36 protein-coding genes are annotated in these 57,671 nt (G+C 42.2%); 15 read left to right on the top strand and 21 right to left on the bottom strand.

Annotated elements, in window-relative coordinates; translation table 11 throughout:
• On the top strand, positions 1–541 hold a 541-nt coding region (locus QTN47_RS15100), incomplete at its 5' end, for a hypothetical protein (RefSeq protein WP_369330226.1).
• A gap of 264 nt (positions 542–805) precedes the next feature.
• Here QTN47_RS15100 and QTN47_RS15105 read toward each other — a convergent pair.
• From QTN47_RS15105 to QTN47_RS15130, 6 genes are all read right to left on the bottom strand, one after another.
• Positions 806–1,615 carry a hypothetical protein gene (locus QTN47_RS15105; RefSeq protein WP_369330227.1) on the bottom strand — a complete coding sequence of 270 codons (810 nt, stop codon included), beginning with the start codon at positions 1,613–1,615 and terminating at the stop codon, positions 806–808.
• 43 nt (positions 1,616–1,658) lie between these two features.
• Complete coding sequence (locus QTN47_RS15110; protein WP_369330228.1) at positions 1,659–2,351, bottom strand: hypothetical protein; 693 nt, start codon at positions 2,349–2,351, stop codon at positions 1,659–1,661.
• Positions 2,352–2,781: 430 nt separating this feature from the next.
• Positions 2,782–4,227, bottom strand: a complete 1,446-nt coding sequence (locus QTN47_RS15115; RefSeq protein ID WP_369330229.1) for a hypothetical protein — start codon at positions 4,225–4,227, stop codon at positions 2,782–2,784.
• Between the two features lie 213 nt (positions 4,228–4,440).
• A complete protein-coding gene (locus tag QTN47_RS15120; RefSeq protein ID WP_369330230.1) occupies positions 4,441–6,432 on the bottom strand; it encodes a hypothetical protein in 1,992 nt (663 codons plus the stop codon).
• Between the two features lie 355 nt (positions 6,433–6,787).
• Positions 6,788–8,440, bottom strand: coding sequence for a RagB/SusD family nutrient uptake outer membrane protein (locus tag QTN47_RS15125; protein WP_369330231.1), 1,653 nt, complete (start codon positions 8,438–8,440; stop codon positions 6,788–6,790).
• 18 nt (positions 8,441–8,458) lie between these two features.
• On the bottom strand, positions 8,459–11,557 hold the full coding sequence (locus QTN47_RS15130) for a SusC/RagA family TonB-linked outer membrane protein (RefSeq protein ID WP_369330232.1): 3,099 nt from the start codon (positions 11,555–11,557) through the stop codon (positions 8,459–8,461).
• Positions 11,558–11,852: 295 nt separating this feature from the next.
• Here QTN47_RS15130 and QTN47_RS15135 point away from each other — a divergent pair, with 295 nt between their 5' ends.
• Together QTN47_RS15135 and QTN47_RS15140 are read left to right on the top strand one after the other, a co-directional pair.
• A complete protein-coding gene (locus QTN47_RS15135) occupies positions 11,853–12,869 on the top strand; it encodes a GntR family transcriptional regulator (RefSeq protein WP_369330233.1) in 1,017 nt (338 codons plus the stop codon).
• 9 nt (positions 12,870–12,878) lie between these two features.
• A complete protein-coding gene (locus tag QTN47_RS15140) occupies positions 12,879–14,477 on the top strand; it encodes a solute:sodium symporter family transporter (protein ID WP_369330234.1) in 1,599 nt (532 codons plus the stop codon).
• Between the two features lie 5 nt (positions 14,478–14,482).
• On the opposite strand, the gene QTN47_RS15145 is transcribed toward QTN47_RS15140, so the two are convergent.
• Positions 14,483–15,622: a TlpA disulfide reductase family protein gene (locus QTN47_RS15145; protein ID WP_369330235.1), complete on the bottom strand. Its 1,140-nt coding sequence runs from the start codon at positions 15,620–15,622 to the stop codon at positions 14,483–14,485.
• A 307-nt stretch (positions 15,623–15,929) separates the two neighbouring features.
• Between QTN47_RS15145 and QTN47_RS15150 the strand changes: the two genes are divergently transcribed.
• On the top strand, positions 15,930–18,173 hold the full coding sequence (locus tag QTN47_RS15150) for a glycosyl hydrolase family 95 catalytic domain-containing protein (RefSeq protein WP_369330236.1): 2,244 nt from the start codon (positions 15,930–15,932) through the stop codon (positions 18,171–18,173).
• Positions 18,174–18,304: 131 nt separating this feature from the next.
• Here the strand turns inward: QTN47_RS15150 and QTN47_RS15155 are convergent, their stop codons facing one another.
• The 12 genes from QTN47_RS15155 to QTN47_RS15210 all read right to left on the bottom strand — a co-directional run bounded on the left by QTN47_RS15155 (position 18,305) and on the right by QTN47_RS15210 (position 33,887).
• Entirely contained in the window at positions 18,305–18,763 is a 459-nt protein-coding gene (locus tag QTN47_RS15155; RefSeq protein WP_369330237.1) for an organic hydroperoxide resistance protein, read from the bottom strand.
• Positions 18,764–18,787: 24 nt separating this feature from the next.
• A complete protein-coding gene (locus QTN47_RS15160) occupies positions 18,788–19,825 on the bottom strand; it encodes an alpha/beta fold hydrolase (RefSeq protein ID WP_369330238.1) in 1,038 nt (345 codons plus the stop codon).
• 133 nt (positions 19,826–19,958) lie between these two features.
• Positions 19,959–20,759 (bottom strand): helix-turn-helix domain-containing protein, encoded by an 801-nt coding sequence (locus QTN47_RS15165; RefSeq protein ID WP_369330239.1) that lies wholly within the window; start codon positions 20,757–20,759, stop codon positions 19,959–19,961.
• A 5-nt stretch (positions 20,760–20,764) separates the two neighbouring features.
• Positions 20,765–22,180: an aldehyde dehydrogenase family protein gene (locus QTN47_RS15170; RefSeq protein WP_369330240.1), complete on the bottom strand. Its 1,416-nt coding sequence runs from the start codon at positions 22,178–22,180 to the stop codon at positions 20,765–20,767.
• A gap of 163 nt (positions 22,181–22,343) precedes the next feature.
• Positions 22,344–23,114: a metallophosphoesterase family protein gene (locus tag QTN47_RS15175; RefSeq protein WP_369330241.1), complete on the bottom strand. Its 771-nt coding sequence runs from the start codon at positions 23,112–23,114 to the stop codon at positions 22,344–22,346.
• A 19-nt stretch (positions 23,115–23,133) separates the two neighbouring features.
• Positions 23,134–24,207 carry an ACR3 family arsenite efflux transporter gene (gene arsB, locus QTN47_RS15180; protein WP_369330242.1) on the bottom strand — a complete coding sequence of 358 codons (1,074 nt, stop codon included), beginning with the start codon at positions 24,205–24,207 and terminating at the stop codon, positions 23,134–23,136.
• Between the two features lie 28 nt (positions 24,208–24,235).
• Complete coding sequence (locus QTN47_RS15185; RefSeq protein ID WP_369330243.1) at positions 24,236–25,072, bottom strand: arsenite methyltransferase; 837 nt, start codon at positions 25,070–25,072, stop codon at positions 24,236–24,238.
• 54 nt (positions 25,073–25,126) lie between these two features.
• A complete protein-coding gene (locus QTN47_RS15190; RefSeq protein WP_369330244.1) occupies positions 25,127–25,456 on the bottom strand; it encodes an ArsR/SmtB family transcription factor in 330 nt (109 codons plus the stop codon).
• A 249-nt stretch (positions 25,457–25,705) separates the two neighbouring features.
• Complete coding sequence (locus QTN47_RS15195) at positions 25,706–26,566, bottom strand: glycerophosphodiester phosphodiesterase family protein (RefSeq protein WP_369330245.1); 861 nt, start codon at positions 26,564–26,566, stop codon at positions 25,706–25,708.
• Positions 26,567–27,284: 718 nt separating this feature from the next.
• Positions 27,285–29,270 (bottom strand): SusD/RagB family nutrient-binding outer membrane lipoprotein, encoded by a 1,986-nt coding sequence (locus QTN47_RS15200; protein WP_369330246.1) that lies wholly within the window; start codon positions 29,268–29,270, stop codon positions 27,285–27,287.
• An 11-nt stretch (positions 29,271–29,281) separates the two neighbouring features.
• A complete protein-coding gene (locus QTN47_RS15205) occupies positions 29,282–32,620 on the bottom strand; it encodes a SusC/RagA family TonB-linked outer membrane protein (RefSeq protein WP_369330247.1) in 3,339 nt (1,112 codons plus the stop codon).
• 94 nt (positions 32,621–32,714) lie between these two features.
• Positions 32,715–33,887, bottom strand: coding sequence for an ROK family transcriptional regulator (locus tag QTN47_RS15210; protein ID WP_369330248.1), 1,173 nt, complete (start codon positions 33,885–33,887; stop codon positions 32,715–32,717).
• A gap of 910 nt (positions 33,888–34,797) precedes the next feature.
• Here QTN47_RS15210 and QTN47_RS15215 point away from each other — a divergent pair.
• The 6 genes from QTN47_RS15215 (at position 34,798) to QTN47_RS15240 (ending at position 42,636) form a co-directional block, all read left to right on the top strand.
• A complete protein-coding gene (locus QTN47_RS15215) occupies positions 34,798–36,951 on the top strand; it encodes a xanthine dehydrogenase family protein molybdopterin-binding subunit (protein WP_369330249.1) in 2,154 nt (717 codons plus the stop codon).
• A gap of 148 nt (positions 36,952–37,099) precedes the next feature.
• Positions 37,100–37,564, top strand: a complete 465-nt coding sequence (locus QTN47_RS15220) for a (2Fe-2S)-binding protein (RefSeq protein ID WP_369330250.1) — start codon at positions 37,100–37,102, stop codon at positions 37,562–37,564.
• A 55-nt stretch (positions 37,565–37,619) separates the two neighbouring features.
• Positions 37,620–38,243, top strand: coding sequence for a hypothetical protein (locus QTN47_RS15225; protein WP_369330251.1), 624 nt, complete (start codon positions 37,620–37,622; stop codon positions 38,241–38,243).
• A gap of 215 nt (positions 38,244–38,458) precedes the next feature.
• Positions 38,459–40,627 carry a xanthine dehydrogenase family protein molybdopterin-binding subunit gene (locus QTN47_RS15230; RefSeq protein ID WP_369330252.1) on the top strand — a complete coding sequence of 723 codons (2,169 nt, stop codon included), beginning with the start codon at positions 38,459–38,461 and terminating at the stop codon, positions 40,625–40,627.
• 310 nt (positions 40,628–40,937) lie between these two features.
• Positions 40,938–42,041: an XdhC family protein gene (locus tag QTN47_RS15235; RefSeq protein WP_369330253.1), complete on the top strand. Its 1,104-nt coding sequence runs from the start codon at positions 40,938–40,940 to the stop codon at positions 42,039–42,041.
• Between the two features lies 1 nt (position 42,042).
• A complete protein-coding gene (locus QTN47_RS15240; protein WP_369330254.1) occupies positions 42,043–42,636 on the top strand; it encodes a nucleotidyltransferase family protein in 594 nt (197 codons plus the stop codon).
• A gap of 277 nt (positions 42,637–42,913) precedes the next feature.
• Here the strand turns inward: QTN47_RS15240 and QTN47_RS15245 are convergent, their stop codons facing one another.
• Complete coding sequence (locus QTN47_RS15245; RefSeq protein WP_369330255.1) at positions 42,914–43,465, bottom strand: hypothetical protein; 552 nt, start codon at positions 43,463–43,465, stop codon at positions 42,914–42,916.
• Between the two features lie 481 nt (positions 43,466–43,946).
• Here QTN47_RS15245 and QTN47_RS15250 point away from each other — a divergent pair, with 481 nt between their 5' ends.
• From QTN47_RS15250 to QTN47_RS15260, 3 genes are all read left to right on the top strand, one after another.
• Positions 43,947–47,159 (top strand): SusC/RagA family TonB-linked outer membrane protein, encoded by a 3,213-nt coding sequence (locus tag QTN47_RS15250; RefSeq protein WP_369330256.1) that lies wholly within the window; start codon positions 43,947–43,949, stop codon positions 47,157–47,159.
• 25 nt (positions 47,160–47,184) lie between these two features.
• Positions 47,185–48,945 (top strand): RagB/SusD family nutrient uptake outer membrane protein, encoded by a 1,761-nt coding sequence (locus QTN47_RS15255; RefSeq protein ID WP_369330257.1) that lies wholly within the window; start codon positions 47,185–47,187, stop codon positions 48,943–48,945.
• A 91-nt stretch (positions 48,946–49,036) separates the two neighbouring features.
• Positions 49,037–52,603 (top strand): VCBS repeat-containing protein, encoded by a 3,567-nt coding sequence (locus QTN47_RS15260; protein WP_369330258.1) that lies wholly within the window; start codon positions 49,037–49,039, stop codon positions 52,601–52,603.
• Positions 52,604–53,063: 460 nt separating this feature from the next.
• Here the strand turns inward: QTN47_RS15260 and QTN47_RS15265 are convergent, their stop codons facing one another.
• On the bottom strand, positions 53,064–54,107 hold the full coding sequence (locus tag QTN47_RS15265; protein ID WP_369330259.1) for a LacI family DNA-binding transcriptional regulator: 1,044 nt from the start codon (positions 54,105–54,107) through the stop codon (positions 53,064–53,066).
• Positions 54,108–54,436: 329 nt separating this feature from the next.
• On the opposite strand from QTN47_RS15265, the gene QTN47_RS15270 reads away from it, so the two are divergent.
• Both QTN47_RS15270 and QTN47_RS15275 read left to right on the top strand, forming a co-directional pair.
• Positions 54,437–56,089, top strand: a complete 1,653-nt coding sequence (locus QTN47_RS15270) for an autotransporter outer membrane beta-barrel domain-containing protein (protein WP_369330260.1) — start codon at positions 54,437–54,439, stop codon at positions 56,087–56,089.
• A 45-nt stretch (positions 56,090–56,134) separates the two neighbouring features.
• Entirely contained in the window at positions 56,135–57,625 is a 1,491-nt protein-coding gene (locus QTN47_RS15275; RefSeq protein ID WP_369330261.1) for a T9SS type A sorting domain-containing protein, read from the top strand.
• Positions 57,626–57,671: the final 46 nt, after the last annotated feature.

Raw genomic sequence — 57,671 nt, forward strand, 5'->3', positions numbered from 1 at the left:
AGCTATGTTATCAATGTTGCTAAACGGTGATTGCCTAAACCAGAAAGCCTTCCTGGCTATGGAGCAGAGGCTCCTGAATATCTGGCATGGCAACGGAGTACTGCTTTCTTTGTATTTAGCTAATAGGGATCAATATAACAGCGTTTCAGCCCATGAAGGTCAAACTGCCGCCATAGCAGGAGTAGCGCTCACTTTACCAGAAGCCGTATTCTTTGCTGCCTTGTATTCGCTGGCAATTTTTTACAGGCATAGACCTGAATTGCACATGCGCTTTATGTGCAGTACCGCTTTTTTGTTGATCAACCCTGCTTTGGGCAGAATGTTCAGAACCTATTTCGGTTTTACGCCTGGATTCGCAATAAGTAGCCTTATTGTGCTGGCGCTTGTTGGAGTAATAATGATTGTGGATTCATCGCGCACAAAACGCATCAGTCCGTTCACCCTGGTATTTAGCCTGCTGTTGCTGCACAGGATAATTTGGCAACTGAGAGACACTCCTTTTTGGCAGGCAATAGGAAGTGTGATAGCGAAGATATTTTGATGACAGACAAGGCTATTTCCCTTTCGACAAGTGTTCGGAATAGGAATTCGAAGGCGGTGAGATAAATACAGTTACGCGGAGGGGCACGGAGAAGACACAGAGGTGCACAGAGAGAAGTTCCGGGCGATGTTTCGTGAGACACGAACCATGGCGGTGAGAATAGTTCAGATCTTGCAAACAAGTTACGATCTGGCAATAATTTTACATACAAACCAACTCATAACTAAATGAGGCCAGCCTTACAACAATTTTGCATTAACAGAACTACTTACTTCCCGGATTAATTTCCTTGCAGGCATACGTAATATACGCCGGTTCTCCGTTAGGCGCAAAGCCCAAAAGAGGTTGAACGCCGGCATCTAAATACCAGCTTGTAGGATACCCCTGCTCATTAACAGCGCCTGTTTCAATGGCCAATGGATTTTCACTATAGTTCAAATCGAGAAACTGCCAGACCTTATTTGTCTTGCGTATGTTCTTAACGCCGAGTAAATAAGGATAAGTGGGTGGATAGCCGGATGGTTGATTCCCCGCCAGATTATATTCATACTGCTGTGTGGTGAATGTTCCGTCGGGCTTATAATCTTTTTTAGCAACAACACGGCCCTTGTTGTCCAATTGATACTCTATCAGGTTAACACTTCCATAAGTTGTTGGCCTATCGCCTGGCCATCCGGTGCCGTAATTAAAAACACTGTCTACAATTAATGAATCTGACACATAAACGTATTTGTGCCAGGTAATAAAAGATGTGGAGTCTGCATAGTTACTAGTCCGTTCGTACCCTATCAATCGCTGCTTATCATCGTATTTAAAGAACCGGCTATAATCCAGGTTGTCAACATATTTGACACTCACAGGATTATTATGGCCGTTATACTGAAAATTGGCAATCAGGTAATCATCTTCATCACCTCGCCCGCTGATCTGTTCAATTCTACAGGTAGCAGCAGAATCAACGGGCGGTTTACCAGGTGTAGTTGGTTCACAATCTTCCATATTCTTTTTGCAAGCAGTGAAAGCGAGTACAACTATAATTATCAGGATGTATATTATCGCGGTATCTTTTTTCATACATAAGGTTTGAATAATTCAGGAAACATAAAACAACAAGAGATCATTTGCATGAATAAGTAACGGTAGCAGAATCTTCTAAATCCCATCCTAAAAAGGGAGAGATGTTATACTCAACGGTGCCCGGATAGCCGGACGGTATATAATCATATCCTTCATGCTGGGACATGTTAACGCTATAATCAAGATCTAAAAATTGCCATACTTTATTTGTTGCACGGATATTTTTGGTGGTGAGATCGTATGTTTCTCTGTCACTGCGCCTCAGGTTCCCATCGGCATTGTAAAAGAAGGTTTTGACATAATGATACTCATATTCAATATATGAATGCCGGATTACCCGGCCCTTATTATCCAGGTTAAAAGTGTCAATGTTATTGGTTGTAACGATCAGGGAGTCATTAACATACCTGTACATGGTATCTATATCACCGGTGTATGTTGTGTCAAAGGTTTTGTGATAACCGAGAAGACGGTTTTGACTGTCATACTTAAAAAACATGTTGGAAATTGCAAACTTGTCGCCGTTCTCTACCACTATGCTCAGCGGATCATTGTTGACGTTATAAGAAAAGTTTGCTGTGAGGGGAATGTCAAAGATGATAAACTTATACGTTTCAATTCTGCAGTTGGATGCGACGGGCGTACATCCACAATCATCCATTGATTTTTTGCAGGCTGAAAAAGACATGCATGCTGTGAGGAACAGCAGCAAACGCAGCAGGGTGTTTTTCATATTAAAGATTTACAGGTTATGGTTTAATAGTCTAAATGAACAAAAACAATGTAACTCGTTTGGAAATGTCCTTTCTTAATTAGCGAACAAGCAGTTGAATTAGAGAGTGAATTATCTGTATGCAATTTATAAGGGGTGGCGTAAAGCTACAACTGGGAAATGGGAATGTCAATAGGGAGGTATTTAGTTCAAAAAATCGGTGTGTTGACGCAGATCGGTGCATAATGTATTACACAGAGAAAACAGCCGGAGAAAAAACCGAGGACCACAGAGCTTTGATTGGCAGCAGATTTATGATCAACAACTTAGGACAGAATGGATGCAAGTTAGTAATCGACTCTCTGTGCAACTCTGTGTCTCCTCCGGCTGCTCCTCTGTGTAACCATTACACCAAAAAACAGCAGGTGGCGACACCGAGTTAACCAGCAAATTATTTGACGCTAACCACCACCTTCTTTTGCGGATCGACACTCACATCTGTATAAGATACCATCTTACCTGAAGCATCTTTACCCACAACTGCCTTTTGCGTTCTTCCATTAGCTACCAGATTGTTGTGTGAACCATAAAACTGCGCACGCCATATTACTTTGCGCTCGCCGTTATTGGTAAATTCAGATGAGCCGGGCTGATGTTTTACAGAAATATTTGTGCCGAGCAACGGAACATTTTCGATGAAACAGGATTCATTATTATTTGCCTTGTAAATCGTTTCCACCCTGTTATATCGCGCATCCGGTTGTATGCCCATTAACCCGTTAACAAAACCGAGTATTACACCATAAGAAACTTCAGGATACTCACGCCTTTCCGTTTTAGGATCTGTAAGCAATAGCATGTATTTAGCAGCCTCATCCCAATAACCGTTTTGATAAAAAATATACGGGAAGTAGGACATGTTTTCGACGTTCCACGTATTGTTCAACAAATGTTCAATTGTATGACGTTTTCTGGCACTATCGCTTAGTGCGCTAAACCAAAACAGGAAGGTTTCTCCTTCATTCTTGCCGAAAGCTCCTTTGTTGCTGTAAAAAGTATTGTAGAGATTTTCCTTCTCATCCCACCAGTGTTTGTCGATGTGTGTTTGATATAGCGCGGCCTCTTGTTCGATTTTTTTGGACTCTGCTGTCTTACCATTTTCTTTAAGGATTGCTGCGTAAGATAAAAGCCCGCGATAAATAGCGGCGACCAAATCAATCCCCATCTTCATATTGGGAACACCTTCAGAATAAGAAGGCAATCCTCTTGCGCGGTGAAATGCATCTTCATCATTGTAGGCTGCGCCAGCGTTTGGATGAGCTGGTCTTGTCAGCAAAGAATCCGGCTGTAGTACCCAACGATTAATATAATCGCTGGCTGACTTGTCATGAAAATATTTGAATGTAGGATGACTGATGTAATCCTTATCGCCGGTCCATAAATATAGTTTCCAACAGGCGTTCATGATATCGAAGTTGGCATTGAGGTTGTACCAGAACGCAGTATCATTTCGGTAGTCTTCAGGTGCGGGTTTACCATACCTGTTGATCTCCCAATAGCTGCACCAGTCTTTGGACTCAGAGATATTCTTTGCAAACAGCGTGAACATGTTTTTATTCGCATCAGTCAGCCCCAGCGCTTCTGCGGGAATAGCCTGGTGGGCTACATCCCGCATGCAAAATGCATAGCGTGGTGGCAAAGCGGATTCGTACCACGGACCGACAGGATCTTCCGGTTTGCCTTTGTAGTGCAGCGCCATTTCTTTGGCGCGAGAAAATGCGGTTTGCAGATCTGGGTTGGAAGAAGTGAAAGTAATACTGTTCTGCTGGGCGTCAGCAGGAGTGATGATGCTTGCAAACAAACTAATGAAAGCTAATATCATTAAACGTGAAACCATTTTGAATCTTTTAATTATTAATGTCGCAATATGTTCGGAAAAACATGTCAGGCAGGATTAGCAAATTTGTTCAAGTCTGGCATTTATTTCTCTGTGAACCTCTGTGTCTTCTTTGGCTGTTTCTCAGTGTAACAAAAAGTTACGCAGAGAGCACAGAGCAGACACAGTGTTTCACAGAGAATACATCAGGCTTAGCAACACCAGTTTTAGGCTTTAGGCTTTGGGCTTTAATCTTATTTCCAGCGGCTCCATTCCATTCCAATTAAACTTTTGCACCGAGCCATCAGAGTGGCGGATATTAATCTGGTATTGGCCACCGGATCTTGCTACATCTATATCAAAATCTGATTGAAAGAGATGAAGCTTTTTAAGCGACATGTGCTGCCATCCTTTTGGCATTACGGGCTGACAAAGAAATTTATTAAATCCTGTGACGCGAATACCGAACAATCCTTCGGTAATAACGCGACAATAGAGCCCGCTTTCTGCTGCGAGGTGACGTTGATTCCCTTCTGGCCAGGCTTCTATTGCATAAGGCACATGTTCACCCAACAATCGCTTTCTTGAATATTCGGATAAATACTTTGCAGCACTGTCTGTAGAACCTGCATAAAAGGTGCCCCGTAATGCATACAACAAAGCACGATCCCAGTAAGTGTCAGAACCGGCTTCGGTCAGCATGCCACTCTTTGTCCATAAATAAGGAGAATAGAGTGCTTTTAGTGTGCCTTCTTTTCTATCAAAAATTCCCATGGTTAAAGGCATGCCAATCCATGAGCGTAGCTTATCATTGCCATCATAATAACGGTAGGTTGTATAACCCTGCACAGTACTCCCAAAATATTGCTCAATGTTCTTTCTTAGCGTTGTTGCTTCATTGCGTAACTGGGTGGCCTTTGTGTTATCGTTCAATGAAACAGCAAGATCTGCACCACTGATCAACGCACCATAAGCCAATGTGTTGGTTGAGAGATTAATTTTTCCCGCAGGAAAACGACCTTCGAGTTCATCAGCATCAGACTGAATGACGCCTTGGCTGGTTTTCTTCTTTCTCAAAAATTCCAGGCACCAGTCAATTAATGGCCATAACTTTTTTGCTTCATCTTTATCCCCGTAAGCCAGGGCAAACCTTGCAGCTCCATAGGCGATCATTGCCTGGTCTCCCCTATCGCCGGCCCCATTCCAGACATCAACGCCTTCAGCAATAATAGAGCTGGGAATTGGTTTGTAATCATCATTCATGAACTTAGCAAACCATCTGAAACTGTTGATTGCCGATTCATTGCCTTCTGCATTGCCGAGAAAAGGAAAAAAAGGATCCACATATTCCGCCTGATCATTTGCCCAGATGGCCGCATAGTACGATCCGCCACCGGGACCATGCATCAGTCCGCCTTTGGTATCATAAATGCTTTCCGTTACCCTGATCTTCGCAAAACCGAACATTTTGTTGACAATGCTATCCGGTGTTTGCAGCACAAGATTCTGCTGCATGTCCTGCACAAACTGCATGCGCTTGATGTATTCATAACTTGCTGAATAATCATACGGCTGATCGCAGGTTTTGCGTGCAGAATAAACAACTGCATAACTGATATCCTCGCCCGGCTTTAGTGCAAAACCGCCAAATCCATAGGTAGTAGTTGATAACACATAACTTCCATACACGCCTTTTTTCGGATCTGTTGTATCGGCAGATTGCCTTGCAGGGACTTGCAGCGTGATGGATGCATTTCCATTATTCGTTATCCTGCATTGTTCAATAACAGCGGCTTTCGTGGTGGATGGAAAAACGCGGCGTTCTAATGTCACGTTTTTTGCGAGGGCGCTTTGAATGGTCAATATGCCATTGATGCTAAATGAAACAACTTTTTCATTAGCAGGAACGCCATCAATCACTAGGGGCGGCATATTCTTCCCGGATGTGTTCCAGTTCAGGCTGCCTCTTGTTTCATTAGGAATCGTGCGCAGCATAGGGAAGTAAAGCTTTTTATCCAACACAAGTCCCTGTCCGTTACTTGTGCCGAATGTGACGATTGCTGAAACCTGCTTGCCGCTCATTTCCATGTGATCGGTATGTGGCGTATCATTCGCCTGAACGCTCCATTTTATACCCTCATTTCCTTTCATGTGCCACCTGGGTGACTGCCCGTAGCCTACCTGGCAAACACTACACGCGAACAATACAATAAACAATCTAATCATTATCTATATTTAGTTTTTATCAGACGCAATTGACCAGTCAAAAGTAAAAATTCAAAAGTCAAAAATGGTCAACGCGAAGCTTATCTTAATTCATTGCCGTTCGCTTTAGCGAACGGATTAATGCCAATAATGAACATGGCTTTAGCCAAACTTTTCGATTTTTGGGGCTAAAGCCCTGTAAATAGTTATCCTCGCGTCCGTTCGCTAAAGCGAACGGCAATGAAAAATGCAACCATCTAATTTGATCCATCAACTTCCAAACTGAACACGTCACCTAAGTCTGTCTACCACGCTCGAATTTTCATTTTCTTCCGATAACATCGCGGCGACTTTTTTACTTTTTACTTTTGAATTTTTAATTATACCCCTGATTCTGTTTTATCGCAGGATTTGCCTGGATCTCACTACGTGGAATAGGGTAAAAATAAAAGTTTGGCACCCATGTTCTCTTTTCTACGGTATTTATTTTATAAGTAAATGATGTATTTGAAGGATCGGTGGGCGTTATGATGATCCCTAATGCATCCCCTGCGCCGCTTTCTGCAACACCCCATCTTCTTAAATCAAAAAAGCGATGGCCTTCAAAACAGAGTTCAACCTGGCGCTCTTTCTGAATTTTCTGGATCAGATTTGTGCCACTTATATCCGGCATACCAACTCTTTGCCTGATCAGGTTAACGTACTTCAGCGCTTCCACACTGTTACCAAGATTAGCCTGCGCTTCAGCATAATTTAAATATATTTCGGACAGGCGGAAAACGATCCACTGCGCAGGCGCATAAGGCACTGAAGAAAAAATAAAACTGTGATCAACCATTTTCAAAACGGTATAACCTGTTTTTGATGCGTTCCATGGCGCATAGATACTTTCTTTTGAGTCAAGCCCGCCTTCAAAAAATTCTGCCGGGCGGCCATGAAATTCTGCACCATTATGCAGGATGTCAGCATAAAAACGCGGATCCCTGTTGTCATAAGGATGACTGGCTTTTATTGGATCGCTCCAGCTAAAATCAGTGCCGTCTTTCATCTGGAAAGCATCAACCATTTGTTGTGTGGGATTGTAGGCACTGTAGCCATTACCACCATCATAACCATTGGGACTAAGATCACGGTTGATGGTATTATACCTGTCATCAAAAACGTTTCCAAACACCCTTCCAAAAATTACTTCAGAATTAAAGAAGTCGGTGAAGATGGTTCCATAATTTGATGCATTTGCGTACAATGCATACAGCGGCATATCAATAACCGCCTTTGCAGCATCGGCGGCAGCCTGCCATTTTGCTTTATCATTAGAGGTATTGAAATATGGACTTGCTGCATACAACAGCAATCTTGATTTTAATGCGAGCGCCGCACCAACAGTTGCTTTTCCATTATCTGCACTTGACACAGTAGTTGGCAATGCCGGTACCGCCTGATCAATATCTTTCAAAATAAAATCTTTCGTTTCATCCCAACTCGCCCTTGTTTCGTTAAATACCGTATCAGTAATTGAATACGGCTTATCCACCAATACAACTCCGCCGAAACGCTTCAACAATTCGAAATAACAAAGCGCACGTAAAAAATGCACCTGTCCTGTGGCGTTGGTAATAAATGCTTCGTTACCTGTAGGATTGAGTCTGCTTATGTTTGTGAAAAAGGTATTGGCCTTGTTGATGGTATTGTACAATGTTGACCAATAGTTAAGCGTACTGCTGTAGTTTAATGGAAATGAGCTGTTCTGGTTATCCGGCGTTGCTTGTCCCAGCACATATTGTTTTTCATTGCACCAGTTAAAGTTGCTGTAGAGCTCATCTGTTTGAGCGCCCCAACCGAAGCCGGCATCCTTATAAACAAAAACTGATTCGCTATAGATCTGGTTTATGTAAACCTGCACCAGATCCGGACTTGACCAAACGGTCTGATCGTTGTATGAACTTGTAGGCGTTACGTCAAGTACACTTTTACAGCTGGCAAAGCTGATAAGTAAAAGTATAATGACAGGTATGAATATATTTTTCATTGCTAATTTTTTGATGCACTAAAAGGAAAGATTTAAACCAACATTGATCACCCTTTGTACAGGATATCCTAAGCCAGAACTGCTGGCAGGTGCTGACTCAGGGTCATATGAAGGGCCAAATTTATCAATAGAGAAAAGATTGTTTCCGCTCACATAAATCCGCAGCGCCTGTATTTTGGCTTTGGCAAGTAATTGCGTTGGTATGTTATAACCGATCTGAACATTCTTCAATCGTAAGAAAGCATTGTTTCTTAGCCAGAATGTAGATGACCACGCATTAGAACCAAACCTTGCATTTGTAGGACCGTTGAAGTTAACAGGGTATTTATTGTCGCCTTCTTTCTGCCATCTGCCTGTAAAAAACTCTTCAGCCATATTTAATCCGTTTGGCATTAAGATCGCCTTGGCTGCGGCCTGTCCGCTAAAAAATACCGTTACATCAAAGTTCTTATAAGTAGCCCCCATTGTTGCGCCGTATACAATTTGCGGCACGGGAGATTGTGTTATTCTTATTTGGTCAAGTCCATCAATCTTACCATCTCCGTTGATATCCTTATACTGAATATCGCCTGGTTTTGCACCGACAGGATGCGGTGTTTTTTCTATCTGATCCTGGTTTTGATAAAGTCCGATAGCATCATATAGCAAATAGGCTGAACTGGGATAACCGGTGCTTTTTTGATAAGCCGGAACAGAAGACGCTTCAGCAATATTGATGATCTTATTGGCCACATAAGTAAAGTTGCCGGATACATAATAAGAGAACGATTTGTTCACCGGCTTGCGATATTCCATCGCGACTTCGATGCCGCGATTCAGTACTTTACCAAAGTTTACATCAGGCAACACGAGACCGGAGTATGCGGGAACCACTGCAGTATTCGGCCTTAGGATATCCGAACGCATGGAGCGGAAAACATCTACCGTTACACTAAGGCGATGCCACAACTGCATATCTACTCCAATATTTGCATTCGCTGCTCTTTCCCATGTGATATAAGGGTTTGGACTCGGGCCGAGATTAAAGCCTGCATATTGTGTATAATCAGAACCATAGAAATATCCGTTGGCGAGATAAGTTCCGTTTTGGCCTGCCTGCAGTGTATACGTTTGCAGATATTGATATGGCGCAACCCTGTCGTTACCCAAAGTACCGTATGAACCTCTCAATTTCAGATCTGTGATAACACCTGATTTAAAGAATGCTTCTCTTGACACACGCCATGCTGCAGAAAAACCGGGAAAGAAACCAAATCTTCTGCCGGGTGCAAATATGGAAGAACCATCATAACGCAGGTTTACATCAATCAGGTATTTATCGTCATAACCATAAGAAACCCTGCCGATATAATTCTGGCGGGAGAAAACATCTGTACCTGAATTATTGGTAGCGCCGATAGTGCTTCCTGCATTTAACTCCTGTACAGTATTACCGATAAAACCTGTGCGGTATGCAGATAATGTAGTAGATGTTTGTTTCATCTGCTCATAAGCAGCAAACACATCCAACGCGTGCAAGCCGAACCTTTTTGTATAGCCAATTTTGATATTGTACAACTCGTTCGGCTGGCGTTGCTGATTTAATGTAAGATTGGGCGTTCTCGTTGAATTGACCTGTTTAAGCGAATCGCCACTCTGATCATACGCATAAGCCGGCGGCGGCGTTGCATTAAACGTTTTGTTGTTGTAGTTGTACAGGTCATAAGCATAATAACCTTCCAGTCTCAAGCCTTTGGTAATAGAAGAAAGATCCCAGCTAAAGCCGGTTTTTGTCTGCAGGAAGTCGTATGAATTGTTTACATAACCCAATGCGCCGTTTACCGTATAGAGTAATGCATTATCCGGTGTACCAGAAATACCAACGCCCACTTTGCCATCAGGATACTGACTTACGAGATAAGGATATGCGGTCCACAATTCATGAAAGATACCGCCCGTTCCATAAGAGTTTCCCTGCTTGAATTCATGGCGGTACAAAACATCTACATTAATCTTAAAACTGTTGGTGGCCTGAATATCAAGGTTCGCCCTGCCGTTCTTATTTTCATAATAGTCTGCACCGCCTTTGTACATGCTATTCTGGCGCAGGTATTGGCCTGATACAAAATAATTCACCTTGCCTGATCCGCCACTTATTGAAATGTTGTTATTGGTTTGAAATGCCCAGTTGCGCATCACATCATTCCACCAGTCGGTGTTAGGGTGGCCGAGCGGATCTGACCCATCTTTAAATTTCTGGATATCATCATCCGTAAAAAATGGCTGCTGCCCTATGTAATTATAATATTCGTTGGTAGCTATCGCATACTCATAAGAATTGAGCAACTTAGGTACACGCGTTGGTTGCGTGAAAGATTCGTTGGTACTGAATGTCAGCGAAGTTTTACCCGCTGCACCTCTTTTTGTGGTGATCAAAATAACACCATTGGCGGCCCTTGCGCCGTAGATGGCGGCAGAAGCATCTTTCAAAACAGTGAGCGTAGCAATATCGTTTGGATTGATCCTGTCAAGCCCTCCCTGTCGATCCGGAATACCATCAATAACAATCAGCGGAGAATTATCTCCCAATGTACCTATGCCACGTATGTTGATCGTTCCCTGATCTGCACCAGGTTCACCACTTCTTGTGTTTACAACCAGACCAGGCAATGAACCAGCCAGGCTGTTAGACAAAGCAGCCACAGGGGACTTGGACATTTCGGCTCCGGAGATAGTTGCCACAGAACCTGTAAGACTTGATTTCTTCTTGGTGCCATAACCAATCACTACAATTTCATTCAGGCCGCCTTCTGCGCGGGTTGACATTGCAATGTGAAGATCACCTGAACTATCTGAAAGATTTATCTCCTGGCTTTGATAGCCCACATAAGAAAACACCAGCACCTGGTTGTGAGCATTTAACTGGATGGAAAAATTTCCTGAAACGTCAGTAATGGCGCCTTCTGATTTGCCCTTAACAGCGACCGACACATCGGGCATTGGTTGTCCTTTCTCATTTACTACATTCCCTTGAACGGTTCGCGTTTGTGCCCAAAGCAGTGCAGGACACTGAGCGACGAGGAATAGTAGCATAATAGTCACCAACAGGTGCCTATTACGGCAGTGTTTCGTTTTCATTTTGTTTATTTTGATTTTTAGCAAGCACAATAATGTAGCAGGCACCGTTTTAACGGCACATCATCTCTTCAGCTAGATCCAGTCTTATTTCCGGATTATCTGACTCGCAATCTTTTGTTTCGGTCTATTCTGTTCTACTCAAAATTAGAAATTTATTTTATTAACCAAAAAAATTTGAAAATATTTTTAGAAAGGATTTTTTTTAGTCTATAATAGACCAGAACAAACCTATCTTTGGAGAGAACCGACGTGGATATAGTCACAGTAAAGCAACCTATAATTTTGAACCATGTTAATGCAACCGATTTTTGAGAAAATACAGGAACTGAAATCCATACCTTCTTACTCTAAGCACGATCAGTTAGTTCAGGGCATTATCAATGCCATTGATGAAAAAATAATAACCACCGGCAGCCGCCTGCCTACCATTAATGAAGCCATCAATGAATTGCGTTTTGCAAGGGAAACGGTTGTTAAGGGTTACAAGGATCTTATAAGACGTGGCATTGTAGAATCAAAGGGCAGGAAAGGATATTTTGTGGCGAACGGCAATACCGGCCAGATCGCAAAGGTTGCATTGCTGATGTATTTGATGGATTCTTTCCAGGAACAATTTTACCGCACTTTCAGAGACGAGTTAGGCAACAAGGTGCATATAGATATTTTTTTTCATCACGGCAATATCGAAATTTTTGAAACGATCCTTAACATGATCAAAGGCAAATATTCGATGTATGTGATTTCGCCCATTCCCCACCCCAGAACCAAAGAATTATTGAATGAGATACCACGCGCCAGGTTTATCATGTTCGACCGTTTTGAACCGATCGGCGGGGAATTCAGTTATGTGTGCCAGGAATTTGAAAAGGCAAGTTTCGATGCTTTTTCTGCGCTTGCAGACAATATCAAAAAGTTTGACGAGATGATCTTCTTTCACACAAAAGATTCGCTTGATCCGGTTGAGATCATTAAATCCTACAAAAAATTCGCAAAAAAATATGGCATTAATGCAACGATCAAACCGCATTATGTGCCGGGCACGATTACTAAAGGCAAGGTCTATTTCTCATTGAACAACGCTGAACTTTGGGAGATATTGAATGATTGCAAAGCCGCTAAACTAAGCCCCGGAAAAGACATCGGCATTCTTTCGCATAATGATGAGCCTGTAAAAAAACTTGTTGCAGACGGCATTACTACTTTTTCAACTGATTTTGGACTGATGGGCAAAAGGGCCGCACAGGCCATCATCAAAAAGGAGTCAGTACAGGAAATTATACCAAGCGTTTTAATAAAGAGAAAATCACTTTGATCCTGAAAGATGAATGCCACTGCATTAATAAGCTTCGCGATTGCACTTATTGCCATTGTCTCCATTTCATGGTATAAAAGGCAGACGCCTGTAAATGCCCTCGGCTTTTTCTTTGCCAATAAACAGCTGGGCTATTTATCCGTAGGTTGTGCACTTTACTTTACAAATGTCAGTGCGACTGAGTTTATCGGCGGCAGTCAAACCGCGTATATCAACAATATGTCGGTAATGGCATGGGGCGTAAGTTCAGTGCTGGCAATGCTGATCGTGTCTGAATATATTATACCGATCTATTTGAAAGGCAAGATGCTGACCACTCCTGATTTTCTGGAGAAACGCTTTGACAGTACAACAAAAAAAATTGCGTCCTTAATGTTCCTTGTGAGCTACTTCGCCAACATCTTACCGATTATATTGTATGGTGGTGCAGTTGCAGTAAATGGACTTTTTCATTTCACAGATCATTGGCCGTATGGATATTTCAGTATGATTGCGCTTCTTGTAGTTTGCGTGGGGCTGCTTGGTTTAATGTATTCGACTATCGGCCTGAAAGCAATTGTTGTATCGGACGTGTTGTTAGCAATTTGCCTTACGCTTAGCGGCATCCTGTTTTTATACTTCGCATTCAGCCATCTTGGAAATGGCAGTATAGTAAAAGGTATCCGGTTGGTCACCTCATCTCACCAGGAACACCTTAACGCGATAGGAACCAAAAACGATGCCGTCCCATTCTATACGATGTTCACTGGCATGTTTATCATCAATTTATTTTATTGGGGCACAGAGCAGGTAATGCTTCAGCAGGCGCTTGCAGGCAAAAGTCTTATCGACATACAGAAAGGTATAGCCATGGCGAGCTTTGGTAAATTATTGGGACCATTTTTATTTATCCTTCCTGGCGTACTGGCTGTTCATGCAATACCGGGCATACAAAACTCAGTTGAGGCATTTCCGCGAATGGTAAGCCTTGTAACCCCATCCGTAATTACCGGAATCATAGGAACGGTAATGTTTGGTTCAATTATCACATCTTTTTCGGCTACACTAAATAGCGCCAGCACCCTGTTTGTACTTAATTTTTATCAGCCGGCGAAAGAGCGCAAAACGGGAGTAAAAATGAAAGGCGAGCATGTGATTAAAACTGCTAAACGTTTCGAGGTAATTGTTTGTGTGGTTGCTATATTAGTGGCGCCATTTATTTATTTTGTTAAGGGGAGTTTTTATACCTACATTCAAAAAGTGAGTGCTTGCTTCAGTATTCCAATTTTTACAATTGTTCTTGCTGGATTTGCTACAAAATGGATTACATCATTTGCGGCAAAGATTGGGTTGATTGTGTGCATAGCGGGTTATATCATAACGCAGTTTTTATTGGACACTTCTATTCATTTCCTGCACATGATCTTTATTCTCTTTTTATCTACTATGGCCATCATGGCAGTTATAAGCAAATTGTATCCATCAAAAACTTTAGCTGAACCTATCCGGTTTTCGCAATCCGAAACAGCACTGCATTACTGGAAGCACCGGCATATCGTAAGCATTGTATTATTGGTACTGATGCTAGCTGTGTTTGTCTTGTTTTCGAGGTGGGGAGTGGCAAAGTGATGGAATTATTTTAAGAATTCAGCCAGCTTATTAATCACCTCATTTCGTCTCAAATTCTTTGCTATAATCTTTCCTTCAGGATCTAGAAAAAAATTGCGGGGTATCGCCGTAATTGCATAAAGTTTCGCTACCTGATTATCCCAACCATTTAAATCGCTTAAATGCGTCCACGTCAATTGATCCTGTCGGATCGCTTGCAGCCACTTTCCTTTATCTGTATCGCAGGAAACAGACACAATTGCGAACTTTTCTTTGTCGAATATCTTTTGAGCCTTTACTAAAAATGAGCTTTCTTCCCTGCACGGCCCACACCAGCTTGCCCAAAAGTCTAACAGAACATATTTGCCCCGAAAAGAAGACAGACTTATTGTCTTTGTGAATGAGGTATCTTGTTGTATAAAATCCGGGGCAATCGCTCCGATGGATAATGTTTTAAGCAAATCAATTTCCTTTCTGAAATACTTCACCTGCTTGTAATGATTAACTTCTGAAACTTCATAAAACCTGATCAACGAATCGGCCTTCTCTAAATTTGAATTGGCAAAGCCTCCAGCCGAATTGATACTCGAATATGCAAAAGGATATTTTTTAATAAGCGCCTCAATCACTGAGTCGGTGCTTCTGTTCGCATCTTTTAGGCGTGAGCCAACGGCGGCTATCATTGCGGTGTCTTTATTCTTTTCAGCCTCCGCCTGAAGCTTGAACAAATTCTCAAAAACAGCCCTTAAGCTATCCGATGTACTAAATGCCATATATATCTTGCGTATATCATTTTCCCTGGAACCATTGACAGAAGAAGCATACAACTTATTGGCATCTCCAGTAATCTTAATAGCTACATTCTCCAGGATGAATTCAAAAACACTATTTACTCCTTCTATTTCCAGTCGACAAAAAGCCGGCTCTACGACTTTTCCAGAAAAAATAAAGTTTCCTCTAGCATCTGCAATTGCCGAATCTTTAAAATTAGCATCCTTGAAGAAATCCTGTTCTGTTAAATAGATCATCTTCCCCTGTGAATCTTCCAGATGGCCATTTATTAGATAACTTGGATTTGACTTTCTGCTATCAGTGGTGTTGGCGCTTTGCGAATAGAGTATTGAACAAGAACTGAAAAAGACAAAGAATAGCAAAAAGATTTTCATAAGCGTTTTAAAGTTGAGGAAGAAAAATAGCCATCAATTTAAATAAAAGATTTGTAGAAAATCACAAATAGAAAAATAATCCTCATTCATACCAGCCAAAGTGTACAACCAATATTAATTTAAACTAGATGAGACAGTTCGTTACCCAGCAAAAAAAAAGTCAGAACTTGTTAATATAGCAATAGCCTAATAACAAATTGACGCATACTTTTATTTATAAAATTATAGTGTCAGGGTAAAAGATTGCGGCATGACTTTAAACATCAATAAATTCCACTGGCTTAAACATTCTTAATTATTGAACTATATGAAATTAACACGGCATCTGTTTGTTTTTACAATCGCTTTAATCTCCTTTCATCTCCATGCGCAAACAATTTCTGCAGAGAAAATAATTAAGCAATACAGGAATGTATTTTCAACACCGCCGGCAAAAACGCCAGGAACTGTTGCCGTTGATGCACCTTTACTTGGAAATGGTTTTACGGCCGTTGCTATTTCCGGCAAACCCGAACAACAGAACTATTACCTTGCCCGGAATGATTTTTGGCGATTGAAATCCGGCTTTAATGAATCTTATCCCGCAGTATTAGGCAAGATCCAAATTAGTGTTCCGTCATTAACAGATGCGTCATATCATATTGAGCAGGATCTATACGACGCAACAACTATAGCTGATTTTCACAACACGTCTTCATCTGTCCGGATCATCTCGAAAATGATGGCAATGCAGGACATACTGACGATCGAAATCATTAATAACGGAAAAGACGTGATCACCGGCAATGCATTACTGACGCTGCCAGAAGACGATCAGTTTCACGTCAACCCACCGCTTGAAAATAAATTCACAGACACATCCGTTTCAGGAAATGATAATGGCACGCAGTGGATCGCAAGAGGCTTTACGAAGGATGTCACCATAAAAACTTTTGCATCTGCGGCTTTAAAAATAGTAGGTGATCAATCACATATTTTCACCATTTCTCCATCCCAAAAGGCCATGATTGTGTGCTCGTTCTCGGGCAACAACACATTAAGTAACTGCATTCAACTGGTAAAACAGAATACTAAGCGCATAAATTCAGAATACCTGAATCAAGCAAATACGCAACACCAAAACTGGTGGCATCATTTCTGGAACGAGAGCTGGATAAATATTGAAGATTCTGTAATTGCGCATCAATACTACGCTTCGCAATATACGATGGCATCGTGCAGCAGGGATGCGAAATTTCCTCCGGGCATATTCGGCAGCTGGGTAACCCGTGAAATTCCGGCATGGAACGGAGATTATCATCTTAATTATAATTACACAGCTCCGTTCTACGCTTTATACTCATCCAACCATTTGCAACAGGCATTGCCCTATGAAGCACCATTGCTTGACTTCATGCAACGGGGCAAATACTATTCTCAGAAGATCGCACAGATCCCGGACGGAATTTTATACCCGGTTGGCATTGGCCCGTTGGGCATAGAGACAACACGGGAAAATGACCTGATGCGCAAATACATGAATGGTTATATTTCCGAAAAGCAGGTAGAAGATGAGGGACTGTTCTTCGGTCAAAAAAGCAATGCAGCTTACTGTGCTGTAAACTTCTCCATGCAATTCTACAAAACATATGATATTGCATTTACCAAACGTGTTTATCCTTTCGTCAAAGCTGTAGCTGTTTTCTGGCAACACTATTTAAAGAAAGAAAATGACAGATACATTATTTTGAACGATGCAATACACGAAGGTACCATTGGCACTAAAAATCCGATTCTTTCCCTGGGCCTGGTGCCGTCAATTTTGAAAACAGCGATTGACATGAGTAGTTTGCTACATGTTGACGAGAGCGTGCGAAAAGACTGGCAAAACAAGCATGATTCAATTGCCCCATTTCCGCTCCAGGAAAAAAACGGAAGAACAGTATTCAGATATAGCGAAAAAGGCACTGCATGGTGGGATGGAAATACCCTTGGCATTCAACACATATACCCCGGCGGACAGATAGGATTAAATAGCGACAGCAGCCTTTTGCAAACTGCACGCAACACTATTGATGAAATGCAACGCTGGCTGGACATGAATGGCTCTAACAGCTTTTTTCCGGCAGCTGTAAGGGTTGGCTATAATGCAGATACGATACTGCAAAAATTACGTGAATATAGTTTGCATACCTATCCAAACGGTTTTCAGCTGAACAACCCACACGGAATCGAAAATTGCAGCACGGTGCCGAACACCATTAATGAGATGCTGTGTATGTCCCACCAGAATACAATTCGCGTTTTTGAAGTGTGGCCCAAAACAAAGGATGCAGCTTTTGAGAAAATCAGATGTGATGGCGCTTTCTTAGTTTCCTCAGCGCTAAAAGACCAATCAGTTCAATACATAAAAATTATGAGTGAAAAAGGAAAGGACTGTGTGCTAAAGAATCCATGGCCTAATAAACAGGTGATCGTAAAAAGTAATAAAAGAAAAGAAATGCATGTTAGCGGCGCGATCATCTCATTCAACACTGCTGCCGGAGAAGAGTTAATGCTGCTTCCCGGTTAACGCAAATCCTAACATAATACGCCAATCAGCTTGAACAACTCTCTAGGTTAATATCATTAACTAACGACACTGTAAGCTCCAGCGGAGCTTCCTGTTTAAAATCCGGATTTTTTAGTTTTCTAAATTATATTTTACATAGATACATTGATCTGGACATTGATATTGCCGCGGGTTGTTTTGGAATAAGGACATGTTTCATGTGCGGCTTCAACCAATGCTAATGCCTGTTCCGGTGATAGCCCGGGTAAACTTACATTCAACCTTGCCTGTAAACAGAATCCATCGTAATTGGTTGCCAGATCCACTTCAGCGTCAATGGCAACGTCGTTAGGAATTATGATTGACAACCTTGGAGCGTTGTGCCGCATGGCGCCAATGAAACATGCGGACCAACCTGCGGCAAATAACTGCTCAGGATTGGTTCCGGCTCCTGTTCCACCGGGTGTTGAAAGGTTAATTTCCAAACGGTCATCGCTGCTTTTGGCTTTGCCTTCACGACCTCCTGTAATGCGTACCGTGCCTGTGTATAACACTTTCTCTATTTCTACCTGAAAATCGTTCTTAACATCGATTAGTTGTTGCTCAGTCATGATATTCAATTTATGATTTGAAAATTATTTTGCATATCCTGCTGCTTCTGCAATTGCGTCAGCAAATGCTTGCGGAGTTTCCTGTGGCAGATTGTGTCCTGCTCCTTTTATGATGTGGTGCACATGCTTAGCTGTAAACATATTTGCATAGGCTGAGCCATCACTGGCAGGAACAACACCGTCTGAATCACCATCGAGCGTTACTGACGGCACTGTAATTTTCGGTGCCGTGGCTAGCTTTTCCTCAATAGCATCATATTGTTTTTCTCCCGGCTCCAGGCTCAGTCGCCAGCGGTAATTGTGAATCACGACAGCTGCATAATCGGAATTTTTAAATGATGCTGCAGAACGGTCATATGTAGCATCATCAAAATGCCAGTTTGGAGAAATGTTTTTCCATATCAATTTGTTGAAGTCATACCAGTTTGCAGTATACCCCACTTTACCGCGCTCTGTTGCAAAATAATATTGATACCACCAACCCCATTCAGCTTTTGGAGACAAAGGCTTTTTGTTTCTTTCGAGATTGTTAATCAGATAGCCATTTACACTTACCATTGCTATGCAACGCTCAGGCCATAGTGCAGCAATGATATTTGCAGTTCTTGCTCCCCAGTCAAAGCCGCCGATAACTGCTTTTTTAATATGGAGCGCATCCATCAGATCCAGAATATCCTGTGCAACTGCGGCCTGCTCACCGTTCCTGAAAGTGTCTTTATTAAGGAACAGCGTTGTACCATGCCCTCTTAAGTGAGGAACGATCACCCTGTAACCTTTGGCGGTCAGTAAACCCGCAACTTCGGTATAGCTATGTATGTCATATGGCCAGCCATGCAATAATATTACGGGCACGCCGTCTGCAGGACCCACATCAACATATCCCACATTCAAAACACCTGCATTGATTTGTTTAACGGAGTCAAAAGATGCCGCTACGTTATATTTTACATTGTTATCTGCGGAAGACGCAACAGCATCTATTGAACTGATGATTACTGTCACCACTAGAAATATCGCAACCGCCCATACACGAGAAAAAGCGTGCCTTGTATTATTTTTCATATCAGCGAAAAATTAAGAAGTGAGTAGATGATTGTTTTGCAATAATGCAGTGTAAAACTACCCGGCTACCCGTGCACTGAAAGGTTGCTTGTTGGTGAAGCGGACAAAATGATGGTTGAAATAGACAAAGCGTTTATTGATTAATTTTAGAAGGAGCTATACCAAATTGTTTTTTGAATGTGTAGGAAAAATGAGACAGATCTTCAAAGCCGAGATCGATATAAATATCTGACGGCGCTTTTCTTTTTGTGGTGATCAAATAATATGCTTCCTGCAGCCGTTTTTGAAGCAGCCAGCGACCGGGAGTTGTGTTGAATTGCTTTTCGAAATCGCGCTTGAAAGACGCTAGGCTTCTTCCGGTTAGATATGCAAACCTATCCAGGTGAACATTAAAGTGAAAGTTCTTGTTCATAAAAGCTTCCAGATCTATTTTGTACGGATCCGCAAAATCAAACAAAATATCCTTCAGCCTCGGATCCGCGTGCAATAGAAGCAATATGCCTTCTCTCAGCTTTAATTTCACCAGGCGCTCATCGTGAAAATTATCCGCCTGCTGATAATCCAGCATGGACTGGATATAGTTGTTAAAAAAAGCATTGCTGTTGATATCTATAACCGGATTGTCCATTGGCTTTTTATCTGCTGTTATTCCGTACTCGAGGCTAAAATCTTTCAACACCTCCTGAGTAAAATAAATGGACAGCGATTTGAAACTTTCCTTTTCCGAAGGTTGCTTAACAAATTTGAGCAATTGATTCCTTCGCACCAGGCGCAACGCACCAACTTTAGATGGATAGCTTTTTGATCCGTCGTTCAACGTTAACGTTCCGGAGATCTGATAGCTCAATGTATGGTCAGGCACAAAGTTCTCACCGTCCCGGCTAACATTGTAGTAGCAGGAATACAGAATAGCAGACTGTGTTTTACTTTCCATCTTCATCAAGATAAAATTGCTTTGGGCTCAAGTTGCTCTTTTATGCCGTAAATGCCACCTTCCCTGCCGATACCCGATTGCCTGAAGCCACCAAACGGCGCCAAAGGATCGTGGTGCATGGTGTTGATCAACACCCTTCCTGCGTTAATTTTCCTGGCAATATTATTTGCTCTTTCCACATCAGAGGAACTAATATACGCCTGCAATCCATAAATTGTATCGTTGGCCATACGGATTGCCTCTTCTTCTGTACGGTAAGTTAATATACTTAATACCGGGCCAAAGATCTCTTCGCGGGCAATTGTCATATCAGGCGTAACATTTGCAAATACTGTTGGTTTTACAAAATAACCTTCAGAAAATCCTTCAGGTTTCCCTTCCCCACCAATTAGCAATTCGGCACCTTCTTCAATACCGGATCGGATGTAGTGCTGAATGCGGTCATATTGTTTCTGATTGATCAATGGACCGATATCTGTTTTTTCATCTGAAGGCAATCCCACTTTTAAACCACGAACAAATTCCACAATACGTTCCTTTATTTCAGGAAGCAGTTTTTCTGGAACGATGAGTCTTGAAGCCGCAACACAGGCCTGACCATTGTTTTGAAAACAGGTATTAACGGCTAACGGAACCGCAGTTGCCAGATCAGCATCATCCAGGATAATATTTGGTGATTTACCGCTCATTTCAAGTGTTAGCCTTTTCATTGATTCGAGCGCATTGCGCGCTATTATTTTACCTACCGCAGTAGATCCTGTAAAGGTAACTTTCGCAATGTCAGGATGTGTTGACAACACCGGGCCAAGTGTTTCGCCACGCCCATTAATTACGTTGATCACGCCTGCTGGCAATCCTGCCTTATCAAAACATTCCATCAACACCCGGGTTTGCAAAATACTCAGCTCGCTCGGCTTAATAACTGTTGTACAACCCGCGGCAACAGCTGCAGCCAGCTTCACACAAACAGAACCTGCGTTGGAATTCCATGCTGTTAAAATAGCTGTTACGCCAATGGGAGTTGATACAACCTTTGATTTCCCAACCCGCTCTTCGAAATTAAAGTCCGCCAATACATCTTTGAAGTAAAGAAAAGTTTCTGCCGCGTAACGATTGGACCATAAGGCGCGCTGCGGTGTAGCACCATATTCTTCAATCGTGGCCTCTTTCAGATCTTCTACCCGATCCATAACGGCGTCATGCAAGCGCTGAAGATATTGCAGCCGTTCTTCTTTTGTAGATGTTGAGAACGATTCGAATGCTTTTTTTGCACTTTCGATAGCGCGTATGGTATCTTGTTCATCAGCAAGAACGGCTCTGCCTATGACCTGTTGATTAGCGGGGTTAATGATGTCGATGACTTCCGTACCATGCGGAGTGTAAAATTCTCCGTTGATGTACATTTTACTGATTTGCTTCATTGTGTTATAATTTGATAACGCAAATCTCGAACATCATCGCACGGTTGACTTTGGTAAAAAGCTCAATGTTGGTTTGTTGAAAAGCTCAGGGAGAATTTTTCGTTAAGAAAGAAACGTGTCCTACATCTTGAAGATGCAGGACACGTTTCTGCCGCTTGCTCACTTATGCACTTCTTAACATATCTGCATATTCATTTGGTAAAGGACTTTCTTCAACAGCTTTTGCAGCTTTTTCAATGTCATAGTTGAACCTGATAAATTCAACTTTTATCGAATCAGTTTTTTCGATGGAACCCTCTTCATTAATATGCAACATAACATATCCTCCGCGCGGGTCACCATCTTTTGGCTTTCCAACTGAGCCGATATTTACGGCATGCCTGAAATGATCTTTGCCGTCTGTACCGGAATTCAATATTCTGTGATAAGGTTTATGCGTGTGGCCGAAGCACATAATGTCTGCATCTGCATCCTGCATAATTCGCAGCAAACTTTTTTCGTCTCTGTCTTCGAATAAGTATTCGTTTATCTTTCGTGGACTGCCATGAACGAGCAGCAAGTTTAGCTTGTCGTTATTCAATTGAAATTCCACTTTTATGTGGGCAGGCAACGTTCTTAAATAAGCTCTTTGTTCGTTTTTAATAATTTCATTGGTAAAAGATATAGAAACACTTCCATTGGCTTTCTCTTGTTCTGTTTTGTATGCGCAGCCACATTCATTACTCATTCTTCCAATGCCAAAGTCATAATTACCTGCAATTGTAGGGATGCGACGGCTACGTATTTCATCAATCACTTCGTTAGGCCAAACATTATAGCCAACAAGATCGCCAAGACAGTATATGGCATCCGGATTTCTGGAATCAACATCTTTAAAAAAAGCTTCTAATGCCGGCAGATTTGCATGGATATCTGAGAAGAGTGCAATTTTCATCTTTGATTTATTAGTGGTTTTATGTGGTTAATGTACCGTAGTATTTTTTCCTTAGCCGGGATGCGACGTTAACTAAAGCGATCAGAGCCGGTACCTCAACCAATGGCCCTATAACTCCGGCAAAAGCCTGACCGCTATTAATTCCGAATATACCTATCGATACTGCAATCGCTAATTCAAAGTTGTTTCCGGCAGCCGTGAACGATAGCGCAGCATTTTGTGAATAGTCTGCACCAAGCGATTTTCCAAAGAAAAAAGTAACGAGAAACATGATCGAAAAATATGCTACCAGCGGAACGGCAATTCTAATAACGTCAAAAGGAATAGCAACAATTAATTTGCCTTTTAAACTGAACATGGCTACAATAGTAAACAGCAGCGCAATCAGCGTGGCCGGACTAATAAGCGGAATGAATTTCTTCTCGTACCAATGCTGCCCCTTAATTCGTATAAGAATAAATCTGCTTATCAATCCGGCTGCGAAGGGAATGCCTAAATAGATCAATACACTTTGTGCAATTTGATGAATGCTAATGTTAATATCAAGCCCTTTAAGCCCAAAATACGGAGGAAGGATGGTGATATAGAGCCAGGCGAAAAAGCTGTAAAAAAGCACCTGAAAAATACTGTTTAACGCAACTAAGCCTGCAGCATATTCCCGGTTGCCTTCGGCCAGTTCATTCCAAACTATAACCATTGCAATGCACCGGGCAATCCCTATCATAATAAGCCCGACCATATATTCGGGTTTATCGTGCAGAAATAAAACGGCTAAAAAAAACATTAACAGGGGCCCGATTATCCAATTCATCAGGAGCGAAAGAGAAAGAATCTTTGTGTTACGGAACACTTTTCCCAGTTGCTCGTATTTAACCTTGGCCAATGGTGGATACATCATCAATATCAATCCTGCTGCTATCGGAATGTTTGTTGTTCCGGATTGAAAGGAGTTAATGTAATCTGCTGTTTTCGGAATAAAGTATCCAATTGCTACCCCAACGACCATTGCCGTAAATATCCAAAGCGTCAAATAGCGATCTAAAAAAGTGAGCCGCTTTCTATTGGTAACAGGCGCACAAGTGCTGACGGACATATGTAGTAAAGATTATAGTTTGTAAAGATTAACAACAGCCGCTTCCCGGAGCACAACAACCAGGCTTACGAGCAAAAACAGTTATGCTGTAAATTCCTGTGTCGATCTTCCGGAACGCGTCAATTTCTTCCGCTTGTAAATATTTCGACAGAATATCGTCGGGAATATAAATGGCTTTCTCTTTTTGTATGGTTATCGACTCAAAGCCGGCATCTTTAATTAAAGCCAGGTATTCTGTTTTTTGAATAGCACCGCTAATACAACCAGCGTACATTTCTGCAGCTTCTTTTAAATTACCGGGCAATTCTCCCACCAAAACAATATCAGAAATACTGAAGTGTCCGCCAGGTTTAAGCACACGGAATATTTCACTGAAAACCCCTGCCTTGTTGGGAACCAAATTCAATACACAGTTGCTTACAATAACATCTGCAACGTTTGCCGATACGGGTATTTTTTCAATGTCGCCCTGCCTGAATTCCACATTGTTGAAATTGCGTCTTTCCGCGTTTTGCCTTGCTTTCTCTATCATCGCAGGAGTAAAATCGATTCCAATTACTTTGCCTGTTTCGCCTGTTTGCGACCTGGCGACAAAACAATCATTACCCGCACCGCTTCCCAAATCAATAACAACGTCTCCCGGCTTAATTTGCGCAAATTGAGTGGGCAGTCCACAGCCAAGCCCTAAGTCTGCGTCGGCATTATAACCTTCCAGTTTTGTATAATCGTCACTCATTATGTTGTATACCTCAGTAGAACATCCACCGGAACCACAGCATGAGGATTGATTTGTTTCTTTATCCTGTAAAGCTATTTCGCTATACTTCTGCCTTACAAGATCTTTCAGTTGTTGATCGGATGACATAAGTTTAATTTTTAAATCACTATCGCAATATTGCGATGATATTAGGCAAAAAAATCAGCAACACTTACCGGTAAGCGTTACTTCTTTAAAGAATGAGTTGAATAGTTCCTTGTATTTGATCCAGATCTTTGGTTCAATGCAGTAACAAACACTTGCGCCTTCAATATTTCCCTGAATAATGCCGGCTGTTTTGAGCTCTTTTAAATGTTGAGAGGTTGTAGCCTGGGCCAAACCCAGCTCCTCCACCAAATCTCCGCAAACACAGGCATTCTTTTTAACCAGGTACTGCAAAATGGCAATGCGGGCGGGATGGGCCAAAGCCTTTGCCATGGTTGCAATTTCATTTTGTTCTTTGGTAAATAAGTCTGCTTTTGTAGCTCCCATATCGCAATATTACGATGAATATTTATGGCGGCAAATTTTTTTTATAAGAGAAGAAGTAATCATCAATGTCAGTAGAAGCAAAAAGGTGTCCTACATTTTTGAAATGTAGGACACCTTTTTGCTATTTATTGTTATAATTTTTTTTAGAGCTAAAACTTCATCAATACCGGTAACGCCCTGAGAAAAAAATGTGTCCTACATTTTAAAAATGCAGGACACATTTTTTTCTAACTGTCAACAGCATACGCACTAATAGTAGCGTCCTGTCTTGATCAAATATGCTTTTAATAATGCCGGCTGATCAGTTTGAATAATATTAGCTCCATACTTTAATACTTCTTCATAAGCCGATGCATTTGAGGCTAAGGCTTTTTTATCAACATCTCCCAAAGCATTGATCCAGATTCTTGCATGGTTGTTTTTAATCGTACTAACAACATGCGCAGTATAGTGAGACGGATCGATATGCACTGCTTCCACTTTCATTTTAGGCATAAGTGTATCAACCATAATTGCATTCTCCGTTCTCATAAGATAGCGAAACGAAGGATCCGTAGCTCTCAGTGCATTTACCTGCTCCGGCTCATATGCCAGGAAAAAACAATTATTTTCAGAGTGTGTGCTTTTAACTGTCGCAACAATCTGGTCGATGGCTTCATCAGCCTTTATATCCAGATCCACCAGTATTTTTCCTTTAGCAACCATCAATGCTTCCTCCAGTGTAGGCACTTTCTCTTCAGTCGGTTGCCCGTTATGCATTAATCGCAGATTCCGGATTTCTGCAAAGGTTAGACTATCAACGCGTCCGGTTCCGTTTGTTGTTCTGTTTACCGTTTTATCATGCATAAGAACCAGCTTGCCATCTTTTGTTCTGCGAACATCCAGCTCAACAATGTCTATACCTAATTCAATGGCTTTTTTGAAAGATGCCAAAGAGTTTTCAGGTGCCTCAAGATGTGCGCCCCTATGCGCTGCGATCATTACAACAGAGGATTGAGGGTTCAGAAATGTTTCGTTTATCTTCTTAAAGCGCGCAGTTACGTCCTGGGCTATTGAAACGGTGCAAGAAATAACGCTTAAGACTAAAAAAGAAATGATTGACTTTTTCATTGGTTTTGCTTTATGGCTGATCTGCAAATAATTGTAACTTGTTTAATGTATGACATTAAATGAAAATAAACACGCAATTTGTTAGCGTTTGTCGATTTGGGGCAAAAGTAATTTTCATCGGGTTGTCATGGGTTTAACTTTGTGTTATCATCAAATATAAAGGCCCCCAACTAAAAAGAAAAGGGCGTAATTATGAGAAAATACTACTCACTTACTACTTGAACTTAAGGCTCTTTTATCTATAATTTATTTAGCTGCATTTTAATCTTGTCTCTTCCGGAATTTGCCTGAAAACTGCTTCATTCAAAAGAAAACAAAAGCCTCCGACTAAAAAGAAAGAGGCGTGTTGAATTAGACCTATTTTTAAAAAACTGTTCGAAAAATATTTGACCTGCGCATATGTTCATCCATCCACATTTTCCATTTTCTCCTCCTGCAAAAAAAACACTGCGCATATCGTGATAAAAAGCTCCCCCTAGAAAGAAAGGAGCGTACTATTCATATGTACTAAAGTGCAAACAAATTTACCGGTCGTTTAATTATAATCGTCTCCCAAAGCACAATTGTTTTGTAGACGTTTGTCGAATTATTCTATACAGGAAGCCTTAAACAATGGGTATTACACAATCACAGAAAAGTAAAAGCCCCTTCCTAAAAAGAAAGGGGCTAACTAATTATATTTATTTATTTCAGTTGGATAACTCGTAGTTTAATATGCTTACTCCAGTGTATTTTTCCATTTAGCAGTGCGGCCTGTTATCCATACAGGAAGATCCGGATTGTTAGTGGGGCTAATGATTGCCCAACCATCAGGATCAGAAGCCTGAACACCACTTGGATAAGTCATTTTTTCTTTCCACTTGAATCTTTCATATTGAGCAGCCGGATTTGTACCCAGGTATTTAATTAACCTGCGGGCAGCAGTATATGGCACTTCAAAGTTCAACATGTTGTAATGCAGCTGAAGCTGATTAAAAATTGCCTGAACTTTTTGAGTACTTGACATTGCATCAAATTTCTGAGCTGCAAATTCAGCATAGGCACTTGCATTATATTCCATTGCAGGCTTGGTATTGATCCTGGAATCATCCATAGTTGACGGCATGGCCGGCAAAGTTGACTTAGAATATTGATTTGATACATTCAGGTCGTACCAATACTTACATGATAACTCAATCGCTTTTTTGTAGTGATCGCGAGCAGCACCGTTCAATTGACCAAAACCTCTTACTGCTGCTTCAGCTAAGGAAAGCTCAGTTTCAACAGCATGAATAGTAGGATATTTCAACGCAAAGTTGAATTGCGGGCGCACATTGTATTCTGCAACAAGAATGTTCTCAGTACCTACGTTCCAGTTATTGTCTTCGTAGTTAGCACATTTGCTGCGAAGTGTTTTTAACAGGAATGCTTCACGTTTAGACAAATCTTTCTGTGATGCGTCATCCAAAGTGATTGACTGGCTGTTGTTTTTTCCGTAATAGAAAGTTGTTTTTGTTATATCAGTTAAGATAGGATCGTTGATATAATAACCACGCATAATCTGGTTAAAATAACTGTTTGCATCGGTTCCGCCATCCCATTTTGTATCAACGCCAAGGTATCTGCCGCTCCAGTCAGGAGAGAAGATGTAAGAAACGCGTGGGTCAACAGTACCATTTACCAGGCCTGTTGTTGAATTATCGCCGGCAAAATAGTATAATGTCTGTCCGTTCACCACTTTGCTTCCTACAGTCGGTTGACAATTCATTACATCCTGCAGGAATTTCTTGCCTGCACGGCAATCATCCGCTCTTTCTCTGTAAGCACGGGTAATACCCAGCTCATTACAAATACGGGAAGGTGCAATAACCGCGATGTCTGCTACACCAGCTACATCGTTATAATCAGACAGCAAAGGTTTGCCTGCCAGGTCAGCAAGCACCTGGCTTGTCAGGCTGGGTAGCTGCTCGCTCACATTCATTGCACAACGCAACCTTAATGAGTTAATGTATTTACGCCATTGCAAAAAGTTTCCATTAAAAAGAATGTCCTGCTGGGCAAATGACGCCTGCTCCGTTGCAGAAAGTGTCAGGTTGGTCAATACATCATCAGCAGCTTTAAAATCACTGATGATTTTAGGATAAATATCTGATTGCCCCAGGTATTTTGCTTTAACGCCATCAAGGCCACCAGCTGAACCTGTTTCAATGTAAGGAACCTTATCATACATATCAGTAGCTCTCTGATATGCATAACCCTTTAAAACATGCATCAGGGTTATGTACAGGCTATCCAGATTGCTTCGTTTTCCGGCAGGAATGTTGTTGTATTCACGTTGAGCCCAAAGTATTGGAGTGATCCATTGGGTATTAACAAAGTTAAATACAGACTCGTTAAAACCGCCGGTGCCCCAGTCGTGCTCAACATCCGCAAGGGAATAAGCGCTTCCTTCCGCAGTTGTGTGATAGATCTGAATCGCATTCCCCATGATCCTGTCTCCGCTTCTCACCTGGTGGTAAACAGAACCGTAATCGCCACTGAGGAAGAATCCCTGTGTTAATTGGGAAGTGAAAAATCCTGAGATAACGCTTACTCCGGACTTATCGGCCATTTCTTTCGAATACCCGTCGGGATTTTGGTATAAGTCTTCTAACTTCTTTTTACACGCTACCGAAGACAGTAACAGCGTAAACAAGAAAAATGATTTTATTTTTATGAATTTCATCTTAGTTGTTTTTAAAATTTAGCTTTAATAGAAAATCCTATTGAACGCTGTGTAGGTAACGCAGTTGTTCCGTAAGAACCCACGCCCCAACCTGTTCCGTTGGTTGATTCAGGTATTGAATTTGGTGCAGCTTTGTATAGATAAGCCACATTGTTTGCAAAAACTGAAATCACCAGGTTGCTCATGAACACTTTTTGAGCGAACCTTGGGTTCAAAGTGTAGTCAAGAGCCACGTTACGCAGCGCTATATAATCGCTTTTGTAGATCCTGTCTTCGGGGAAGAAGCCATTTGAGAAATAAGAATCATAATAATAATTCTCTGCAGAAACAACTTTTGTATTCTTTGTACCATCTTTGGCAACGCCATCCAATATCACACCATCGTGGAAGGTTGCGCCACCGTTGGGGTTTACGCCCGCAACTTTAGCAGAAGACGCATCCAGGTAGTAATCAGCTCCACCATGTGCAGCATCTCTGTATTTCAAAGACTCTTTTAAAACACCTGCAGCCATCATATAAGTTTCAGATCCTGACAGGAAGGTTGCACCAAACTGGTAGTCCATATTGGCAAGAACCCGGAAGTTTTTATAAGAGAAAGATGTAAAGAATCCGCCTGTTACATCAGGAATTGTTTTGCCAATCAACTTTGCAGTGCTCTGATAGTCATAGCTTGATCCCGCAGAGTTAACTACTTTTTTACCATTGTTTGGATCTTTAGGATCGTTTGGATTGTTGTAAGTGTAGTTTGATTTGGTCAGGTAAAGCATGCCATATTGTTGGCCAACATTTGCCACAGCATTTACTGAGTTGAACGCGTTCCACAATGTGAGTGACTGCAGTTTGCCATCCAGTTTCTCAACATAAGTTTTACCACTTGCAAACATCAAATTCACATCCCATTTGAAATCTTTCGTATAAATTGGTTTTGTTTTAATAGCCAGTTCCCATCCTCTGTTGGTAACCTCACCAGCGTTCATACGAATGTTCTTAACGCCCATACCGGGAGGTGCAGCTACAGCCATAATCTGGTCGTAGATATTAGATCTGTAATAAGAAAAGTCTACGCCAAGTCTTCTGTTCTTGAACAGGTAAGTTTCCAGGCCAAGCTCATATTCACGTTTACGCTCAGGTTTCAGATTAGGAATGCCATTCGCATCCATTGGAGGAAGATCAGATGGAGGAGTAAGTACATAACCGCCGCCGGTTTGTGATGTAGCATAGTTCACATTACTGAAATAGCGAGGGCCCGGACGACCTACATCAGCCCATGAAGCTCTTACTTTAGCATAATCTACCACCGCTGGCAGTTTCAGGCTCTGACTTAAAATCCAGCTTGCGCTTAAACCAGGGTAGAAATAACTGTTGTTGTTCGGAGGCAAAATGGATGACCAGTCTTGTCTGGCCTGTGCTTCTATAAAAAGCTGGTTTCTCCAGGCCATCTGTGCTGATGCCAGCAAGCTGTATAACATGTCCTCTCCGTTATTAAACTGGTATTGAGGTTGTACACCCAACGGCAGGTTGTTAAATGAGAAGTAGTTAGGAATAACCAGTTGTCCGTAACCATTAACAGAGGCGCCTTTTCCTTCTGTATAATTTCGTCTGATCGCACCACCTACAAAACCAGACAGATCAAAATCAGCATTTATTTTGGTATTGAAGTTCAGCATACCCTGGCCGTATGTATTTTTGTAAATGTTGGTCACATCACTGTACATAAAACCACTGTTAGGTCCTGTCAACTGAGGATCCAACAATTTACCTTTATATACATTTCTTTCGGTGCTGTAATCCATACCACCCATTACTGTAGCACTGAAGATCTTCGTCAGCTTAATGTCAGCTGTTAAAGACTGAATGTTGTGCGTTCTTGTGAAAGTGGACTGATTTTCCAGCTGATCCCATAGAAAACCTACAACAGCCTGCCTTCCGTTTGAAATCAGATTTCTACGTTGGGGGCTGGCGAAGTAGTTATAGCCATCAGGCGTTACCATGTGCGACTTTAACAAGCCTACATTAATATCTGCACTATACGCTCCAATGTTTGCCTGCTGGCCTTCACCGTTCATGGTGTTCAGGTTGGCTGCATTCACATTTTTGGAACTATAAAAGTTGCCTGTATATTTAAGCGTAATGTTATCGTTTAGTTTGTAAGATGTATTAAGACTGAAAGTATTTTTGGCATACTCAGAACCTGGCCTGATCGGAGTCATGTTCATATTAGTATATGAAAAACGGATCTGGCCCTGATCGTTACCACCACTTACAGCCACATTTGCAGTGTTCTGATGTCCTGTCTGGTACAGATCGTTGTAGATATTTTTGGTTTGAGCCTCCCATGGTCTTTCAACACCATCCCACCATACAAGCTTCACGCTTGGGTCGAAATGAGGTCCGAAAGCCGCAGCACCATATCCATCTCCTAAAGAAGTAGCGAGTGCTCTTTTTCCGTTTGCATCAATATAATATCCCTGGGCATCGTTCCTGGCGTTACTGGGGCTGGATCCTGTTCCATATTCATTTTGTAATTTAGGAAGGAACGCAGCACGATCCCATGTAGTGGTAAAAGAGCCTGCTACGCCTAAACCTTTACCTTTAGCACCGCTTTTGGTTGTAATAAGCACAACACCATTCGCACCTTCACTACCATATAATACAGATGCTTTAGCACCTTTCAGAATTTCGAAGGATGCAATGTCATCAGGGTTGATGTCGTTGATACCGGTACCGTTATCACGGTCTGTAGCACCATAACCCATTTGTGTATTTTGGTCGTGAATGGGAACGCCATCAACAACAATCAAAGGACGAGTTGATGAATTCTGGTCAAAAGACACCGCGTTACGAATGTTGATCTTCATACCACCTGATGGACCTGCGGCTGTAGCAGCAACCTGTACACCTGGTGCAGCACCATAGAGTGCCTGTAAAGCATTGGATGGGGTACCGCTGGCCATGATCCTGTCATTGTCAATTTTTGACACAGCATAACCCAAGGCTTTAGCTTCTTTTTTAATACCCAACGCGGTAACAACCACTTCCGCGCCAGCATCCTGTGCGCCAGTTAAAAGCGTTATCTGCATGGAAGAAGTTGCAGGGATCTCTTTGTTTGAATATCCCACATAGGATACAACCAAAACCGCACCCGGCTTTACTTTCAGCGTAAAGCTGCCGCTTTTGTCGGTAGCAACCCTGTTGGATGTTCCTTTTTCATTAATGGTTGCGCTTTCAAGACCGTTGCCGGCAGAGTCCCTGACCGTTCCTGCAACCGTCATTTTTTCTTGCCCATAGGCAAACATGCTTCCTATGCAGAGCAGCATAAAAAGCAAAAGACGTGTAGTTTTTGTCTTCATCGTTGTTTGTTGTTTAATTGAATAGTACAGATTTGAAGTACTCTTATGAAAGGGGTACATGTGTTAATTGTTAATTTTTCATTTTTCAGCAGGGTTACACTTTTTCATAGTTTTCCATTACTAAAGCGGCCGCTCCTATTAATTCAGCCTGGTGTCCTAAAGAAGATATTTCGATAGAAGTTTTCTCAGCTAATCTTGGAATGCAATGTTCATTTATAGCCTGTTGAATGGGCGCTTGCCATAATTTACCGGCAGAAGCACCCCTGCCACTTAAAATGATGACTTCAGGATTCAACACGTGAATAAGAATAGCAGCTGCACGTCCGATATTATAACCAGATTCAGAAAGCAATTCGATGGAGAACTTATCACCTTTGGCAGCAGCATTTATTATGGTATCACTCGCCTGTTCATAGTTTTCCGGAATACGTTCCAATACTGAGATCTTTCCATTATTCAGCCCGGCTTGTGCCTTTTCTGAAACTACCGCAAGTGATGCTTCTGTTTCAAGGCAACCGGATTTACCACAACTGCAGATCTTACCATTTGAAAAAAGCGGCATATGACTGAATTCACCGGCAAAGCCATTATTACCCCTGAATAATCCCGCATTCAGGATCAACCCTAAACCTATACCCCACCCAATGTTTATCACCATTGCGTTACGTTTCTTTTTGGCTGCGCCAAAACGCAGTTCGGCCAGGGCTATCAAACTGCTGTCATTATCAATAAATACAGGTATACCTACCCGCCCTTCCATAAACTCTACAATGCTTTGCTGTCTCGTTTCGAAGAAGGAATAATTAAGACCTTTCTGGATATCAACAAATCCCGGCATTCCTATACCAACGCCTGCTATAACAGTCTTTTCAATTCCGGAAGCCCCCACCAATTCATTGATCTTTTGAGAAACCAGATCCAATGCGTCGTAAGCATCTGCCAGCGGCAGATCGAATTTCACCACCGGAGTAACAAACCTGTTATGCATATCCATGATAGCAATCCGGCTAACAAACTGATCCATTGCCACTGCTACTACATAAATAATATCAGGCTTAATCGCGTAGGTTTGCGGCCGGCGCCCTCCTGTTGAGGGTGCATAACCCGTTTCCAATACCGCCCCGGCACCGATGAGTTCGGCCAACATTTTGGTTGTAACAGGAATGCTTCTATCAATTCTCTCGCTTATGTCTGAACAAGACAATATGTTTTCGAAATACAGCTGACGCAGTATTTTTCTACGGTACAGAAGATTTTTGCCTGGCATAAGCAATGGTAATTGTAAATAAGGCGGCATAATTAGAACTAAACCTGCAATTAGTTTGTAGACGTTTGTTTAATAGAAATAAAATTAGGTAAGTATTTTGCTTTTTTAATTAGACCATGATGCTTTTGATAAAATTTAAAATGTATTGGATAATTTTGAGAAAGAAATTGGATGTTAGAGTAAACCATTATGAATCAAAATATAATTCGATCTAAAGAATGTTCGTTTGTTCATACAAACTTTTGCCGTCGAAGCGTTCGGAAAAGCGTCCATTATGGTCTGAAATTGCTGTATGTGTGCCAATGACAGATTTGTAAAAAGTTGATTTTGATTAGTGCCGCAAGTTGCATTGTGGGGAAGGAGCGATCGCCCGTCCGAACGGAGTCATCCGGGCGGAGGTTTGCCTTGAATTTTCTTTCCTGCCCGACTAGTCATTCAGGCGGGGGTTACTTTCTTTTTTTCAAGAACGAGAAAGTAACAAGCGCAAAAAATGAAAAGGCCTGATTCGTGAAACGTCTGACCCGCTAATTTGTTGTTGGTAGGCTTAAGCACATTGCTATGCCTCATACCAACAACGGCGGTCAGCGTGATTGTGCAAGTCCTGTCATTTTGTTTTTGATTGTGGCAAACCAAATTCCCAAGACAAGGGAGCTTAAAATTGGATTTAGGATTATAGAACAGATATTTTAAAACGTTATTTGAAGCAACAGACTTTTTCTTGCTTCTGCCGGAAAAATCGATTTCTCCTGAAATAATACAATTCTTTCAAGTAAATTTAGATAACAAGACTGTGATTGTTGCGCTGGCACATTTCCTGTGGCTTAAAAATGCCAGGAGAATAAAACCAATTGAAGATTAAAGACCAACTGCCAATAATTTCCAATTAATGCTGTAAACAAATCAACCACCTATGACACCGGTTTCCAGGAGAGCTTTTATCAGAAATACAGGAGGTGCCAGCATTGCACTCTGGCTGGGCGTTTCATACGATAGTTATGGTGGAAAAACGCCTGATGCATCCCTGGCAAAAAATTTCACACCGTATATTCTTGTAGAGTCAAACGGTAATATCACCATTTACAATACAAAACCTGAAATGGGCCAGGGAACTTTTCAATCCATCCCTGCATTGATAGCGGAGGAATTTGAAGTGTCCCTCGACCAGGTTATCATTAAACAATCCAACGGGGAAAAAGAATTGGGGAATGCCCAAAGAGCAGGAGGCAGTTCATCCATAAGAAACAATTACACAGATCTCAGAAAGATTGGCGCTTCCGCCAGGGAAGTATTCATTACGGCAGCCAGTACTAAATGGGGCGTTGACGTTGCAAGTTGTTACGCTGAGAACGGGAAAGTGATTCACAAACAAAGCAATCGAAAACTTGCTTATGCGGACCTGCTGGAAGAAGCTTCCAAACTCGAGCTGCCAAAAGAACCAAAATTAAAAGATCCAAAAGATTTTAAAATATTAGGCAAACGCATCAAACGGCCGGACGTCGCGCTAAAAACAAACGGAAAAGCCGAATTCGGTATCGATGCACAAGTGCCGGGCATGTTGTATGCCAGTGTAGAAAGGTGCCCGGTGATAGGTGGTACCCTAAAAAGTTTTGACGCCGGTGAAGCGCTGAAAATTCCCGGCGTTGAGAAAGTTGTTGAGACCGAGAAAATAATGGGGCGGCATCATTCAGTCGGCGTTGCCGTTATTGCCAATTCTTACTGGACCGCACTGCAGGCCCGGAAGAAACTAAAAATTGAATGGGATACAAAAGGGTTTGAAACATTTAATTCCGTTGATTTTGAAAATCGTTTGCGTGAGCTTGCAAAGGAAGAAGGCATAATTGATAAAAATACGGGCGCGATTGAAACACTGAATTTGCCAAAGGAAAACATAGTTGATGCTTTCTATGAAACACCGATGGCAGCGCATCACACATTGGAACCGATGAACTGCATTGCCCAGGTAAAAGGTGACCAGGTTGAGATCTGGACATCCACGCAAGTGCCCAGCTCAGTTACCGGCAACGGCGCGAATGATCTTCATAAACAAATCGGTTTTTCTCCCGATAACATTAAGCTGCACGCAAAATTTATTGGTGGCGGTTTGGGCAGAAGATTGTATATCGATTTTATTATTGAAGCTGTAAACATTGCCAAACAAACAGACAAACCTGTAAAGGTTATCTGGTCAAGAGAAGACACTACCGAATTCGGACCATTCAGGCCGATGACGTTCTCTCAACTGAAAGGTGGCTTTTCTGACGATGGCAAGCTGGTTGCATTTGAGCACAAAGTGATCAGTCCCTCCTACCAGGAATCTATGCGAACAGATTTCGACAAAACCAAAGTTGACAAAACAATGGTTGAAGGCATTGGCGAACAGGCGTACGAAATTCCAAATATCAAAACATCCTTTGTAAGAGCTGACTTTCATATACCTGTTGCCGCCTGGCGATCTGTAACAAGTTCTACCATCTCTTTTCCGCATGAATGTTTTATTGATGAACTGGCCTACAAGGCAAAAAAAGATCCGATGGACTTCAGAATGGAACTTCTTTCCAAACCATCAGATACAAAAAGAGTCCTGCAGAAATTAAGAGAAGTTTCCAGCTGGGATAAGCCGCTGCCCAAAAATAAAGGCCGTGGTGTAGCCCAGTGGGAATTCTTTGCAGGCTTATGTGCACAGGCGGTTGAAGTAACTTACAACGAAGACAGATCCATTAAGGTTGATAAAGTTTATGCAGTTATTGATCTTGGTGAAGTGGTAAGCCCTGACAACGTGAAAAACCAGGTAGAAGGGGCGATTGTGATGGCTTTGGGTGCCGCAATAAAACCAGGCATAACATTCGACAAGGGCGTGACCATGCAACATAACTTTTACGACAACCCGCTGATCCGCATTAATGAGGTACCCGAAATTGAAGTGCATATACTGGCAGAAGGCGGCAAAGTTAAAGGTGTGGGAGAACCCGGATTACCGCCATTTGCACCAGCATTGGCCAATGCAATTTTCGCAGCCACAGGAAAGCGTATCCGAAAAATGCCGTTCGACATTAAAAGCGTTTAGATTATCCGGCTTTAGTTTGAATTTCGTAACGAAATGTTTGAAATTTATAAAGCGCTACTAAAAAGATTGAAATATTTTTATAATACACGTTTTGCTTAAACACTTGTAAATCCATCAACCTGCAATAACAGAAATAAATTGCCAGCTTATGATCACACTAAATGTTAATCAGAAATCCTATAAAGTAGATGTTGATCCCAACATGCCCCTTCTATGGGTAATAAGAGATGTGATTGGCCTTACAGGAACAAAATACGGTTGCGGCGTGGCGCAGTGCGGCGCATGTGTTGTTCACCTGGATGGTGAAGCCGTTCGTTCCTGCGTTACAAAAGTCAGCCGTGCCGAGGGGAAAAAAATTGTAACAATAGAAGGCTTGTCACAGCACAACGACCATCCGCTGCAGCGTGCATGGCAGGAGATTGACGTGCCACAATGCGGTTATTGCCACTCAGGCCAGCTAATGTCGGCTGCAGTATTGCTTCGCGAAAATCCCAATCCAACGGATAAGGATATTGACGCTGCCATGGCTGGAAATATTTGCCGTTGCGGTACCTATCTGCGCATTCGCAAAGCAATTCACTTAGCAGCGGAAATGCAGCGCAAGGGAAAATAAACTACATCATCACGCATAGCTAAATCCACGCGAGGTTATGAAACAACACTCAGCAATGAAACCGACAAATTTTCCTTTAAAAACAATAACGGTAATGGCCATTATTCTTTCTGTAATAGGAATAATGACCACCGCATTTAAAGCCAGGGTTTCGCCGGGCGGTAATCCAGAGTCCAGTAAAATGAAAAGGGACTCACTGGCATCCGTACAGGCATTTATGGATGTGTACAAGGTATTGATGAGCCCGAGATGTATGAATTGTCATCCTGCCGGAGAAGCACCGCTGCAGGGCGATGACAGCCATATACACATTATGAATGTACAACGCGGCAAAGATGGAACCGGCCTTTACTCAGCCAAATGTTCCAATTGTCATCAGCCAACAAATGTTCCGGGAGAACATACACCTCCTGGCAATCCGAAATGGCAATTACCTCCGGGCGATATGAAAATGGTTTTCCAGGGTAAAACAGCCAGGCAGTTGGCCATGCAAATAATGGATTACAATCAGAATGGCCATAAGAACAAAGAACAACTGCTCGAGCATGCACACGATACACTGGTAAAAGCAGCATGGAACATGGGTGAAGGACGCACGCCGCCACCATTAACTCACGAAGAATTTGTTGCGGCCTGGAACAAATGGATTGAAACAGGGGGCTACGCACCCGCTGAATAGCAAAAGTTTCTCGCGGCGCTCGCAAAGAGGCGGCGACGCGGCGATAGATATTTCACGCGGCGAACGCAAAGGAGCGGCGGCGCGGCGATAAATACAATATATTAATTAACGTAGCGTCGTTGCTTCGCCGCGCCCGTTGCGTGAAACAAATAAAATAACACACGTAGCGCCGCTGCTTCTTAGCGTCCGCTGCGTGAAATAAAAAACAAACTGAAATGTCACAGACAACAGATGTAAAACAGATCTCCAGGAGAAATTTTCTGAGAGTATCCGGACTTACCGGAACTGCACTGTTCCTGGGATTCTACTTTCCTGCAAGCGGCAAAGAAGGAAAAGTGGTTGCTGGCGCTGATGCCAACGAGCTGGGCATAGAAATGAATTCGTGGATCCTTATAGATACAAACGGTAAAGTGACCATTGTTGATCACAGGGCAGAAATGGGACAAGGTTCATTCCAGTCTGTGCCGCAGATTGTTGCTGAAGAACTTGAAGTTGATCTGAAGGATGTCAACGTAATCTTTGCACAAGGCAACCAGGCAAAATATGGCAGCCAGATCACCGGCGGCAGTTCAACCATTCGCGGCTCTTACAAAAATCTGTTGAACTTAAGTGCATCCGCAAGAGAAATGTTGATTGCCGCAGCAGCGGCAAAATGGGGTGTACCCAAATCAGAATGCTATGCACGATCAGGACAGGTTTTTCATAAATCATCCAAAAAGAAATTTCATTACGGGGAGCTGGTTGTAGCAGCCTCCAAACTTGAAGCACCTAAGGATATCGTACTTAAAAAACCTTCGGACTACAAGCTGATCCGGAAACCGCTTCATCGCAGGGATTCACCTTTGAAAACAAATGGAGAAGCCGTATTTGGCCTGGACAAACGCCTTCCGGGAATGGTGTTTGCAGCAGTAGAGCGAAATCCGAGATTACGTGGCACCATAAAAAGCTATGATGATACCGAAGCGAGAAAAGTGCCCGGCGTTAAGCAGGTGATCAAAGTGAAGATGAAGGTGTTTCAATCTTATCGTGAGGGTGTTGCTGTAATTGCCAACTCAACCTGGGCCGCCATGCAGGGAAAAAAAGCGTTGAAGGTAGAATGGGATGACAGCAGCTTTGAACACCTGAGCTCAGATGAGATCTACAGCCGGATGAAAGAGGCGCTCAATACCAAAGAAGGATTGTCATTTAAGTCGCAGGGTGATGTAAACAGCGTTATTCAGCAGGCACAAAATAAAATCGACGTTATTTATGAAACGCCTTACCAGGCGCACTATTGCATGGAGCCTTTGAACTGCGTTGCCAACTATCAAAAAGACAAACTGGAAGTGTGGGGCCCCATTCAGGCACCAGACTGGGTACAGGATTTTTTAAGTAAAGAAATGGGACTCGCGAAAGAGAATGTAATCATCAACATGACTTTCCTGGGTGGCGGTTTTGGCAGAAAAGCCTTCCTGGACTATCCACATGAAGCAGCGGTGATCTCCAAAGAAATCGGAGCACCCGTTCAGGTCGTATGGACAAGAGAAGATGATGCTACACAGGGACCTTTCAGGCCTGGCGTAAGTTACCGCTGCGAAGGTGTAATTGAAAACGGTGAGATCAGTGCCTTCAAGGTAAAACTTGCAGGGCAGAATATAGGCCATATGGACGGCGGTGGTAAAGACAAGCCAAACGACAGCGCCTCTGAAGGATTTGTAAAACATTATTTCGATAGCATTAAAAATCTAAGCATCCAGGATGTTCCTTTTGAAACACCCATACCTATTATGTGGTGGCGATCTGTGTATGCATCAACCAATGGCTTTGCTTTTGAAAGTTTTGTAGATGAGTTGGCAATACAGGCTGGAAAGGACCCGCTTGAATTTAGAAGGCAATACCTGAAAGACGAAAGATGCCAATTGCTTATCGATAAAATGGAAGAAATTTCCGGCTGGAAAAACAGGAAGAAAAACGAAGGGTTTGGTGTGGCTATTACAGAATGTTTTGCATCAACTGTTGGCCAGGTGGTAAAAGTGTCAAAGGATGTTGATGGGAAAGTAAAAATTGACCAGGTGTGGGCAGTAATGGATTGCGGCTGGTACGTTAACCCCGACATTATCAGGGCACAGGTGGAAGGCAGCATTATTATGGCTTTGGGCGCAGCAACAATTCATGAAGTAACTTTTAAAGACGGTCTTGCGGAGCAAAAGAATTTCTATGCGTATCAAATGCCACGTATTACTGATGCGCCGCCGATAGAAATACATATAATGGAGAACAGTGCGGATGCAGGTGGCGTTGGAGAACCCGGGCTACCACCTTTCACACCGGCTCTTACAAATGCAATATTTGATCTGACAGGAAAACGAATAAGAAAACTGCCGTTTAATTTAGCGAGTGTTTAGGCGATGGAATGTTTTAATGGAACGGAGGGTTTTGAACCATATGAGGCATATAAGGGAGTATAAGAGCTTATGCCAGAGGATCATAACAACCGGAGCAGCCTTACATTTAATCAACTAGTTTATGCCTTTCCCCATTGACCATTCACTATTCACGGGCTGTATAGAGGCACATAAGGGTGTGTAAGAAGTTGCGCCCACGGATGATTATGACTAGAGCCGTATGCATTTACTCAACCAGTTTGTGTCCTTCACCATTGACCATTCACTATTCACTGGTTATAATTTAAATCTTAAACAATGATCTCTTTCTATGAAAGAACTGAACGATATAGTGGCCGCTTATGACAGGGCTGTTCTGCAAAAAAAGCAAACAGCGCTTGTTAGTGTGGTAAAAGTAGATGGCTCATCGTACCGCAGACCCGGCGCGAGAATGCTGGTTACTGAAGACGGAGAGATTACCGGTGCCATTAGTGGAGGATGTCTTGAAGGTGATGCTTTACGCAAAGCTCAACTCGCCATGTTTGAAAAAAGAAACAAACTGGAAATTTACGATACCACTGACGACGAAGACAACAAACTTGGCATTCAGCTGGGATGCAACGGCATCGTTTATATCCTGTTTGAACCTTTGCAGATCCATGATCCGCATAATCCGTTAAACTTATTAAAGAGGGTTGCTCATAGCAGAAAGGATGCAGTAATAGCAACGATTTTCAATGAAGATAAAAGATTACACCAGCAGGGGACTGTTTGCCTTGTGAATGAAAATGAAACGATAGCCTTGTATGCTGATGCGGATCTGCAGGCAGATGCAAGTGTGGTACTTGGCTCAAAAAATTCTTCTGTAAAAAACTATGGCGATCACACAGCTTTGTTTCAGTTTGTTCCACCATCTATTCAATTAGTTGTTGCAGGCGCGGGAAATGATACGCAACCGCTTACAGAAATGGCGTATATACTTGGCTGGAATATTGTGATTGTTGATGGAAGACCAGCACATGCAACGCAACAGCGGTTTCCGAAAGCGGGTAAAGTATGCGTTGCGAAACCACAAGAAATTTTGAGCGCGGTAAATGTGGATGAAGAGTCGGCTTTTGTTTTAATGACGCATAACTACAATTACGACCTGGCCGTTTTGGAACAGATCATGCGGACCAACTGCAGTTACATCGGTGTTCTTGGACCGAAGAAAAAATTGCAAAAGATGTTTGATGAGCTGGTTGAAAAAGGCACTACAATAAGCGAAGATGCATTACAAAAAATATACGGCCCGGTTGGGTTAGATATCGGCGCTGAAACTTCCGAAGAAATTGCATTATCTGTTATTGCAGAAATTAAAGCAGTGTTCTCCGGAAGAAACGGCACTTCATTAAGAGAAAGAAAGGTTGAAATTCACGCACGTCCAATTATGTAAGATGCATAAAACCGCAACCGTTATCCTGGCAGCAGGCAGTTCTACCCGTCTTGGGCTTCCCAAACAATTACTCGCTTACAATGGAAAAACATTATTGCAGCATGCAATTGACGAAGCTGCCAAAGCAGGTGCAGATCCCATTGTAGTTGTATTGGGATTTAAGGCTGAAGAGATTTCTGAGACAATTAAACGCAATAATGTCGAGCTCTTTATCAACGCCGGTTGGGAGCAAGGTATGGCATCCGGAATTTCCGGCGGAGTTGGCAAGGCATTGCAGCTCGATGAGAAGCTGGAACAACTCATCATCACCGTTTGCGATCAGCCTTTTGTTACGGCATCCCTTTTTAATGAATTGAAAAAAGTTCAACGGGAAACTCAACAGCATATTGTAGCCTGTGCGTATGCAGATACAATAGGCACACCTGTTCTCTTCACAAAAAAATACTTTTCTCATCTACAGGCACTTACCGGCGAAGAAGGCGCAAAAAAAATTGTAAAAACGAATATGGATGATGTTGCAGCTGTTGAATTTTCACCAGGCGAAATAGATATAGATACTGTGGACGATTATGATGGCCTGGTGCAAACCGAATAGCCGGATGTTTGCTCCGCAAAGGCCGTGTTCCACGGCCGTGATTTTAAAACCATATAAGGCATATAAGGGAATTGAAGGCTTACAATGAAACAGACCAAAGACGGTGCAGCAGCTTAGAACAAGAACTTTTATTCTCTTATATTTCTTATATGGTTTAAAAAAATACTACAGATTTTCTTGTTAACTCAATTCTATTAATTTGACTGAATTGTTAATGGCTGCTATTAACGCTTATATTATCTTATATGCCTTATATGGTTTAAAAAAACCTCCATTGTTAAAAATTAGAAGAAGTATTGTGGCGGGTTCTCGGCGCAGTAAATTGATTATATGGCATCATAGGATAACTACTTCTTTCAATGCCAATACTTCCGGAAATGGAAAAAGTCTTGTCATCATTTACATACATTAATCCAAGTTCGGCCCTTGTGTAAACACCCAGGCTTCCCGGTTTCATGTAGCTATTTGTTTGAAAACCTTTCGGCATATTGCCGGTAATAAATGCCTGGTTGAAGTTAACGTAACCGGGCGCTACTGACACGCCTGCAAATGCATATAAATTATTATTGAGCTTGCGGTTTAATTGCAGACCAATGGGTGCAGAGATATAGGTGGCCGTATTGCCACCGGCGAAAACAACACCGGTGGAAATTCCAACATATTTGCTGACAAACCATTTTTTATTGGAAAGGTCATTATTCTTCAATCTGTCATGCGCAGAAAGGCTCTCGCTCCGCCGGTAGTCGGCATAGCTTGATGGAAATAAGTCCTGCGCGTTTAAAGACGACGCAGCACACATTAATAATCCTAAAAATAACAACCCGCGCATTCTGTATCAGCTTATGTGGTAAAAGTACGGCTTGTTAACTTAACCTGCAACGCAACCGAACCAATTTTAAGCAATATTATGCAGAATTGATGACGAACATATCAACTTAAAAATCAGATTCTCCCGGTTTATGCAATCGTTAACGGGAACGGTTCCGTAAATATTTTCAACAGGGTTCAACCAAAAACCGCCCATTGTTTTTTAAATTTATTAACAATTACTGTTTGCCAGTTTTCGAACCTCCCGCGAAGACACCATAAGATTGCTAAGTTTAAATTTTTGCGTATGACAAGACGCTGCCTGTTTCCTATCATATAATCATTGTGATAAGACGAACTATTTGCGGAATATTAAAACATATTAATATCCGGTTATAAGCAGTTTTTGTTATGCAACCGATTGAATAAGCACTCTCCACTGGTCTGCCTTCTGCAATTTGAATAGCAAGCAATTAGTAAATAACAATCTACAAATCAGCCCCATGAAGTATAAGCTGTGGTTCCAAACAGTCCTTTTCAACAAGATGTTGTTGGGATGTCTTATTCTGTCTTTCAGTTTTACCCTGACTTTAGCCCAAACTTCAACAGTTACGGGTAAGGTATTGTCCAAAGATGCAGACACTGCCTTAGCTGATGTAAGCATAAAGGTAAAGGGTACCAATGTAGGCACCACAACCAAAGCTGATGGCTCGTTCTCCATACAGGCACCGGCGAATGGAACATTGGAAGTTGGCTATGTAGGTTTCTTTTCCCAGGAAGTGGCCATTAGTGGCAGTAAGAATCTAACAATACGCCTTGTAGCAGATGTACAGTCACTGCAGCAGGTAGTTGTAATTGGTTATGGTACACAAAAGAAACGTGACCTTACTGGCGCTGTTAGTTCCGTCAATGCAGCCACAATTGCCAAGATGCCTGTGACGACTGTAGATCAGGCGTTACAGGGGCGGGCAGCAGGCGTTCAGGTAGTTAATAACGATGGTGCTCCCGGAGGCAATATGAGTGTACTGATCAGAGGTATAGGAAGCCTTGCAACAGGTGGTAACACACCGTTGTATGTTGTAGACGGATATCCGACAACGGGCAACATGAACAATCTTAATCCAAATGATATTGCTTCCATAGATGTGTTGAAAGATGCTTCAGCTACCGCAGTGTATGGTATTCGCGCTGCAAACGGTGTTATCATCATTACTACAAAAAAAGGTGCACAAGGTAAGCTACAGGTATCACTTGACATCTTTGAATCCATCCAGAGCAAACCCAAAATGTATCATATTCTCAACGCGCAGCAATTCGCCACTTTAGCCAATGAAGTTGCAGCAGCTGATCCCCAACAAAACTTCCAGGTGTTTGCGCCGTGGAAAAACCCGGAATCACTGCATAGCGTAGATTGGCAAAATGCAATGTACCGCACAGGGCTTACACAAAACTATACGCTGGCGATCCGTGGTGGTAATGATAAGATCCAGTCATCAGCTTCAGTCGGCTATTATGATCAAAAAGGCATAGTGCAGGGATCATTCTTTAAAAGATATACTTTGGGCGTTAACCTGGACTATACGCCGGTAAAATGGCTCAGGTCTTCTACCAGCGCTAAATACACCTATCAAAATTCTAACAACCCCTTCCCCACCGGAAATCTTGTACAGTTGACAGAATTGCCGCCCACACTTGACAGTGGCAACAAGTTCACTTACCAGATAAAAGATGATAAAGGCAATTATGGCTTTTATAATCCTATCTACACGTATGTTGCGAAATATGGCAATCCACTTTACAGTATAGAAACCAATCAATATTCAAACGTAAACAACTTTCTTCTAGCCACTTCTTCATTGGAAGCGGCTGTTTGGAACGGCATTAAAATAAAAACCAATGCGGGCGTAAATACCAATAACTATTCCGGTTCATATTTTCAACCGGAAGATAACCGGTTGATCAATCAATATGGAGGGCAGGCGGGATCATCTGCAAATGCATTATACTCGCAACACCTCAATCAAACTTTTGAGTGGTTATGGGAAAACACTATTTCTTACGATAAAACATTTGGTCAACATGCCATACACTTTGTTGGAGGTATATCTGCACAGGAAAATACTTATACGGCAATGGGAGGCAGTGGAATTCCACCAAACAGTGTGATAAGAGATCTTGCACAAGTAACTAATCTTAGACTTGATCAAAATGGTAATGGCCAGGTTAAAAGTTCTCTGGCATCGGAGTTTGCCAGACTGAGCTATGGGTTTGGAGATAAATACCTGATCACAGGTACTATCAGAAGAGATGGTTCTTCCAAGTTTGACACCGGTCACCAATATGGCGTATTCCCTTCTGGCGCAGTTGCGTGGAGGGCTAAAGAAGAATCTTTTCTTAAAGATGCCAGCTGGCTTACAGACCTTAAGTTCCGTGGCAGTTATGGCGTTGTGGGCAACCAGGGAGCCATACAGCCGTTCCAGTACCAGGCATTATACTCCACCGGGTATGGCCCGAACTTCGCTCCAGGCGGTGGACAGAGTAATCTTGGCTATCCCTTCGACAAAATATATCAAAGAGGTTACGCGCAAACACAACCAGCCAATCCCGACCTGAAATGGGAGACAGATTACATGACTGATATTGGTCTTGACGCCGCTTTCTTAAAAGGTGAATTGACCATTACCGGCGACTGGTTCCACCGAAAATCAAAGGACTTTTTGCTTACACTTGCTGCTCCCGCACAAACAGGATACAATTACCTGACACGTAATGTAGGTAGCATGGAAAATAAAGGCGTTGAACTGGCTGTTAACTATAACCATGGCGTAAACAAAGATTTTCACTATGGCATCGGCGCCACTTTCACATCAATTAAAAACACACTTACCAGTATTGCATCAGGCACCAACTTTATCACCAATTTTGGAGGCGTAATTCCAGCTGGTAACGGATGGAGCACTTTCACAGAAACATTTGTAGGGGGACCTGTGGGCGAGTTCTATGGATATAAATCACTTGGCGTATTCCAAACACAGGCACAGGTAGATGCACTGAATGCGGCCTCTGCAGCAAAAGATCCCAACTATCCTTTCTATCAAAAAACCGTCACTATGGCCGGTGATCGTTACTTTGCTGATGTAAATGGTGATGGCCATGTTGATGCTACTGATCAGACAAGTCTTGGCAGTCCACAACCTAAATTCTATGGCAGCCTTAACCTGGATGTTACTTATAAGGGATGGGATTTCAACGCTTACTTCTACGGTGTAAATGGCAACAAAATACTCAACTATCAAAAGAGTGCATTGGAAAGTTTCCAGAACAGAAGTTTTGTGGGCGTGCAGAATGTGAGCTATGAATACTATGTAAATCACTGGACACCAAACAATCCCTCCAACGTATATTCCCGGGCCAGCTACAATGATGATGCTACGGGCAGTAACGTTCCTTCAAGTGCCTGGATTGAAAACGGCAGTTACATAAAACTGAAAAGCCTTACAGTTGGCTATACTTTACCAGACGATTTGCTAAGAAAGATGACACTTACTAAAGTGCGCGTTTACATATCATCACAAAATCTGTTCACCATAACCAAGTACAGCGGTCTTGATCCTGAGATCGGTATTCAGGGTAATAACGCCACACAAAACGGCGTGGATAATGGAACTTATCCGTCATCACGGTTTTTCACTTTTGGCTTAAACGTAACATTCTAATAAACCAACGAAAACTATTGAGACTATGAAACTGAACAAGAAATATTTAATTGCACTGGCTCTCTTTGTTGCGTTTATTCCCGTGGCAATCATTCCTATTGCATGTAAAAAGAGCTTCCTGGTGCAAACAAATACGTTCCAGTCAACGGAAGAAGCCACCTTTCAAAAAGCTTCAGATGTTGTATCGCTTGTCAACAGCATTTACGACACCTACCAGAATAGTAACCTGCTTAAAAAATCCATATGGTATTACGCCAACTTCCAGACACATGACTGGTTCAACTATGGAAACGATATTATCTGGAACTATTACGCGATACCTGCGGATTTCTATGCACTGCCTGACTTCTGGAACAATGCATACATCGGTATAGCAAGAGCCAATTCTTCCTTTGGTGTGATTCAAAAAGCACTGGACAAAGGAATTCTTACCGCAGATCTGGCGCAACGGTTAACAGGCGAAGCCTATTTTCTGCGCGGCATGACCTATTACTACCTGGCAGGATCATTTGGAGGTGTGCCACTTGAATTAAGCGACAAAACAAACGGCCTTACGCCGCGTTCTGCCCAGGACTCTGTATTTATGCAAGTTGTTGCCGACATGGATAAGGCCGCAGAACTGCTACCATGGAAAGAAAACCTTCCTCCCGCTGAACTTGGCAGGGCAACAAAAGGTGCAGCATTAGGTTATGCGGGTTCTGCAAGAATGTGGTTGAAAGATTATGCCGGCGCCATCCAGAATTTCAATGCGCTGGAAGGGAAATATCACCTGCTTACCAACTTCATCGACGTACATGAATACAGCAATCAGAATAACGACGAATCGCTGTTTGAAATACAATTTGAAGTACCGGACGGAGGCTCTCAAAGCTGGGATGGAAGCTGGCAACCGCCGGGAGGTGAAATTGCATGGATAGATGCATTTAGCTGGCCATGGGAAATAAGCGGTGAAGGCTACGACTATGGCAACCCGGGCCTCTGGCTTTCTTACCAGGCAGGCGACAAACGTAAACTGGGAACGATTTGCGGCCCTGGTGACTCAAGTATAAGCCCCGGCATTATTGCAAAAGGTGGAATTAGGAGTTACGCACCCGTTAAGTCCGGATTTGTAGCCGGAAACAAAACATATATTGGAGACGACGGAAAGATCATCAACACCTGCGGTTCGCTTGCGCGTCCATGGTACGGTGATGATGGCAAACGCACCGGCTACTATTGCGCCAAGCACTGGAGAGACCCGACACTCAGTGGTAGTAACTCATTTGATACTACCGCAGGTTCTCCGCAAAAGATCTTTGGTGCACAAAACCAGATCATGTTACGCTATGCAGAGATCCTCTTAAGCAGGGCTGAATGCAAGATCCGCACCGGAGATGTTCCCGGTGGCTTGGCCGATATAAAACTGGTAAGAGACAGAGCCTGGGGTGGCACTGCTCCCGCTGTTATGCAGGATGGCGCCAACTACGACGGAAGTCCTTCAACACCAATTACCGATCCTCTGCAAATGGTTTTAAGTGAATACAGGCACGAACTTACCGGCGAATATTCATTGTTTTATGATCTGCGCAGAGCCGGTAATGATGTGGCTGCAGCTTTTATCAAGAAAGCTTATGGCACTGTTGACAATCAAAATAATCCAATACCTAACCCGGCGCCGGGCCCAACACATGATGGCAAACCACATGGTTTGTTCAATGCTTCACTTCCGCCAACACGTGCGGTATTACCCATTCCGCAGGTAGCGATAGGATTGAATCCTAATCTTACACAAAATCCGGGATATTAAGCAACAACTAATTAACTTTAAAAAGGGGTTTCCAAAGAACCCCTTTTTTGCTGACCACATTAACATTCGCTGCTTACTTAAGATGATTGCTATGAGGCTATTAAAAATCTTTGCGCTCTGCTTTTTTCTGTTTTGCTTTTTAGCCTGCAACAACAAAAAAACTTTATTTGAAGAGGTTCCGTCGTCACACTCCGGCATAACGTTCAATAACAGGATCACAGAAAGTGATTCCCTGAATCCGATTGACGTGGTGAATATTTATAACGGAGGCGGAGTTGGTGTCGGCGATTTTAACAACGATGGCCTGCAGGATATTTTTCTTACAGGAAACATGGTTTCGAGCAAACTCTATCTTAATAAAGGCAGTTTTAAATTCACGGATGTGACTGATGATGCTGGTGTTGATGGAATGGGAAGATGGGCAAGAGGTGTTGCAGTTATTGACATAAACAATGATGGATTATTGGACGTTTATATCTGCAACACTATTTACAAAGACTCTTTAAAAAGACGAAATATTCTCTACGTTAATCAGGGCATAGACAAAAACGGCATTCCGCATTTTAAAGACCAGGCTGAAGCTTACGGACTGGACATTAATGTTCAGTCTACCATGGCAAGCTTTTTTGATTATGATAATGATGGAGACCTCGACATGTACCTCACCGTTAACGAAGCTTCCAATGGTTATGATGCATCGGTTTTTACCAAACGCAATAGCGGCACTCAAACCCCAAGCATGGGAAGACTGTATCGCAACGACATGGATGAGACATTGAAACATCCCGTATTTCACAATGTTTCCCAACAGGCCGGGATTGTATATGCAGGTTTCGGGCATGCTGCAACTATTTGCGACCTGAACAATGATGGCTGGAAGGATATTTATATTTCGGATGATTTTATCTCCAACAACCTGCTTTACATCAACAACCACAACGGCACTTTTACCGACCGTTCAAAGGAATATTTCAAACACACTTCTTTCAATGCAATGGGGCAGGATGTGATCGATATCAACAACGATGGACTGCCCGACGTGATAGAACTGGACATGAGCCCTGAAGACAATTACCGGAAGAAAACAATGACAGGTGCAAGTAACTACCTTGTGCAGCAAAATTTTGATCAGTACGGCTACCAGTATCAATATGTCCGCAACACATTGCAACTAAACCAGGGCATGGTATATGATGAGAACGACTCGATAGCGAGACCTGTATTTAGCGATATCGGCTTTATGAGTGGCATTTCTCAAACAGACTGGAGCTGGACGCCTTTGGTGACAGATTTTGACAATGATGGTTACAGGGATATTATTATCACAAACGGTTTTCCTAAAGATGTTTCCGACCGCGATTTTATAGTGTATCGCAAACAAAGCACAAAGTTGATCAGCAAACAGGATCTGATAAAACAGATCCCGGAAGTAAAGCTGCATAATTATGCTTACAGGAATAACGGCAACCTTACCTTCAACGATGTAACCAATAATTGGGGACTATCCGTTCCTACCTTTTCCAATGGCGCCGTTTATGCAGACCTGGATAATGACGGCGACATGGATGTAGTGATCAACAACGTTAACGACGAAACGCTTGTTTACAAAAACACAGTTCGGGATAAAAATGATTCAACGTCATCGTTCCTCAGCATAAAATTTGTTGGAAGCGCTGCCAACAGGAACGGCATAGGCGCTTCTGCAACCGTATTTTATGATCACGGCAAACAGCAGGTGTATGAGAACAATCCGTATCGTGGCTATTTGTCGACCATGCAGACTGCAGCTCATTTTGGTTTAGGTAATGTAACATCGATTGATTCAGTAATTATTCAGTGGAATGATCAGTTGCAACAAAAAATTGTTGGCGTAAAACCTAACCAGGTGCTTACAGTCAATATTAAAGATGCCCGACGGCTACCCAATCTATCAGCGAACGCGAAACCGGCTGCCTCTTTATTTAAGGACATTACCAAAAGTGCGGGTATAACTTATAAACATCAGGATCGCGACCTGATAGATTTTAATCAGCAAAGTGTATTGCCACATAAATTTTCAGAATATAACCCGGCGCTTGCAGTTGCCGATATGAATGGCGATGGACTTGATGACATTGTTTCAGGAGGTAATCTCAGCAGTCCTGCCCAGCTTTTCCTTCAACAAAAAAACGGTTCTTTCATTCAAAAGAATTTTCTCCCTGATATGGACAGAAACTACCGGGATGAAGGCATTCTTTTATTTGATGCAAATGGTGACGGCAAAACTGATGTATATATTGTAAGCGGTGGCTTCAGGGAAGCGGAAGGCGATTCCACTTACCTTGACCGGCTTTATGTAAATGATGGAAAAGGTCACTTCACTCAGGACTTGTCCGCATTACCAGCAAACACAACAAGCAAACTTTGTGTAAAAGCTTTTGATTATAACGGGGACGGGCTTGTTGATCTGTTTGTTTCAGGACGTGTAAAACCGGGACGATATCCCCAACCTGTTAGCAGTTTTATTTACAGGAATGACAGCCGCAATGGCAAAACAACATTTACCGATGTAACAGCCGACATTGCTCCTGCTTTAAAAAACATTGGCCTGGTGTGTGACGCCTTGTTTACTGATTTTAATAATGACGGCCAGCCTGATCTTATACTTGCAGGCGAATGGATGCCTGTTACATTTTTTCAGTTTAAGAACGGCAAATTTGAAGATGTTACGAAGCTTACGGGTATTGCGGACAAAACAGGTTGGTTTAACTCAATAGTGGCAGGAGATTTCAGGCACACAGGAAGAACTGATTATATTATCGGCAATGCCGGATTAAATACGTTCTACAAAGCCAGTGACGAATTCCCCGTTTATATAACTGCCAGTGATTTTGAAAAGAATGGAGGTTATCTGTCTATTCCATCATTGTATCTGCCGGATTCTTCAGGCGTTAAAAAAGAATTTCCGGCTAACGGAAGAGACGATATTATTGAACGCATGCCATCCATTAGAAAACGCTTTCCTGATTACAGATCTTTTGCGCGTGCAACCGTTACGGAAATATTTACGCCTGAAAAAATGAAAACTGCATTGCGATTGAAAGCCAATATGCTTCAATCATGTTTTGTAAGAAATGACGGCAATGGCAGGTTTACATTGATACCACTTCCTGTGCAGGCACAGATGTCTGTGCTGGACGGCATGGTGGCAGATGATTTTGATGGCGATGGCAATCTTGATGTATTGATGAATGGAAATGATTTTGGGACCGATGTAACCGTTGGAAGATATGATGCTTTAAATGGCCTGTTATTAAAAGGTGATGGCAAGGGGAATTTCCAGGCGTTATCAATTGCGCAAAGCGGCATTTTTATTCCCGGTGATGGAAAGTCGCTGGTGAAATTATTGGGAAGCAATGGCAATTATCTTGTAGCTGCGAGCCAGCATAAAGATTATTTAAAACTGTTCCGCTTAAATACAAAACCCAAAACAATAAGAATAAACAACGATGACATGTTTGCGATGATCACATACAAAAACGGCAGCACGCAAAAACAGGAATTCTATTATGGTGATTCATTTCTATCGCAATCCTCACGGTTTATAACAATAAATGAAAATGTTAGTAGCGTAACGGTTACAAACAATAAAGGAGCTAAACGAAATATTCCCCTTTAAGCAACCGTGCAAAAGCTTAAAGCCCAAAGCCTAAAGCTCAAAGCTGACCGAAGCGATGTTTTTTGAACCATATAAGGCACATAAGGGCGTATAAGAAGTTACACCGGAGGCCAATAATGGCTAAAGCAGTATAACATTTACTCAGCCGGTTTGTGCCCTTCACCATTGACCATTCAGTATTCACTAGTTGCATATAAGGCTTTCACACATAAACTTACATTTCTTATATGCCTTCTATACAACTAGTGAATAGTCAATAGTCAATGGTGAAAGTCCGGTCTGGCTAAGTAAATTTATTCTCGTTTAAGTACAATTATTATCGTAGACAAAATCCTTATTTGCTCTTATATGCCTTATATGGTTTAAAAAACTTCGCTTCGGTCTGCTTTAAGCTTTATAAGTTGTTTACTATGAAACGTTGGGGCGGCCAACTCCTTACTTATATGGTTTAGAAAAAAATTTAGCTTGCTAAACACCTTGCTTTGCTTGAATCGCCAATGATTAACTGTGCGGGCAGGCACTCATTTTCACAATCAATATCAGTTCTTTTTGTTTCTATTGCTTTTATTAAAAGCATGGCTGCACGTCTTCCCATTTCGAAAGCAGGCTGACGCAAAACAGTGAGAGAAGGCTGCATAAGATCGGTTATATCAAGATTGCTGAATCCTACAAGAGCAAAATCTTCCGGTATCTTCAGGCCTAGATTTTTGCAGCAACGCAGGAACGATGTTGTTAGTTTATCTGTAGATAAAAAAATGGCGTCTGGTCTATGTTGTTTGCTGAGTAAGCTTTTCAAAACTGATTCTACTTCTTCATAATATCGTCCGCCATGGGGACAATAGTTGATCATATTCTCATCATAAGGTACTCCATATTCCCTGAGCGCTTTAAGGTATCCTTCAAATCTTTTCGTAGTTATATATAAGTTAGGGGCGTTGGCGATGAAAGCTATCTTTCGATAATTATTTTTAAGCAGGTGCGCAGTTCCTTCATAAGCTGCCTGCACATTTTCAACAGTAACTGCATGGCTTTGCACACATTCTACAATCCTGTCAAAGAAAACAATCGGAAGCCCTTTTTTATGTAGATCACAAAAGTGGGAAAAATCATTTGTTTCTTCTGATACGGATGCCAGACAACCATCAACAGAACGCAACGCGAGAAAACTAATGTTATTAATCTCGCCTTCTTCCGTTTCCAGGCTTTGGGTAATCATCACCGTATAGCCTTTTTCATTTGCAACAGATTCAATTCCGTTGATGACCTGCGAAAAAAAACTATCCGCAATTTCAGGAACAACAACCCCGATCGATTTACTCTTTCTTGCCTTCAGACTTACCGCGATAGGATTGGGGGTATAATTAATAGTTTTTGCGTACCCAAGTACCAACTGTTTGGTCATGTCGCTTATCTCATAACTGTCTCGCAAAGCCCTGCTAACAGTGGATTTGGACAAACCCAGGGCATGGGCAATATCTTTTATGGTAGTTGCCTCAATTCGCATATAGCTCTAAGCAGTTAATATTGGTTAGTAATAAAGGCACAGCCGCAAAATCAATTATTTATCTTCTTCATTAATTCACGCATAGGCTCTTTTAAAATTACCCCGTTTATTGCGGAATACGATCAAAAGCCCTGGAACATTTAAATCTATTCAGCAAAATTTAATGTCAGAAGTGCTTACCTATTCAGGTGTTTACGATAAATATTATTTCCTCCCGGTAACATTCCCGTCTGTGCATTGTTATAATTAGAACCGTGCCTGCTCCGCATTTAAACTTACTGCTGCTGATTTTTTAAACAAATACTCATAACGTTTTAAATCACATTGCAATGAAAAAAATGTACTTTTTCTTGTTAATGGCAATGAGCCTTTTGCCAAATATTTCCATTTTAGCGCAAAACTGGCTTACATCAGGAAACACTGGCCTTACAAGCTCCAATTACCTGGGAGCTAAAGATGCGCATGATGTCATTTTCAAAACCAATGCATCGGAAAGGGGGCGAATCTTCAGTGCAGGAGGATGGCGATTTGGCACATCAACCAATTATGCAAAAATTGATACGGCAGGTGCACTCACTTTCACAGGAACGGGCACATATCGTGTCGGCGGAAATAAATATGTCTTTAGATATACCACCCAACCAAATATTGGATTGTATTATAACAGTACTAAATCGCAATACGAATTCCGGAACAGCAGCGCAATACCGCGGTTTACAGTAAGTTCTACAAGCGGCAATGGCGCATTCACCGGCACACTTAAAATCGGAGCATATACACTGCCCGCTACAGACGGCACCAACGGGCAGGTACTGAAAACCAATGGTGCAGGTACAGTTAGCTGGTCCACCGTTACCTCTTCCTCACCGGGCTATTGGGCAGCAAACGGCACAACAATTCACAACACAAACACCGGCAACGTTGGGCTTGGAACTTCTTCTCCCGGCGCACCACTTCATATTCTGAATGCCAATGCCTCAGAGTTACTGAGATTGCAATCAGCTTCGCCTTACATTTCGTTTTATGATAACAGCAATGTTTACCAGGGATTTTTATGGAAGAACGCCACCAACGATATGGTGCTTGGCACTTCCTGCAATAATGCAGCCGGGAAAGTTATAATACAACTCAATTGCGCAGACCATTACACTTTTGATCAGAATGGGATGCAGATAAACAGCGGAGCTTCACCCGGTATTAACTTCAGCCAGAACAATGTTACAGCCGGAAGTATTTTTACAAACGTCAATGATCTTAATATAGATGCTAAAGTTGTTAATCCCCTGATTTCCCCTGCAACAGCAACGCCGGGCAATCTTCTTTTACAGGTTAACAGAACCGGAGCCTTGAACTTAAAACTATTTACGGGCAATGTGGGCATAGGTACAGCAACGCCAACAACCAAGCTGCAGGTTGGCACAGGTGACGCAAGCTGGGGAATAACACATTCTAGCAGCACAGTAAAAGTTGGTACATATATCGGTTCATCAGGCGGCTGGCTTGCCACCAGCACTAACAGCAATCTGTATTTTGCAACCAACCTGCTTAACGGGAACAATTATGCACAGCTGACATTGTTAACCAACGGCAATTTTGGCGTAGGCACAATAAATCCGCAATTCAAACTTGATGTGTGCGGAACCATCAGAGCCAAAGAAGTGTTGGTTGAAACCGGCTGGTGCGACTATGTGTTTGACAAAGACTATATACTGAAACCGCTTGATGAAGTAAAAGATTTTATTGAAGAAAACAAACATTTGCCAGACGTACCTTCTGCAACAGATGTGGCTGCTAACGGTGTACGGGTTGCCGAAATGGATTCTATTATGATAAAAAAAATAGAGGAGCTTACACTTTACGTTATCCAGCAAAACAAGCAGATAAAAGATCAAAACAAGCAGATACAGGAACTGGAACAAAAGATTGTCTCCATGCAAAAACAATCCGGCGCAAGCACTTTGTATATTAAAGAAAACCAGTAAGGTTTACAGTTTCCATCCAAACATTCATCATTAAAAATTCTACGGATGAAACATCTACATTATAACAACGTGCATGGCGTCAAAAATAAAACCAGGAACATATTCTTTTCTCTATGGCTTGTATTGTGTGCATTTGTATCACATGCACAACAACCACTCCCATGCGGTGGTTACAAAATAGATATGCCCAAATTAAAAGCGGCCATTGAATTTGAGAAAAAGAATCTTCACGCATTAACGGTGGGTAACCAGCTGGTGCGCGTATACTTTCACATTGTAACCTGTGACAATGGCAGTAATGCCGCAGCTACGGAAGCGCAGATAAAAACAGAATTTGCTACCCTTGTGAGCGACTATGCGGGCGATGGGATCTGCTTCATTAATGCAGGGCTTGATTATGTTAACAGCACAAAGCTGGATACCTTATTCAATGCTACAAGCGATAATGCTAATCTGTTCGATCCATACCGTGTCCCCAACTGCATCAATGTTTTTTACATGAAGAAAATATTGGGAAGCAATGGAGCCTGCAGCAATAACTGCGGCATTGGAGGCACAAGTCTGAAAATACCAAATACGTTTTGCCTGATCTCGTCAGGAAATATTGGTGCAGGCCATACCGTTTCTCATGAGGTTGGCCATTGCTTTGGCTTGCTACATACATTTGAACCGGCAAACGGATTTGAAGATATTGATGGCTCCAATTCATCTTCAAGTGCAGACCTGATAACAGACACTCCGGCTGATCCTTATGCGTACAACAATCAAAGTTGTTTTTCTACATCATCCAACGGTTGTACATATACAGGAAACTGCAAAGATCCCAAGGGCCAAACCGGTTTTAGTCCACCCTATACAAACATGATGGCTTATTGGTGGGCAAACAGTTGCTATGCAAATTTATTCTTCACCAACAACCAGTTTACAAGGGTCAACAGTTTCTTAAGCAGCAATAGTGATTTGATCAATTGTGCATCTCCTGCAGTTGCGGTTGTTGGTCCTTATATCTTCCCGGTATCTGGTGGTTATATTATAAACTCCGGCATCACCCAGCTCTCAACAATTGGCAATGTACCCATTACCGGTTCAACAATTGCGATTTTAGGTGGTGGCACAGTTTATCTTGAACCAGGATTTCACGCATACCCTACTACCGGTTTTGTGCGTGTACAAGGCGCTTATTGCTACAGCGCAACAAATTTGTCATTACGAAAAGCAATGGAAGATACATCGGCGACATTACTACCGCCAGTAGGCAAACTTCCTCTTGAAGAAAAAGATTTGTTGAAAGCTTATCCTAATCCGGTTGCATCTATACTGAATGTGTCTCTTAAACTACAAAACGATGAACCAACCGTTCGTCTCCAATTATACAGCAATAACGGCGCAAGGATCAAAGAGATAACCTTGCACAACATACAAAAAGGTGAACTAACAACACGGCTTACAGTAAGCGATTTACCAGCCGGGTTATACCACCTGATTGTATTGTACGGCAGCAAAAAACTCACAACCAAAATCATCGTAAGCAGATAAGGTGGATATATGGCGCCATGATGTACATGTTATGTCATGGCCCTTT

It is taken from the genome of Danxiaibacter flavus (genome assembly GCF_041060425.1).
GTDB classification, from domain to species: Bacteria; Bacteroidota; Bacteroidia; order Chitinophagales; family Chitinophagaceae; genus Danxiaibacter; species Danxiaibacter flavus.

Bases quoted from the DNA above. Each gene is read 5' to 3' on its own strand.
- QTN47_RS15105 (WP_369330227.1), bottom strand. From the start codon at position 1,615: ATGAAAAAAGATACCGCGATAATATACATCCTGATAATTATAGTTGTA.
- QTN47_RS15110 (WP_369330228.1), bottom strand. From the start codon at position 2,351: ATGAAAAACACCCTGCTGCGTTTGCTGCTGTTCCTCACAGCATGCATG.
- QTN47_RS15115 (WP_369330229.1), bottom strand. From the start codon at position 4,227: ATGGTTTCACGTTTAATGATATTAGCTTTCATTAGTTTGTTTGCAAGC.
- QTN47_RS15120 (WP_369330230.1), bottom strand. From the start codon at position 6,432: ATGATTAGATTGTTTATTGTATTGTTCGCGTGTAGTGTTTGCCAGGTA.
- QTN47_RS15125 (WP_369330231.1), bottom strand. From the start codon at position 8,440: ATGAAAAATATATTCATACCTGTCATTATACTTTTACTTATCAGCTTT.
- QTN47_RS15130 (WP_369330232.1), bottom strand. From the start codon at position 11,557: ATGAAAACGAAACACTGCCGTAATAGGCACCTGTTGGTGACTATTATG.
- QTN47_RS15135 (WP_369330233.1), top strand. From the start codon at position 11,853: ATGCAACCGATTTTTGAGAAAATACAGGAACTGAAATCCATACCTTCT.
- QTN47_RS15140 (WP_369330234.1), top strand. From the start codon at position 12,879: ATGAATGCCACTGCATTAATAAGCTTCGCGATTGCACTTATTGCCATT.
- QTN47_RS15145 (WP_369330235.1), bottom strand. From the start codon at position 15,622: ATGAAAATCTTTTTGCTATTCTTTGTCTTTTTCAGTTCTTGTTCAATA.
- QTN47_RS15150 (WP_369330236.1), top strand. From the start codon at position 15,930: ATGAAATTAACACGGCATCTGTTTGTTTTTACAATCGCTTTAATCTCC.
- QTN47_RS15155 (WP_369330237.1), bottom strand. From the start codon at position 18,763: ATGACTGAGCAACAACTAATCGATGTTAAGAACGATTTTCAGGTAGAA.
- QTN47_RS15160 (WP_369330238.1), bottom strand. From the start codon at position 19,825: ATGAAAAATAATACAAGGCACGCTTTTTCTCGTGTATGGGCGGTTGCG.
- QTN47_RS15165 (WP_369330239.1), bottom strand. From the start codon at position 20,759: ATGGAAAGTAAAACACAGTCTGCTATTCTGTATTCCTGCTACTACAAT.
- QTN47_RS15170 (WP_369330240.1), bottom strand. From the start codon at position 22,180: ATGAAGCAAATCAGTAAAATGTACATCAACGGAGAATTTTACACTCCG.
- QTN47_RS15175 (WP_369330241.1), bottom strand. From the start codon at position 23,114: ATGAAAATTGCACTCTTCTCAGATATCCATGCAAATCTGCCGGCATTA.
- arsB (WP_369330242.1), bottom strand. From the start codon at position 24,207: ATGTCCGTCAGCACTTGTGCGCCTGTTACCAATAGAAAGCGGCTCACT.
- QTN47_RS15185 (WP_369330243.1), bottom strand. From the start codon at position 25,072: ATGTCATCCGATCAACAACTGAAAGATCTTGTAAGGCAGAAGTATAGC.
- QTN47_RS15190 (WP_369330244.1), bottom strand. From the start codon at position 25,456: ATGGGAGCTACAAAAGCAGACTTATTTACCAAAGAACAAAATGAAATT.
- QTN47_RS15195 (WP_369330245.1), bottom strand. From the start codon at position 26,566: ATGAAAAAGTCAATCATTTCTTTTTTAGTCTTAAGCGTTATTTCTTGC.
- QTN47_RS15200 (WP_369330246.1), bottom strand. From the start codon at position 29,270: ATGAAATTCATAAAAATAAAATCATTTTTCTTGTTTACGCTGTTACTG.
- QTN47_RS15205 (WP_369330247.1), bottom strand. From the start codon at position 32,620: ATGAAGACAAAAACTACACGTCTTTTGCTTTTTATGCTGCTCTGCATA.
- QTN47_RS15210 (WP_369330248.1), bottom strand. From the start codon at position 33,887: ATGCCAGGCAAAAATCTTCTGTACCGTAGAAAAATACTGCGTCAGCTG.
- QTN47_RS15215 (WP_369330249.1), top strand. From the start codon at position 34,798: ATGACACCGGTTTCCAGGAGAGCTTTTATCAGAAATACAGGAGGTGCC.
- QTN47_RS15220 (WP_369330250.1), top strand. From the start codon at position 37,100: ATGATCACACTAAATGTTAATCAGAAATCCTATAAAGTAGATGTTGAT.
- QTN47_RS15225 (WP_369330251.1), top strand. From the start codon at position 37,620: ATGAAACCGACAAATTTTCCTTTAAAAACAATAACGGTAATGGCCATT.
- QTN47_RS15230 (WP_369330252.1), top strand. From the start codon at position 38,459: ATGTCACAGACAACAGATGTAAAACAGATCTCCAGGAGAAATTTTCTG.
- QTN47_RS15235 (WP_369330253.1), top strand. From the start codon at position 40,938: ATGAAAGAACTGAACGATATAGTGGCCGCTTATGACAGGGCTGTTCTG.
- QTN47_RS15240 (WP_369330254.1), top strand. From the start codon at position 42,043: ATGCATAAAACCGCAACCGTTATCCTGGCAGCAGGCAGTTCTACCCGT.
- QTN47_RS15245 (WP_369330255.1), bottom strand. From the start codon at position 43,465: ATGCGCGGGTTGTTATTTTTAGGATTATTAATGTGTGCTGCGTCGTCT.
- QTN47_RS15250 (WP_369330256.1), top strand. From the start codon at position 43,947: ATGAAGTATAAGCTGTGGTTCCAAACAGTCCTTTTCAACAAGATGTTG.
- QTN47_RS15255 (WP_369330257.1), top strand. From the start codon at position 47,185: ATGAAACTGAACAAGAAATATTTAATTGCACTGGCTCTCTTTGTTGCG.
- QTN47_RS15260 (WP_369330258.1), top strand. From the start codon at position 49,037: ATGAGGCTATTAAAAATCTTTGCGCTCTGCTTTTTTCTGTTTTGCTTT.
- QTN47_RS15265 (WP_369330259.1), bottom strand. From the start codon at position 54,107: ATGCGAATTGAGGCAACTACCATAAAAGATATTGCCCATGCCCTGGGT.
- QTN47_RS15270 (WP_369330260.1), top strand. From the start codon at position 54,437: ATGAAAAAAATGTACTTTTTCTTGTTAATGGCAATGAGCCTTTTGCCA.
- QTN47_RS15275 (WP_369330261.1), top strand. From the start codon at position 56,135: ATGAAACATCTACATTATAACAACGTGCATGGCGTCAAAAATAAAACC.